Source organism: Arthrobacter ginkgonis (assembly GCF_039540195.1).
GTDB classification, from domain to species: Bacteria; Actinomycetota; Actinomycetes; order Actinomycetales; family Micrococcaceae; genus Zafaria; species Zafaria ginkgonis.
The window spans coordinates 139,338-196,332 of sequence record NZ_BAABEO010000011.1; the positions used below are offsets into that span (position 1 = coordinate 139,338).

Sequence of the window (56,995 nt, forward strand, 5' to 3'; positions counted from 1 at the left end):
GCGCGCCGGCGTCGTGCATTTTGTTCGCCGTTGTTTAGGCGGCCTCGGTGACCCGTCCCGCGTGGATCCGCAGCCGGCGCTCGGCGCGGCGGGCCACGGCCGAGTCGTGCGTGACCAGGATGATGGTCAGCCCGGCCTTCCACAGGCCCTCAAGCAGGCCAATGATGTCGTCGCGGGTGGCCTCGTCCAGGTTGCCGGTGGGTTCGTCGGCGAGCAGCACCTTGGGTCGCTTGGCCAGGGCCCGGGCGATCGCCACGCGCTGCTGCTGTCCGCCGGAGAGCTCCCCCGGCAGGTGGGAGGCCCGGTCCGCCAGTCCCACGGAGGCCAGCGCGGCCGCCGCGCGGGAGACCCGCTCCTCGGCCGGGACGTCCAGCGGCGCCAGGCCCATCTCCACGTTCTCCTGGGCGGTGAGCGTGGGGATCAGGTTGTAGTGCTGGAACACGAACCCGATGTCCCTGGCCCGGATCCGGGCCAGGTCGCGGTCCCCGAGCGTGGAGATCTCCTGGCCCGCCAGCGTCACGGTGCCGGTGGTGGGCCGGTCCAACGCGCCGAGCATCTGCAGCAGCGTGGACTTGCCGCCGCCGGTGGAGCCCTGGATGGCGACCAGCTGCCCGGCCGGGATGGTCAGGTCCACCTTCTGCAGCGCATGCACGGTGCGGCTCTTCTGCGTGTAGACCTTGTCCACGCCGGCCAGCCGGAACATCGGCGCCGGCTCGGCCGCGGGGGTCCCCGGCGCGGTGCCAGTGGCCGGGGTGGCCTCGGTGGCGAGCGCCGTGGTCGCCTCGGTGGTTGCCTGTTCTGCCATCTCGATCGTCTCCTTATTCATGTTTATGGACCCGCTCATTGCCACGCTTCATCCATTGCTACGCCACGCTCCGCAGCGCTTCCGCCGGGCGCAGGCGCGCCGCGCGCCAGCCGCCCAGGACGCCCGCCAGCAAGCCGCCGACGATGGCGATACCCACCGCGATCAGCATGATCGCCGGGGTCAGCGGGGCATTCAGCACGACGTCGGCCGCTGCGCTCGCCTGCTGGGCCAGCCCGCCGGGGCCACCTGCGCCCGGCCCGCCCGCTTGGCCACCGGGGCCCGCGCCCTGGACGCTGGCGGAGGCGGTCAGCGTCGGGGAGAACACGTTGATCAGCAGGATGCCCACCAGGCCCACCAGCAGGCCGGCGGCTCCGCCGATCAGCGACTGCACCAGGGACTCCCCGGCCACCTGCTTGACGATGCTGCCGTTGCGCCAGCCGATCGCCTTCAGGGTGCCGAACTCGCGGGTGCGGCGGGAGACGCCGGAGATGGTCAGCAGGATGGCCAGCAGGAACGCGACGGCCAGCACGGCCACCGACAGCCAGGTGCCGAGGCTGGAGACCAGGCCGGACGCGGTGGAGAGGGAGCCGGAGACGGAGGACGCGAGGTCTTCCTGGGTGTTGACGGTGTTGTCCGGCAGCGCGCCTTCAAGGACGGTCTTCAGCGTGGAGATCCGGTCGGAGGAGGCGGCCTGCACGTACACGGTGCTGACCAGGTCCGCGGAGTCGGAGAGCTCCTGGGCCACGTCCAGCGGGATGTAGACGTTGGAGGCGGTTTCGGCGTCGGAACCGGAACCGGCGACGATGCCCACGACCTCGAACTTCTGGTCCGCGACGGTGATCGTGTCCCCGACGGCCAGTTCCTCGGTGGTGGCGTAGGCCGAGTCGAGGACGGCGGTGTAGGTGCCGGCGTCGGACGCCGCCAGCGTGCGGCCGGTCTGGAGCGTCGCGGAGGCCAGCGGTCCTACGCTGGCGGCGTTGCCGTCCACGCCCATGACGGTGAACGAGTTGACGTCGAAGGACCCGCCGCCGCCCTGCGGAGGACCTGCCTGGCCCTGCGTCGAGTCGGTTCCGGTGCCCGTGGCGCCGCCCGCCTGGGGCAGTTCGCCGTCGAAGGTCATGTTGGTCAGCGACAAGACTCCGGAGGCGGCTTGGACGCCGTCCTGCGCGGTGACGGTGTCCACTGCGGCCGCGTCGAAGGTGGCCGATCCCCGGCCGGTGGTCAGGCGGGACTGGGAAACGGCGGTGGTGCCCTCCCCGGTGTCGCTGCCGTCCTCGGAGTCGAACTCGAAGCGCGGGCCGCGTTCGCCCTCGGCCGGCGGGGTCGGGGTGGCGGTGACGGTGACGTCGGTCCCCACGCCGTAGACGGATTCGAGCGCGCTGGCCTGGGCGTTTTTGACGCCTGCGGAGAGCGAGTTGACGATGATGACCAGGCCGATGGCCAGTGCCATGGCGATGGCAATGATGGCGGTTTGTTTCCGCCGGCCTGACAGCTCGCGCCGCAGGTATCGAGCAAACATGGTGGGTCCCTTCACGCCCCGGTCCCTCGCCGCGGCCTGCACCCCAACCTATGGAGGGGCTCTATGGCCGGGCTTGGCCGAGACTGTGGCTGACCTGTGGGATGGCGGCCCGGAGACGGCCAGCACGGAGGCAACGGCCGTCCAAGGCGTCCCTAGCCCGCCACGATCCATGGCACTAGCGTGGCCCGTAACACCCTGGGGACAAGCCTCGGGACCGGCATTGAAGGAGAAACCATGGCCGACCACGTCTACAAGATCACGGAAATCGTCGGATCCTCACCCGACGGGATCGAAGCAGCAGTCAACAACGCCATCGCGGAAGCATCCAAAACCCTCCGAAACCTGGACTGGTTCGAAGTCACCTCGGTCCGCGGGCACCTCAATGACGACCACGTGGCCGACTGGCAAGTCACCATCAAACTGGGCTTCCGCCACGAAAGCTAAACAAAAGAACCCGCCGGGCCCGGTAGCCGACCAAGTCAGACGCTTCGAAGCATCCGGCACCGTTTCCATCAGTTCCCGCGGAACAGGATCTTCGGCGTCCCACACGACCGTCTGATCCAGCCGTTGAGAGGGCGCCGAACGCGACGCGTTCGGCGCCCTCTTCGTGCCTCAGCGGTGAGCAGGCACCCTGGGAGTCCCGCCGCCAGTGCCGGACGGCCTTGGCGAAAACTCCGGGGGCGCCCAAGGGCGTTCCGACTCGACGCGGTTGTCGGGAGGGGAAACACGCACCTACTAGCTTGTGCGCCAAACTAGATTGTGTGACCATCTAGTCATGGAGAGTTCGAACTGGCCGGTCGATTGGCTCAGAGGGGTGCTGGCCGCCGCGGTACTGTCCATCGTGAGCGAAGGTGAGACCTACGGGTATCTCGTCGCGCAGCGGTTGCTCGATGCGGGGCTGGGCGTCGTCAAAGGAGGAACCCTCTACCCGCTCCTGACCAGGCTGGAACAGGACGGCGACGTCGTCTCGACCTGGCGGGAGGGCCGCGGCGGTCCCGGCCGAAAGTACTACTCGATCACCCCGGCCGGCAGAGAGCGCCTCACGGTCCTGCGGACCGATTGGCGGCTTTTCACGGACCGGGCGACGGCCGTTATTACGGGAGGGAAGGCAGACTCATGACCCATACACCTGACGAAGAGTACGCGGCGGATCTGAGGGAGATTCTCGAATTTCGGGGTGTTCCCACGGAGGCTGCCACCCAGATCGTGCGCGAAGTCCAAAGCCACGTTGCCGAATCCGGCGAGGACCCCGTTGCCGCCTTCGGAACCCCGGGCGAGTATGCGGACAGCTTCGCGCCGAAATCCCGGATGGCCCGGTTCTGGATGCTGATCCTCTCCTCGGTGATCCTGGCGTTTGGAGGAACGTATGTCCTGATCACTGGAGTCTTTGCGCTCCAGGCGCCCGGCCACGACCTGTGGGGCCTGCCGCCCTGGATCCGCATTGCCGTTGGCGCGGCGGGGATAGCCTCGTTCATCGCCCTGGTCCTCCTCGCGGGCGCGCGCTCGAAACGCCGTTCTCTCACCTGGCACATCTGAGCTCCCGACAGGCGCCGGACGGCTTACGGTGCCGGGACTGCATTTCGAGTCGATCGAACGCCGGGACGCGGAAGCAGGGATAGTCCTCACGGACGGGCGCCGTCGTGCCGCTACTTGGCCTGGAAGGCTCCAATGGTCAGTAGCTTGATGTCTGCGTTGCTGCACGCGTCCCAGGGACCGGCGACGAACAGCGAAGCGGTGTCCTGGGGCGGGTAGATCCTGAAGCCGGCCGCCTCGGTAAGGGAGCAGTCCGGATAGTTGCCGGCCTGGGTGTAGCGCAGCGTTGCGGTGCCTGCCTGGCCCGGCGCGAGCACGACGTCGGTGACGGGGCTGGACGCATCGCGGACCGCTGGCGCACCGATTGGCTCACCGTTGGCATCCGCCGTGAGCGAGACTCCTGGAAACCCCCTCAGCAGGCAGGGCTCGGTGCCGGAGTTGGTCAGGATCAGCTCCATGTAGACGCTGCCGGCCGCGCCGCCGCCTGTGGCGTCGGTGCTGGCGGTCAGGCCTGCGGCCTTGCAGAGCGCGGGGCCGGATCCGGTGGCCGGCTCGATGGGCGCCGGGGATGAGGAAGCCGACGTCGGCTCGGCAGCGCCGGAGGCGCTCGACGACGCCGACGGGCTTGCCGCGGGGGCGACCGGCTGGCCGGTGGCTTCGCCCTGCCCCGCACCACTCCCGCAGCCGCCGAGCAGCAGCGTTGCCGCGGCAGCCGCCGTCGTAAGCACCAGTACGTTTTTGGTTCGCCGAGACCCCATGGCTCCACTTTCATGCCCGCCGTCGACTCAGTCAACGATGCCACGACCGCCCGTCCGGCTTGTTGCCCGCGGCGGCCGCGACGCGGGCATCTTCGACCGGAGGCGAGTCTTGCATCCCGTGGATGTCAAGACACGTTATGTCCAGACAGGCCCCTTTCCGTGGGGTCAATTCGTGATCTGACATGCTCGATTTCGCCCGTTTCCAGGAGGTAGGCCGATCTATATGCTGTGCCAATGACCGGACCACAGATCTATGTCAGCTTCCCCGGCACGGCACGCGAAGCCTTGGGCTTCTACGCGGACGTTTTCGGCGGAGAACTTTCCCTCCACACCAGAGCGGACTTCGGCGCCACCGATGGCGATCCGAACGCCATCGCCCACGGAGTCCTCAGCGGGGTGGTTTCCTTGGCCGGAGCGGATGCGCCGGCCAACGGGGAGACCGTCAGGTTCGAGGGCCTCATGCTCTCGCTGCTCGGCACGGCCGAACCCGAGGTACTCCATGGGTGGTTCGACAAGCTCGCCGCCGGCGGCCGGGTGGTCGACCCGCTGGCGCCGAAGCCCTGGGGCGCCTCCGATGGCCAGGTCATCGACCGCCACGGACTTCACTGGCTCATCGGATACGAACCCGCACCGTGAGCGACGCGCGACCGCTCGGGCAGCTGGCGAACAAGCGCCAGCACGTGCTGAGGGCGGTCAATGGGCTGGCGGAAGAGGCGATGCATCGCGCGGTGGTTCCCTCCGGCCGGACGCGCCGGATCATACTGTCCCCATTGGACATGCCAGCCCCGGGCACAAGGTGCGGAGCGATGCTTCGGGCGCGCCTTGGTTTCAATCCGACAGGCGGTAGCGAAATCACGGGGACCGGCATTCACCACCGGTGCGCGGCGGTAGGACGCCAGGGAAGAGTGATGACCTCCCCGGTGGAGGCACCCTCGATCGCCTTCAGGTACCCGCGCGCCACGTCGGCCAGGCTGACCGGAGCGAATCCGGGGAAGAAGTCCCCGAAGTCCTCTAGGCTTTCGGTGAACACCGAAGGGCTGACCGCGTTGATCCGCCGGGGAGCGATCTCGCGGGCCGCGGCGCGGACGAAGGCCTCGATCGCCCCACCTCCTGCCACATGCGGGCCAGCTGTTCCTCGTCGGAAATGTCGCAACGGACCTCTCCGCTTCTCCTGCCCACGGTCACGACCCCATGGCCGCGCTCCTGCATGAGCAGGCAGATGGCACGCCCAGCCTTTCCCGCTCCCCCGACGACGAGGATTTTCACGCTTCCACCCCCGCCGTCGCAGCGGTTGCCTCCAGATGCCGCCGGCGGTACGTGCGAACCAGGGAATGGAAACCCACGACTGCCCAGGCGAGGTTGGAGACCACGCTCGGCCACGCCCCATAGAGGACGCAGGAGATCCCGCCCACCAGGCCGCCGGCCGCGTTCAGGGCCGCATACACATAGGACTCCGGTGTAAGCCGCCCCCTCCACAGCATGGCATAGGCCATGAAGATCCCGATCGTGCCCAGCCAACCCAGAACCGCAGCCAGCATCCCGTTCCCTTCCTCCGCGAACGTGTGGTATCCCCCACATTCTGAAGGGGCAGGGCATTAAGAACAATTGCAGGCTTCTGCATGGGGGATTTAGCAGGGGTAAATATGCATACCCGCCCGCGCCGGCTGTCCGCGCGTCCGCCTTCTCCGCGCAGGAAGCGCCACGCACCCCGCCCGCACCTCCAACGGCGATTGCTGCACGTCAGGATCGTTTTCCCGACCCCTTGTCGGCAAGTGTGACTCCCGTTACTCTCACAGATATATGAGTTGTATGCTCAGCAACGTGCAACACGGCTCCACTCGCATTCCACACTCCCAGAAGGCGGTCCATGTCCCACCAACAGCCCCTTTCCCCGGCCGCACCCGCTACTGCGGTCGGGACGGTCACCCTCGATGACGCCCCCTTCAAGCCGATCCACGCGCTGGCGACGGCCTGCGTGTTGGGAGGCGCGGCAGTCGACGGCTATGTCCTCGGCATCATCGGCTCCGGCATCTCCCTGGCGGAGAACGAACTTGCCCTCAATGCCCTGAGCCAGGGGCTGATCGCCTCCAGCGCCTTGATCGGCGTCTTCATCGGCGGGCTGATCTTCGGTTCCCTGGCCGACCGGTACGGGCGCCGCCCGGTGTTCACCTGGAACCTGATCGCCTTCGTCGTGCTCTCCCTGCTCCAACTGTTCACGGTCGGCGTCTGGGATCTGGTCGCCCTCCGCCTGGCGCTCGGCCTGGCCATCGGCGTGGAGTATGCCGTCGGCACCGCGGTGCTGGCCGAGTTTTCCCGTAAGAAGGGCCGCGGCGTGCTGCTGGGCAACTTCGCCGTCTGGTGGATGATCGGTTTCGTCGCCGCCTTCATGGTCGGACTACTTTGGTCCGGAGACAACTGGCGCCTGCTGCTGGCAACCAGCGCGGTCCCCGCCTTCATCGTGTTCGTGCTGCGCTCACGCTTGCCCGAGTCCCCGATGTGGCTGAAGGCCCGCGGCCGCGACGACGAGGCGGACGCCATCGTGCTCAAGCACTACGGCGAGGGATACGTCATTCCCCAGGTCAAGCTGGACAAGACGAACGCGAGGCTCTCGGAGCTGTTCACCCGGCAGACCTGGCGTCCCCACCTGTACTCCGGACTGTTCTGGTTTTGCCAGGTGGGTCCGTTCTTCGCGATCTTCACCTTCCTCACCCCGGTGTTCAACGGCCTTGGCATCACCGACGCCGTCACCGTGGAAATCTGGCTCAATGTGGTCCAGCTCGCGGGCGCCGTCTTCGGTTTGTACCTGCTGCACAAGCTCACCCGGCGCGGCTTCGTGAACTGGACCTTCGCCCTAATGTTCCTGACCCTGCTGGCCCTGGGGCTGTTCGGCAACGCCCCAATATGGCTGACCGTCGGCCTCTTCGCCTTCTACCTGTTCATGGCCCCGGGAGCGAACAACATCCAGTACGTCTACCCGAGCGAGATTTTCGACACCCGTGTCCGCGGAACCGGAGTGGGCTTCTCCGCAGCGTTCTCCCGCATCTCCGCCGCGGGGGCAACCTACCTGTTCCCGCTCTTGCTGGCGGAGCTGGGCACCTCGGCCACGCTGCTGCTGGTCTCGGCCTTCCCCCTCCTTGGACTCATCCTCTCCATCCTCTGGGCACCGGAGACCAAGGAAAAGACTCTGCGCTGAGGCGAAGAGCCAGAGGACGCGGAGGAAAAAGCCTCACCGGCGCCAAGCCATAGGTAAATCGGACTCATCTCGGTGGAGTCCAAGCGCCTGATCCAAGGAGGACGCCGCCAACCCGCACGCGACCCAGACTATCCACCGCGAGAACGTCGCTCAACAGGGGCTAGCGGATATCAATCAGGATCACCTGATCGGCATCCGCTCGCCCGGCGGGTGGTTCTGCCGGTACGGCCCGCCAAGTCCCGAAGCAAGTGAACAGGCAGCCCGCCAGCATTCCTAACGGTGATGTCGCTCATCGAAATTCCCCCGTTGCGGGGCGAAACAATGAGGCAAATGCGGGGAGCTCAGGGCAGCCCGCTGTTCCGCGCGGCGGCGGTTGCCACCTTCCCCGCTTGGAGGAGCACGACGGTCTCCAGCAGGAGGGCGGCAATGGCAACCCCGACACCAATATCCCCGCCGAACACCGCTTGGCCGGCGAGGGAAGCCGGGACGGCGGCAAGGGCGACCCACCATGTTCGGCGCACGCTTGGCAACGCGGCGGCGTGGCCGGCGGTCCACGCCTGGCCATAGGCTTGGGTACTGCTGGTACGGATCCCGATGGAACCGTTGCGCGCGATCCTGCCCTCCGCTGCTCCACGGGTCACCGACACCACGAGGGCAGACAGGGCAATCACCATCAGAAGCGGAGCAGCCAAGGCGACATAGGACTCGGTCATGTTGCCTTTCGAAACGGAGCCGGACACGATCAGCCTAATTGCTTGCGCAGCACCCTCTCGGACTTTGTCGTGCAAGCGGTGGGATGCGAGACAGTCCGTCGAGACATAATGTCTGTCCCGGACAGCCTGCGACGGCACCGCCTACATTCGACTTCCCGTAGCGGCGTCGCCAGTGGCGGCCTGACCGCCATCGTCCCGACCGTCCCGGCGTGCGGACCTTGAGGGACGGCCTCCGCAGCCTTGGCGTGGGTCTTGGTCCTCGGAGGCCGAACCAGGATATCGACGAGGAAACTGAATGTTCGTGTGAGGGGCCTGCCGGCTCCCTTGCTGTTTCAGGAGTTCCGTGCAGGCCCTATGTTTGGCCCTGCGTGGCGGCCGGGACGCGCAGGCTGCCGTACCTCTCCATTCGGTGCCACCGCAGGTGAACGCCGGCCAGGGCAGTGACCAGCGACTGGATGACGACGAGATACATGAGCTGCCGATAGACCAACTGCTGAAGCGGAAGCGTCCACAGCGGGCGAAGCGGTTCCTTGTCGAGCCGGAATGCGTAGGCAGCCATGAGGACCTGCACGAGAAGAAAGACGAGCCAGAGTCCCGCGATCCGGACCGGGTCAAGGAAGATCAGGCCGTAGACGGCAAAGACATCGACCACGGGCGCGAAGAGGGGAAGCAGTACCTGGAGAACGAGCAGGTAGCCAAGCCCTCGCCGGCCGAGCTTCCCGGCCGCTCCCCGCTGCACGACCGCGCCACGGTGCTTCCACATGGCCTGCAACGTGCCGTAGCACCAGCGGTAGCGCTGGCGCCACAGGGCGCCGAGGCTCGCGGGCGCCTCGGTCCAGGCCCTTGCGTTGTCCTGGTAGACGACGCGCCAGCCATCCCTGCACAGTGCCATCGTCAGGTCGGTGTCCTCGGCGAGCGTATCGTCACTGACTCCGCCGACCCGGAGGAGGGCATCGCGGCGAAAGGCTCCGATGGCCCCGGGGACGGTCGGCATGCATTCGGCGACGTCGAACAGCCGGCGGTCCAGATTGAAGCCGACGACGTATTCGATGTGCTGCCAGGCACCAAGGATGCCGCCGCGGTTAGCGACCTTGGTGTTCCCGGAGATTGCGCCCACCCTGGGGTCGGCGAACGGCTGGATGAGGGCATGCACCGTTTCCGGTTCGAATACGGTGTCGCCGTCGACCATCACCACGAGGCCGTGGCTGGCAGCATCGAGCCCGGCATTGAGGGCGGAGGGCTTGCCGCCGTTCTCCTTCCGGATCACCGTGACGCCCGGCAGGCCAAGCGCTTCCACGATGTCTGCCGTCCTATCGGTCGATCCGTCGTCGACCACGATGATCTCCACCGGATGGGTCGAGGCGACGATGGACCGGACAGCGGCTTCGATGCCGGCCGCCTCGTTGTAAGCGGGGACAATCACGGTGACCGGCTCCGTGATTTCGGGCCGAACGGGTACATCCACCCGGCGTCGACCGCTGCCGGCCGCCCGGCTGCGGCGCGTGGCGCGGTTGTGGAACGCCGCGACACCGACCACGAGGACAGCCCGGATGAGCGTCACGACGCCAGCCGCAACGAGGATCCACGAGATGGCGGTGACGACGAAGTCGCTGAGCCGGACGCCCCACACGAACGCCGTTCCGCTGATCCGCTCCACGGCGGACGCCTGCCGCGTGCTCTCAATCCCGACGGCGTCGCCGACGGTAGTCACCCGATAGCCCTCGTCAGCGAAGCGCGACAGGGTGGAGTCGAGCGCGGCTACAGTCTGTTCCCTGTCCCCACCGCCGTCGTGCAGCAGAAGGACCTGCCCCTGGGAGCCGATCGGGGTGAGGTTCTGCTCGATCGCCGCAACGCCTGGCCGTCGCCAGTCCTCACTGTCCATGGTGCTGAGCACGGTGAGGTACCCCTCGTCCGCCGACGCGTCCATCGCGGACCAGGTGCCGTCGGTGACGGCACCGTTGTCGAAGCTGTACGGCGGACGCAGCAGGGAGGCGGCGCGACCCGTGATGCCCACGATCGCATCCTGGGCACCTTGAACCTCGAGCTGACGTTGCCATTCCGGGACGGTGCCGAGGTCGGCATGAGTGAGCGTGTGCACCCCGATCTCGTGACCGTCCTCCACGATGCGGCGCACAAGATCGGGGTGCTCGATCGCCGCCGTACCAACAACGTAGAACGTTGCGTGGACGTCATGTTTCCGGAGGACGTCGAGGACTTGAGGTGTCCAGACCGGGTCTGGTCCGTCGTCGAACGTCAAGGCCATCGTGCGATCCGGTGGACGCACAGTTTGGACCGTCCCGCCGCGGGAGTCGATGACGGGGCCGCCCTGAGAGACGGCATTCGGGACAGATCCGGCGGACCCGTCCGCGGGCACGGAGTCATGGCCGACCGTCGAGAGGTGATGCATGTACCCCTGCAGGGTAAGCGCGACACCCAATGCAAAGAGAACAGCCAGAAGGATGAACCAGTGTGCCTTGACGCTGACTGGGGCGGTGCGCTTGCTCAGGCGGCGCGCGCTCACGGGTGCGCGGGCGTGGACGGTCGGCGGGTCTGGCCCGGAGCGTCCCCGCTCTTGCCCGGACTCGACTCCGTGCTCACCGCGGGATCGGCAACAGGCGCCGAGGGTGTCTCGTGCTTGCCGGCGGCCCCCTTAGCCGGTGATGCCGCAGGATTCGAGGGTGCTGCGGACTTGAGTGGTTCCGCGGGCTCCGGTGATGCTGCACGGTTGGATGATGCTGCAGGAACGGCAGAAGATGGAATCACAGGAGCCTCGGAAGCGGCCGGCGCTGCGGGTTCAGCGGAGGGAACCTTGCCCGCGGGGACTCCAGGCGTCCTGGAAGCCGGTGCAGATGCGGATGACGGAAGATCATCAGCCGCCGGTGCGGCCGCGGGGGCCGGAAGAGGCAGAAACGGCGCTGCGATGTTGGACCCGCCACTAAACGCGACCAGCAGGAGAACGACATACCCCGCCACGAGCCCCAGGGCCCCGAGACCAATGAGCTTGACCCGCCGCAGGCGCCGACCTGACGCATCAACAAAGACCGGCCCGCGCGGCGACGCGGACCGCGGCTCATCGGAGGGTTCGAAAAAGGCTTCCATCGGGCCCAAGGTTAGAGGATTCGCAATCCGCATAACAAATAGATAACGACCCAAGGGCCATTCGGGCTCAATGGACCGCCTGCCTTCAACTCTCGGCGGAGGCTGGAACTCCACGGCGCGAGCCAGGTGCGCCCCGCCCTTACGTCCTGCTGTCACCACGTGTGCATCGTGATGCGGATCCCGGCCCTTGGACCGGATTAACCAGGCACCACTCCGTCCCCGACAGCCGAGCGGTGCCACCATCACCGCATGACCACCCACTTCCTTAGGGCATCGATTCTTTTGGAGACCTCGACTCCCGGTTGGAGGGGCCAACCGGCTCGCCCAACGTGATGTCTTGGTGCCGTGAGATGTTTTGCTGAGGGACTTCCCGCATTTGCACACAACGGCTTCTTCCGAACGTCGCCCCGAAAGACATCCGAGGGCAGTGTTGATCTGCTTTCGGGGGCATCATTTAACGGCTCATCGGACATCCGGTGGGGATCAAGGCGTGAGTCTGCCGGCGGCGAGGAGCACCCGCAGCATGCGGGGCTCCGTGGAGTGCGGGGCCGGGGTGCGCCGTGCGCGCAGTCCCATCAACGATTCGTTGCGCGCTCAGTACCTGCCGCCAGTTGTCTGTTCCCTGAAACCGGCGCGATGTATTGTGCTGGCATTGACCTCACCGGCCGGCGACTTCCGAACATGGATTGGCCGCCCGCTGCCGGATCATCACAGAGCGGCATGCGCAGGAAGGCCCCCAGGATTCTGTCCTCGCCGTCTGGCCATTCCCGGCACCGGTGCTTACGCACCGCCACTCGCGACTTAGGAAACAGGCCGTGACCACATCAGACCAGCTCGCTAGCGTCCGCTACCTCGTCGACGACGTCCAGGCGGCCGTCGACTTCTACACCGCGCATTTCGGCTTTGTCGTCAACGTGCAGTCGCCCGCGTTCGCTGACGTGACGCGGGGCCCGTTGCGGCTGCTGCTGTCCGGGCCTCCAAGCTCAGGCGCGATCGCCACCCCCGCGGAATTCATTGCCGCGGGACGAAACCGCATCCATCTGGTCGTCGAGGATCTTGATGCCGAGATCGACCGGCTGCGTACGGCGGGACTGTCGTTTCGCAGCGACGTGGTTGCCGGACCTGGTGGACGTCAAATCCTTCTCACCGACCCCGCCGGCAATCTCATCGAGCTTTTCCAACCAGCCCAGCGATGAAGCAACGTCGCCCGACATGACCTGAGCGGGCATCCCGGTCCTTCTTGGGAAATCCAGCGTTGGCGCCTGGCGGGCCATCGCGACTGCAAGGGCAATCCCCTCTACGACATCCAGACGATCCTGCGCGCCGCCTACCACACCAAGAGCATGTACATGCCGGCGCCGGTCGTTGGCTTGCTCGCACTCCCCATAACCCTCGCCATCATTGACGCGGAACAAGGATGCCCTTCCGAGTGATCGCAGGCTTTCGAGGACTGCACCGACTAGGGGCAGTCCGGTGATAATCGCGAGCACGCAGGACGCGTCGCGACTGGGCTACTCTCTTCGCCGGCCGGAGACCCGTTCAGTGAGTTGGGTGGAGGATTTTCACGGACACGTATAGCGACCCGCCCGTCTTGCAACCGGAGGTATGCAAGACGGCTTGTCGAGACAGTGGGACCGACCCCTGGATTGGTGGCGCCAGGTGGCGACGTTCTGGCGGAAGTAGAACCGTCTGGCGGCACGGTTCGCCGGCCCGGTAGCCCGCGCTGTGGGTATTCATGGAGGGGTAGAGCGCTGTAGCCGTGTGCAGATGGGCTCCGCGGGACATCGACTGGTTCGATCCGTGGACCACCGCCACCCCGGAACTCGGCATCGGTGAAGTCCAGGTGGGGTACGACGGTTCCATTGCCCAGACCACCCTCAAGGTCCGCCACGGCTCCCTGGAAGCGGAGGGCAACCTGCTGCGCGAAACGGGGGCGTTCTTCACCTACCGACTGGTCATTGCCGGCCCCGCCCCTCCGGGGCAGGTCGAGGACAGACTTCGGGCGGCAATCCGCAAGGCGCCCTGCGATGGCCTATGGACCGACCACGACCTGCTGGTCCTGAGCCGGTTTGGCTGGATCGATGACGAGCTCAGGAACCCGGAGTACCAACCGGACCTCGGTTTCTGGGAAAACACGCCTCCGCCCTTCGACCTGGCTGACTCCTCCTTGGAGGTCCGGCACATCGACCGTGCCGACGCGAACGGCGGGGACCTTCCCGCCGCCGTGCTGCGGGTCGGGGTCAGCGGAGAAGCCCCTGCGGTGCCCCTGGCCGTCCCCGTGATGAACTACTCGGCCCTGGCCCACACCCTGGAGCAGGGCCTCGTCCATAGCGGCGGGGGTGAACTGGTCGTTCCGGATAATGCCTCTTGGGAAGCGGTGCGTGCATCGATCGCCGGTCACGTCTCCTCGCTGACCGTGGAGAGGGATTGGGTGGAGACCATGGCCGAGCTTTCCCGGATCGGTTGAGCCAGCAGTGAAGACCTCCAGCGGACCTGGTGGCGTGCACCCGCCCGATAGTTTTCGCCCGGATCAGCGGGGGTTGAACCAGCGGAAGCGCCATTCGTCCCCGTCAGCCAGTGGCATGGACAGGTAGCGTCTGCGCAGGATCCGGCTCGTCCCCTCGGTGAGGATCCTGTCGCTGAGGAGGAAGTCCACGATCTCGTCCAGAGTGTCCTGCGTGTGTTCGAGCTGATCCTCCATGCCTTCGCCGATCAGGTGGTGGTGAATGTATTGCCCGTCGTATACGGTTTCCGGCGCCTCGCTCCCCTGCACCAGGGTGAACGTTCCCCACCGGGGTCCACGCACCTCCGTGTAGACGGCGCCATGGCGGATGCCGACGGTCGCATGCACCGTTGCCGGCAGCTTCGAGGTGATGCCCTCCACGTTCCGGGCCAAGGCGACGAGATAGTCGTGGACTTCCGCAGACTCACTCACCGTCCGCCATCCGCGCCAGGACATTGAGGGTTTCCATGACCGGAGACTACCTTCCCGTGCTTGGGGGGACTGCCGTGGTGCAGCTTTTCTCTCTGGAAGTCACTCCGGGTTGAAAGAGGACAACCTGCCTATTGGGGTGTCGATCTCGCCGGAACGCCGGATCCCCTCCCCTGTCTTGCGGGCTACGGAGTCCGCGATGGCCCTCATGGTCGCCAGAACCAGCAGGGCGTTGAGCGCGGAGCGGGACTCCACGTCCGGTCCCGCCAAACGCCGTTGGATCGTGGCTGAAGGTAAGGCCGCCGGCAAAGCACCCGAGGTCGGAGAAAAGGGTACGCCACTGCTCAGCCGCCTGAAGGGTGGCGCTAAGGAGGGCAGGGTGCAGGAATTCCGTCACAAGCCGATTCTGCCCGCCGTACCCCTTGAGAGGGATTGAGAAAAGACTCTGGCCAAGCTCGATCGGCGCGTCCGAGGCAGCAACAAAAGACCTCCAGCGCGCTCAGGGGCGGTGCTCTTCGATCGCTCAGCATCGCGAGCCACCGCTGTCGGGATGCCGGCCCGGCTTCTGCGACGCACTCGCAACAGAGAGTGAGTCTGGCAACCGATGGGACGCAAGACGGGACGGGAGACACTCACGCTTTCGCGAGGGTGAGGTGCGGAAATGAATCAACGGGGGACGCTGGTGCTGTTCGGTGCGGCTCGATAGCGTGAAGCGCATGGCCATCAAACTTGAGAACGTCGGCATTGCGGTTCGCGATCTGGAAGCGACGATCGCCTTTTTCACCGACCTCGGCCTCACGCTCATCGGCCGTGACACGGTCAGTGGCGAGTGGACCGACACCGCCGTCGGACTTGACGGCAACCATGCCAACATTGCGATGCTCCAAACACCGGACGGCCACGGTCGCCTGGAACTGTTCGAGTACATCCACCCCGAAGCGATCGAGACAGAGCCCACTCGTCCGAACGAGATAGGGATGCACCGCGTCGCCTTCTCGGTCGATGACATCGACACAGCCCTTGAGATAGCCGCGAGGCACGGCTGCCGACCGCTACGCGGTGTGGCAACGTACAAGGACGTCTACAAGCTCACCTACGTCCGCGGTCCCAGCGGCATCATCGTGATGCTCGCCGAGGAACTGAAGAAGAACTGACGGCCGGATCGCCCCTCGCCCTCGCCGCACCAACAATCGGCAGCAGATCGGGAACGATCGCCGCGACCCGCTTCGTTGCCGCAAACAAATCAGCCATCGCTCCGAGCACCCGCAAGCCGGGCCATCAGCGCGCAGGCAAACCTCACACGTTCACCATGTCAGTGCCGAGATCCGGATCCCCGTAAAGCCCGCTCGACTAAATGCCCGGTGAAGGTGCCACGACTGCAACGCTCCTGGCGTGTTGCAACCGGTGGGAATCGAGACTGACAAGTTGCGAGACATCCTCGCCGTCACTTTTGCGGCCCAGCCCGCATTCCGCGCGTAAGTGATTTGCTGCGGCGGGGGCCCGCGTGTGTGGGTAGGGTGTTGCCGCGACAGCTACCGACTACGGATGCTCCTCGCAGCAGGCGGCCTCACGCCATGTCCCCGCCGAATGTCCGAAGAGCCAATAAAGCACCTCAGGTCAGGAGCTGAAATCCCTGACCTGACCTGACCATCTGCCATAGGATGGGTCACGCTTGGGGCATTGGGCCAGCATTCGCCGCCAGCCGAACTTTCGCGCTCCCTCCCTGTACGGGAGAGCAGCTTCAATTCCCCGCGCACCGTTGTTAGCCCGTCTCCATCCCTACCGCTTCCGCGGTGTCCCGCAACCAGAGCACCACCAAGACCCAGGAGGCCCCGTGCCTGAGCCCCGTCAGCCCGCAACCGCCCGAAGGTTTCGTCGCGCTCGCACGACGACGGCACTGCTGCTCACCGCTGGCCTGATGCTGGGCACCGCCCCGCTGGCCGCCACCGCGGCGCCGGCACACGCCGCAGTGTCCGTGGGCGCCGCCACGAAGGTCGTGAAGCCCTCGGTGTCGATCGGAGTCATCCCAACCAAGACAGTGAGCACCGGCAAGAAAACCGCCATCAAGCCAGTCCTGGTCAAAAAGGGCACCACCCAGGTGAAGTCCGCGCGCGTGACGGTCACGGCCGGCAAGAAGATCATCGCGAAGAACAAGACGTCCGCCACCCTGGGTGCCGGTTCGTACAAGATCCAAACCAAGGTCACCTACCGGGTGAAGTCCGGCAAGACATGGTCCGGGACGAAGTCTGTGTCCCGGACACAAACTCTGCAGATCAAGTCGGTGAAGCCCTCCGCCAAGGTGAACACCACGGCCGGGAAAAAAGAATGGCTCGCCCTGATCAACGCCAAACGCAAGACCAACAAGCTCAAGGCGCTGACGCTGGTCAGTGCCGGTGTTCCCTCTTCAGCGGAGCGCATGTACGGCGTCGGGACCACGTTCTCCGGCTTCTACTACTTCGAGAAGACACAGTGGCCCACGGCAAAAGACTGGGTGGGAACCTGGTTCGACGATGACCCCACCGTGAAGCGACTCATCAAGGACAAGAGCGCCACGCGGGTCACGATCACCAACTCGTTCGTCGTCAGCCCTTCCACCAAGAAGAAGCTCAATGCGATCGACATCGAGGTGTACAAGGGCACCAAGAATGCGGGAACCCCGCAGGCGGCCCCTCAGCCCACGTCCGATGTGGGTACCCCAGACGCCCGCACCCGGATCATCACCGGCATCCAGCAGGTGCGAGCCGGCGCGAAGCTTCCCCCACTTATCGTCTCGACAGGGGCGCCCAGCCTGAAAAGCGATGAGTACATCCCACACTCCTCGGGAACCGGAAACCCGTACGGAACAACCGTGAAGGCTTTCCTGGCCGAGCCGTCCCTAGTGATGCTGGCCAAGAGTCGGGAGTTCACCCATGTGAGTGTGGGCATCGTCAAGAGGGGCTCCGACTACGAGGTCTCTGCGGACTTCTATCAGGTCGCCAACTACTAGAAGCGCCGGTCAAAAAGGGAACGTACGAACACATCGAGGATTGTGCACATACATTCAGTTTCGCTTTCCATGCCAACACTGTCTTGCAACCGGTGGGATGCAAGACGCTGTTGTCGAGACACCGATGACGAGACTTCTGTCGCGGCGCGCCGAACCGCTGATCGCGTGGTTCGTTGGTCCAGGATCCGCCGCCCAACAAGGTGCAGTACCACCCCGCGGGAAAGCAACCTCAGTTATCTATCCGCCCTGCGTTCGCCGCAAGGTGGCCCTGGCCCGATCCCCCAGGTCTTGACCGTCGACGTGTGGGTCCCGGCCCTGGCGGCGCCGGGGACACGCAGGCAGGCTTTCGCGTCGCGTTTGGAAATGTCCAAACCGGCCACCCGTTCGTGCACGATGCCCATGACGGCTCCTCCCGGCACCTTGAACCGATTGGCCCCGAGGCGTCATAAAACATCCCCTCTTTTCTCCTCCACGGAATCCTAGGTAAGTTTAGGCTCACCTAACCTTGGAAGGATTCATTCCCCATGACTGTTGTTGAGACCCGCCCCGGTCTGCGCGCCGCCGCCGCGCCGGCTCCGGAACCCCTGGCCGCCTCGGCCCGCAGAGCGCTGGCCGTCCTACGGATTCTGCTCGGATCGGTGTTCCTGTGGGCGTTTGTGGACAAGGCCTTCGGATTCGGCTTTGCCACCCCGCCCGAGCGGGCCTGGATTGCCGGCGGTTCACCGACCACCGGATACCTGGGCAATCTGGAAGGCACGCTGGCGCCGGTCTTCGGCGCCCTGGCCGGGCAGGCCTGGGTCGATGTGTCCTTCATGCTGGGCATGCTGGCCGTCGGGGCCGCCCTCGTGCTGGGCATTGCCCTTCGCGCGGCCGCGGTCGGCGGAACGCTGATCATGGGCCTGATGTGGCTGTCGGCCCTGCCCCTGGCCAACAACCCCCTCGTCGACGAACACCTCATCTACGCGGCAGCCCTGTGGGTCCTGGCCGCCGCCCGTGCAGGCCGCACTTGGGGGCTGGCCCGGACCTGGGAATCCCTGGCACACCGCCGGCTGCGCCTCCTGGGCTAACCACAGCGCTGCCATCAGCCCGACCAGGGCGCCCCGCGGCTCCGGAAAGGCCGGAACCGCGGGGCGTCCGCAGCTTCCTGCGCCGGTACGTCCACCGGTCACCGGTCCGCCGCGGCGGTCGCGCTCTGCCGCCGTGCTCCAGCGACCGGTGCAAAGTCGGAAAAAGAGGGAAGTTCCCTTACTCCGAGGTGTGGTGCCCGAGGAGCACTACGAGCCTGGCCCAGGCATCGGGACGAAAATCGTCCCTCTCCAGCAGAGTCCAGGACTGCGCATAGTTGATCGGTCATTGGTGAATCAGCGAGTCGGTCAGCAGCTGTCCGAGATCCGTGGACTCGAAGACCTCCCGCACGCCCGGGTCCGCCGCGTCCTGGCGGTCAAGGATGAGCTGGGTGCGGCCAAGGTCGAACGTATTGCTCCTCCAATCGACCCCATCGTGGAAGCCCACCCCACGGAGCCGGCTGAAATCGCTGCCCACGAAACGGATCCGGGAGCGGGCTCCCACACGCTCTCCCCGCCACGAGGAGCCCCGGAACGCGAGCAAGCGGCAGGAAAGGCCACTGAGCTCCTGACCTCGGATTTCTCCCCGGCCCTCAACGTATACGTCCATGCCACCCAGACCGTGACGGTGCTCGCCAAGTTCCCCGGACTCAAGGTGACATCACGCGAGCCGTTGTTTCTCGTCAATCTGTAACCGCCTTCCGGGAACCGATCCGTGGAGCCAACCCACGTCGATGACGGCACGGTCCCCGCAGGTCACAGCCTCAAGAGATGCCGGTGCGTCATCAAGCATCCTAGGGGCAGAGCGCCTCGGGAAAGCCGCCTATTTCCGGCTGTGCGGTTCCACGCCGTGCTCCAGTCGGGCCCAGAGGCGGTCCCGCTCGGCTCCGGCAACGAGGATCGCGTCGAAGCTGGTCTCGAGATCGGTTCGGGGATCGAAGGCGACGAAGCGCCCTCCCCGCAGGTCCTCCGCGGCGTACCATTCGGGACCGTAGTCCTCTTCCGTGTATTCGTGCCCGCCGCCGAGCCAGTGCACCTGCGTCCACATCTGCTCCTGCTTGACCCAGAGGAGGGGAAACGACCGCATGGGCGTCACCGAGGAAGTCACCCACCCCTTGGCCTCGCCGTTGAGCGACAGCTCCCACACCCCATCCCGGAACGGATCCAAGCGCGGGTCCTTCGGCCAGTCCGTTTCGTCTAACCACCCGTCCAGCCACCGGCCCAGCCATCCCATGGATCAGTTGTAGCAGCCCCGAACGAATCCGAAGCGACAACGCCCGGGCGCTCCCCCGCCGTCGGCCAGCACAGGATCTTGCCTCACGGTCCAGACTCCTCCCTCCTAATGACCGTCATGCCGAGACGCACGCAGATGTCTTGCAACCGAATGGATCCGAAACGGTCCGGCGAGACGGGAAACCCGCCCCGCAAGTCCGCGAGGCGGACTGTCTTGCCACCATGTATTGCAACCCCATTCTGGAATTGGTGTCATGAACATCCGTCGCAAGACAGTGTCGGAGTCCCTGCGGAAAACTGCTCGGCTGCCTGCCCGTCTCGACCAAAGCGCGGGACACCGACCACGAGGTCAGCGGCGCCCGGGCCTCGAGGTCGGCCTTCGGTAGGGCACCGGACGCGCTGCACGATGGCGACACCCTGCTGATCGCCACGCATCAAGCGCGAACGCCTCACCGGCTCCGTTGTCTAGGGCTGGCCCCCGATGCCCAGGTCGCCCGGGACCTGGGCATGTCCCCTGCCACCCTGTTTCAGAGGATGCCTGAGCTCGACTCCCGCCAATGGGTCAGCACCCAAGGCTGATGCTCCAGCCACCACCGCAACGGGCCGGTCGCCGCAACTAACCCGGAAGGCGGCGCCCCGCGCTATGTCGCGGAGGGCTTCAGGACCCACTCGCACAAAGGCGCGTCGGCGGGGATCTCGAACATCCCGAGGACCTCGCCGGTCGCGGTGTCGATCGCCACTGCATGGTTCTTCGGCCAGGACGGATCGACCTTGACCTGGTAGTCGATGTCGTCGAGCTCATCGAACGGAACGGCTTGGGCCGTCCCGTCGGGGTCCCGGCGCATGGCATCGAAGATCTGGCCCGTCTCCGAAACGACCGTGACGGTTTCCTGGGGCAGCCCCGCCACGTCACCGTCGACCGGGGTTGAGTTCCACGGGCCCTCAAACCCGCCGGTGCAGTTCCCGACCGGCTGCGAGGCCGTGGGCTCCACGGACTCCCCCACCGCTTCGGCTTGGGCCGCGCAGCCCGCAAGCGCCACCGTGCCCGCCATTGCGGCCGCCGCCAGAACCTTCTTGAACCTCATGCCCCACCCTTTCCTCCAGCGTGTTGATGAATTGAAGGTACCAGTGAAGCCCGCTTTTCCCGCGAAGCCCGGCACGGGCCCATCGTCCCGCCAATGGGCACCCGAAGCCACCCTCCCAACAGCGGGGAGTATCCGGCCAGCATCCCCGCACCAGTCAGGGCCGCGGGGGCCCTGGGGGGGTTGGCCCGGCCTGCCGGACGGGCTAGGCTCGGCGGCGGGCGGCTCGCCGCCCGTGCCGGAACACCACCGACCCACTTGGAGGGACTGCATGGAACAGGGATTCGACCCAAAGCAGGAATTCAACACGGGGCAGGAATTCAACGCGGGGCAGGAGTTCGACTCGACACGGGACGCCGACCCCACCGCGGCCACCCCCGCCGAGTACGGGATCCACGACCTGCAGGACGCGACCGTGTGGGATGCGGCGGACATGAAGCTCGGCACGGTGAGCCAGGTGGCGGTGGACGCCTTCGGCAGGCCCGTATGGGTTTCGGTGCCGCTGGGGCTGATGGAGACCCGCGAGAAGTTCATACCGCTGGCCGGGGCCCGGCTGGTGCAGGGCGCGCAGGTGCCCGACCTGCACGTGGCCTACGGCTCGGACACGATCAAGGACGCCCCCGACGCCGAGCGCGGCGAGACACTCAGCCCGGCCGAGGAAGAGCTCCTGCGCCGGCACTACGGCCTCTAGCCGCCGGGCCGCACAGGTCGCGGGGCGCGGGAGCCGGAACAAAGCAGGGGCCATCGGGCCCGGGATGGCTACGATTGCACCGTGACTGCCGAGCCCGCCGAAACCAAGCCCGCCTCCCGCACCGCCGGTTCCCAGACCCTGGCCCGGGGCCTGGAGGTGCTGCGGGCCGTGACCGCGGCCCGCGACGGGCTCACCGTGGCCGAGGCCGCCGAACGGATCGGCATCCACCGCACCATCGCCTACCGCACCCTGAACACGCTCGCCGACGCGCACATGGTCCACCGCGGCGAGGACGGACGCTACCGCGGCTCCACGGGGCTGCTGTCCCTCGCCTCGGCGGCGCACCAGTCCCTGCGCGCGGCCGCGCTGCCGGTGCTCACGGACACCGCCGACCGCCTCGGCGCCACGGTGGCGCTGATCGTGCGGGAAGGCAACGACGCCGTCGCGCTCGCCGTGGTCTCGCCGACCAGCGGCACCTACCACGTCGGGTTCTCCGAGGGCAGCCGGCACCCGCTGGGCCGCGGCGCAGCCGGGCACGCGATCATGGCCTCCTCCCCCGCGCTTCCCGGCGAACCGGAGAGCGTCTCCAAGGCCCGCCGGGACGGGTACGCGGAGACCTTCGGCGAGGTGGAGCCGAACATGTACGGGCTCGCGGTGCCGGTCCCCGAAAAGGTCGCCGGGGTACCGGCCTGCCTGAACATCATCACGGTGCGCCAGGACCTGGCCACCACCGCCGTCGAACCGCTGCTGGAAGCCGCCGCCCGCATCACGGCACGGCTGGCCTAGGGCTGTACCCCTAGCCGGGCTGCTCCTTCGACGCAGCCTGTGGCGAGTCCGCATGCCCGCGCGTCGGGCGCAGGGTGACGCGTCGCCATGCATCCGACGCACGGGCCTGCACAGGCCGCTGACCTGCCTCGGAAGTGCCGGCACCCCCGACCGATCGGTCGGAAAATTTCGCCCTCCACTCCCTCCGCATTGACATGGGTCACATGCGGGTGCTCGAATATATCCCAAGCGTTGCAAATATCGACACTCTAGTGCGATATATACACAACCAATAAATGGATGCTGTTGCGAGGAGACCCATGGACACCCCCCAGGACACCGAAGTCCTCATTGTCGGCGCCGGCCCGGCCGGGCTCATGCTGGCGAACCTGCTGGGCATGTACGGCCGCAAGGTCACCGTGCTCGAGGCGCGCGACGAGCTGATCGACTACCCCCGCGGCGTGGGCCTGGACGACGAGTCCTTCCGCACCATCCAGACCGTGGGCCTGGTGGAGGCCGTTTCCCCGCACACCACCCCGCAGCACATCATGCGGCTGGTCAACGGCGCCGGAAAGACGATCCTGATCAACAACCCGAAGACCGACGAGTTCGGCTGGGACCGCAAGCACGGCTTCATCCAGCCCGAGGTGGATAAGGCCCTCCACGCCGGCCTGGCCCGCTTCGAGAACGTCCGGGTGCTCTTCGGCCACGAGGTCGTGGACGTCGAGGAGACCGCCGACGCGGTCACCGCGATCGCCCGCGTCGCCGGGCCGGACGGCACCTCCGAGGAGCTCCGCTTCACCGGCCGCTACCTGGTGGGGTGCGAGGGCGGCAAGTCCCCCACGCGCAAGCGCCTGGGCGTGTCCTTCGAGGGCGAATCCCCCTCCACCCGCTGGCTGGTGGTGGACGTGAACAACGACCCGCTGGGCACCCCGAACGTCTTCCTGGGCGCTGATCCGAAGCGCCCCTACGTCTCGATCGGCCTGCCCCACGCGGTGCGCCGCTGGGAGTTCATGCTCCGCGACGACGAGTCCGACGAGCTGGCCACCGATCCGGCCTGGGTCAACGCGATGCTCAAGGAGCACGTGCCAAACCCGGAGAACCTGGACTTCATCCGCCGCCGCGTCTTCACCCACCACGCCCGCGTCGCCGGGTCCTTCCGCAAGGGCCGCCAGCTGATCGCCGGCGACGCCGCCCACCTGATGCCCGTGTGGATGGGCCAGGGCTGGAACTCCGGCATGCGCGACGCCACCAACCTGGCGTGGAAGCTGGCCTCGGTGCTCTCCGGGCAGGCCGGCGACGCCCTGCTGGACACCTTCACGGACGAGCGCACCGAGCACGCCCGGTCGATGGTGGATCTGTCCCTGACCCTGGGCAAGGTCATCAAGATCACCAACCCGGTGCTGGCCGCCGGCCGCGACACCGCCGCTTCCGTGCTGAACCTCTTCCCCTCGGTGAAGAGCTACTTCGCGGACATGAAGTTCAAGCCCATGCCCCGCTACACCAAGGGCGTGCTCGCGGACCCGAACACCCAGGCCTCCGGCACCGCGCTCGGCAAGCTCACCAGCAAGCTCATCCCGGTCGCGACCGCGAACACCAAGGTCTCCCCGGTGGGCGTCCAGTTCCCCCAGCCGCGGGTGAACAGCAAGGACGCGAAGAACGAACGCCTCGACGACGTCATCGGCAACTGGTGGACCGTGCTGGTCTGGGGCAACAACCCCAAGGACGTGCTCCCGCAGGCGTCCCTGGACAGGCTCGCGGCCCTCGGCGCCCGCCTGGTCGCCGTCGTGCCGGAGACCCAGCGCGCCTGGGCCGAGCAGTACATGGGCCCGAACGTGCTGGTCCTGGGCGACCACACCGGCCGCCTGAAGAAGTGGTTCGACGACCGCCCGACGCCGATGGTCTTCCTGCGCCCGGACCGCTTCGTCGCCGGCGCCTGCCTGAACCAGCACGGCCCGGCCACCCTGGACGCGATCCTGGCCGCCATGTCCTTCACCGGCAAGCCCGGCGACCGCGCCCGCAGCATCGTCCCCGACGACGCCAGTTCCCTGCTGGGCTAGCAACAGACCGCTCCCTCATGGATCCTGCGCTTTCCTAGCGCGGGGCAGGCCCTTTCGTGTCGACTTCGTCGCCACGCAGGACCCGGCTGCCCCACGCTTGGCGCGGCTCCGGTAGTGGTTTCCGGAGAACGCGTGGCCCCCGATACGTCGGAGGCCACGCGTTCATCCACCATCAGGCGGCTAGGTCATCAGACGCGCACCGTGCCCGGGTCCGCGGATGCGGCGGGCGTGCGGGTGTCGAAGATGGTGGCCCCGACCTCCTGCTCGGCCTGGTTGGCCACGGAGAGGTCGATGCCGGCGCGGTCGCGCAGTGCCAGCACCGCGAGCAGGGACACGATGCCCATTCCGGCAAGGTAGATGGACACGGCGGCGGTTCCCCCGGTGGCCTGGACCAGGGCAGTGGCGATGGTCGGGGCGAAGGCGCCGCCGAGGATCGCGCCCAGGGCGTAGGAGATGGAGACCCCGGAGAAGCGGACGGAGGCGGGGAAGATCTCCGAGTACCAGGCGGCCTGCGGACCGTAGCTCAGGCCCAGGCCGATGGTGAACATCGCCAGCGCCAGGTAGAGCATGCCCAGTTCGCCGGTGTTGATCAGCCAGAACAGCGGGAACGCGGTGGCGATCTGGGCGGAGAAGCCGATGATGTAGGTCCGCTTGCGGCCGATCCTGTCCGCCAGCACTCCCCCGGTGAAGGTGGTGGCGAACCAGACGGCGGCGGCGAAGGTGACGGCCAGCAGCACGTCGGTGCGTTCCAGTCCCACGGCCGGGCTGGTGGCGTAGGCGGGAAGGAACCCTCCGGTGGCCATGTATCCGGCGGCGTTGTTTCCGGCGAAGACCAGCGCGGCCAGCACCACCAGCAGCCAGTGCTTGCGGAACAGCTCCGCGATCGGCACCTTCGTCTGCTGCTTGGCGGCGGCGATCTCCTGGAACACCGGGGACTCGTCCACGGCGCGGCGGACCAGGTAGCCCACGGCGATCAGCACGATGCTCAGCAGGAACGGCACCCGCCATCCCCATTCCAGGAACGCCTGGCCCGGGGAGATCCATCCGGTCATCAGCGCGGTGATGCCGGCGGCCAGCAACATGCCCAGCGGGACGCCCAGCTGGGGGAACGCGCCGGCCCTGCCACGCCGGTTGGCGGGGGCGTGCTCGACGGCCATCAGCACCGCGCCGCCCCATTCGCCGCCTGCGGAGATGCCCTGCAGGATACGCAGCAGCAGGAGCATGATCGGCGCGGCGACCCCGGCGGTCTCATAGGTGGGCAGCACGCCGATTAGCGTGGTGGCCGCGCCCATCATGACCAGGGTGGTCACCAGGATCGCGCGGCGGCCGATCCGGTCCCCGAAGTGCCCGGCCAGGAAGGCGCCCAGCGGCCGGAAGAGGAAGCTGATGCCCACCGAGGCGAAAGCCAGCAGCAGCCCGATCGATTCCCCGGCCGGCTGGAAGAACAGCTGCGCGAAGACCAGGCCCGCGGCCGTGGCGTAGATGAAGAAGTCGTACCACTCGACCGTGGTCCCGATGATGGTGGCCATGGCGACGCGACGCTGGTTCGCCCTGGCCGAACGGACGGAAGTGCTCATGAGGCGGTTCCTTGCTGTTGGATGGCGCTGCTGTGGGAATGGAACTGGATGGATCGGTACGACGGCGGCGCTGGACGCTTGGGCGCCTAGCGTCCGGCGAGCGCCGGGGCCTGGCGGGCGAAGGCCTTGAGGCTGAATCCCTCCGCCGCCGCCTCGGCCGCGTCGGGCCCCTGCCCTGCGGCGAGCAGCTTGCGCGCGGCGATGTGTTCGCCGGGCTGGTCCACGGATTCGACGGCGGCCAGCCGGCCGTCGCGGTAGCAGAGCACGGAGAACTTCCCGGCCTCCGGGTCGCCGGCCACGACGGTCAGGTCGTCCGGGGCGGAGAGTCCGGCGATCTGCAGCCGCAGCGCCCCCTGGGTGGACCAGAACCAGGGCAGGTCCCGGTACGGCTCAGTGCCGTTGATGATGGTGCTGCCCATGATGGTGCGGGCGGCGTGCCGGCCCTGGTCGGTGGCATTCTGCACGGATTCCAGCCGGGTGCGGGTGCCGGTGTGTACGTTCGGGAAGCTGGCGCAGTCGCCGATGGCGAGCACGGCCGGGTCGGAGGTGCGCAGCGTTTCGTCGACCACGATCCCGTTCGCGGTCTCCAGTCCGGCCGCGGCGGCCAACTGGTCGTTGGGCACGACGCCGATCCCGACCACCACCAGGTCCGCCGCGTAGCGTTCCCCGGCCGTGGACACGGCCGCGGCGACCCGCCCGTCGGGCCCGGCCTCGAAGCGTTCGATCCCCTCGTTCAGCCGCAGCCGCACCCCCATCCGGGCGTGGGCGGCGGCGAACCATTCGGCCGTGACGGCGGTTAGGGCCCGGCCCATCGGGCGCGGGGCGAACTCCAGCACGGTCACCTCGGCCCCGTGGGCGCGGGCCGCGGCGGCGAATTCGAGCCCGATGAACCCGGCCCCGATAACGACGACGGAGCGGGCCCCGCCGGTCGGTGGGGCGGACAGGGCGGCGTGCAGCGCCTCGGCGTCGGGCAGGGTCTTGAGCCCGTGGATGCCGGGCAGGTCCGCGCCCTCGCACGCCAGGCGGCGGTTGGCCGCCCCGGTGGCCAGGACCAGGTGGTCGTAGCCGAGCGTCCGTCCGCCGGAGAGCACCACCTGCCTGCCGCGGCGTTCGATCGCGACGGCGGCGACGCCGTCGTGCAGGACGATGCCCTTCCCCTCAAGGAAGCCGGGCCCGCGCAGCGGCAGGGGCGCGGCGTCCTTGCCGGGCACCAGGTAGTCCTTGGACAGCGGCGGGCGCTGGTAGGGGGTGCCGGGCTCGTCCGCGACGATGTCGATGGAACCCGCGTAGCCCTCGGCGCGCAGCGAGTCCGCGGCCTGCAGCCCGGCCTGGCCCCCGCCGACGATCACGACGCCCACGGCTACACCTGGTCCGCGGGGACGTCGACGACGATGCCGTCGAGGCCGGCGTCGACGCTGATCTGGCAGCCCAGGCGGGAGTTTTCGGTGCGTTCGGCGGTGGTGCACTCGAGCATCTCCTCCTCCTCGTCGCCGATCTCCGGGAGCCGGGCGGCGAATTCGGGGCGGACGTAGACGTGGCAGGTGGCGCACATGGCCTGGCCTCCGCATTCGCCGACGATCCCGTCGACGCCGTTGGTGACGGCCGCGCGCATCAGGGTGGTGCCGTCCTCGGCGGTGACGGCGTCGGCGGCGCCGCCGGGCTGGACGTAGGTGATGGTGGGCATCGGGTTCTCCTGGATCGGGGGTCTGTGTGGATTGGGGAAGGGCTTCGGGAGAGTTAGTCCCAGGCGACGGGCATGCTGGTCATGCCGCGGAAGACCCATCCGGCGTCGACGGCGGCGCCGGCCGGCTCCAGGCGCAGGTTCTGCAGTTCCGCGAAGGCCCCGGGCAGCGCGACCTGGGCCACCGAGGCGCGGCCCACCCAGGCGCCGGCGCAGAAGTGCTGTCCGCCGCCGAAGGCCAGATGCGGCTTCTTGGCGCGCAGCAGGTTGAAGGACTCGGGGTCCTCCCACACCCGCGGGTCGCGGTTGGCGGAGCCGAGCACGACGCCGAGCTTCGCCCCGGCCGGCAGGCGGATGCCGCCGAGGACGGTCTCGCGGGTGGTCTGGCGCGGGTACATGCCGATCGGTGCGACCCAGCGCACCGACTCCTCGAAGGCCGCGGCCCAGAGCTTGGGCTCGGCGCGGACGGCGTCCAGCTGCTCGGGGTGGGCCAGCAGCGCCCAGGCGGTGGTGGCCAGGACGTCGCGCGGCTCGTTCAGCCCGCCGCCAATGGTCATCTTCAGGTTGGCGCGGATCGCCTCCAGCGGGATCGGCATGGAGGCCAGCCCGGAGAGCAGCGACGGGTCCGGCCGGCCCTTGAGGTAGACCAGCATCTCGTCGATCGCGGCGTCCACCTCGGCGGAGGAGGCCGCGGCCCTGGCCCAGACCTCGGGGTCGTCGGCGTAGTTGCCGGTGCCGTCGATCATGGTTTGGCTCCAGCGCTGCAGGTCCTCCTGCGTGGCGTTGTGCAGGCCGCAGATCAGGCGGAGGTTCTCCGCCGCATACGGGGCGGCGTAGTCCCACACGAAGTCGGCGCCCGGGCCCTTGGCTTTGAGCTCGTCCAGGTAGCGGCGGTGGTTGCGCTCGAAGATTTCCATCCAGTGGTTCTTGATGGTGCCCGGGCGCAGGGTGCTGCCGTAGGAGTCGCGGTCCGCGCGGTGCTCCGGATCGTCCTTGCGCAGCATCGAGTGCCCCATGGCCCGCTTCATGAGCGAGCCTTCCTCGTTGGCGGAGAAGGTCTCGGCGTCCTGTTCGACCGTGTGGCAGGCGTCGTAGCTGAAGACCATGTAGCGGTTCACGGCCGGGACCCAGTGCACCGGGGCTTCCGCGCGCAGCCGGCGGTAGATGGGGAACGGGTTGTCGTTGAGGTCCGGGATCGTGACCCAGTCGGCGACCGGGGCCTCGCGGACTGCGTCCGCGCTTTCCGTGGTGGAGTCCTGCGGGACGGAAGCCGGGGCCGGGCAAGGGAGAGTTGCGGGAACTCGGGCGTCGGCGGCAAGGGCGGGAATGCCGCTGGTGGGCAGGGCCGTCATCTGATCCTCCTCGATCTGCGGTGCTGCCGGCGTGGCCGGCGGGGGCGTCGCTATGAGTGTGGTCCACGCCATAAACTCGGGTAAAGCGGGACTTTTTGAGCAATATCCACGGTTTTTCCGTGAAAGGGGTAGGGGATGTCCGGATACACGCTGCGCCAGCTGGAATGCTTCGTCGCCGTGGCGGAGCAGGGCAGCATCGCCTCGGCGGCCAAGGGGCTGCTGCTGAGCCAGTCGGCGGTCTCCGGCGCGGTCGATGCGCTGGAGAAGGCCTTCGCCACGCAACTGACCATCCGGCGGAAGGCGCACGGGGTGGCGCTGACGCCGTCGGGCCGGTACGTGCTGGAGCAGGCGCGCTCGCTGCTCAGCCAGGCCGAGGACTTGCGGCTGCACGCCTCCGACGCCGGAGGGCAGCTGCGCGGCTCGCTCGCCGTGGGCTGCTACAGCTCGCTGGCGCCCACGGTGCTGGCCCGGCTGATCGACCACTACACCACGCGGCACCCGCTGGTGGAGCTCGACTTCTTCGCCGGTTCGCAGCTCGAGGTCCGCCAGCGGCTGAACGGCGGAAGCCTGGACGCGGCCATCGCCTACGACATGTCGCTGCCGCCGGAGCTGGCGCGGCGCCGGCTCTACGACGCCGTCCCCTCGATCGTGCTGGCAGCGGACCATCCGCTGGCCGGGCTGCCGGGACTGACGCTCGGGCAGGTCGCGGAGGAACCGATGATCCTGCTGGACGTGGATCCGAGCCGCGAAAACACCATGATGATGTTCGCCGCGGCGGGCCTGCAGCCACGGATCCGCTTCCGCACCACCGACTTCGAGGTCACCCGGTCCCTGGTGGCGCGCGGCATGGGCTATTCGATCCTGGTCCAGCAGCCGGCCGGGGCGGTCAGCTACGAGGGCAAGCCGGTGGTGGTGCTGCCGATCCTGCCCGCGGTGCGCAAGGTGCCGGTTTCGGTGGTCTGGCCCCAGGCGGCACAGCCGTCCCGTGCGGCCGCCGCCCTGATCGAACTCGCCGGCGAGCTCTTCGCCGATCAGCCCAGCGGAACGTCACACGTGCGGGTGACCGCGCGCACATGATGGGATGGCACCATGAAACTTGCCACCCTTCGCCGCCCGGGCGCCCCTGAGCAGACCTTCGCCGCCGTCGTCCACGGGGACGCCGCCATCGAACTCGCCGGGTTCGCCGACGTGGGAGCGTTCCTCGCCGCCACTGCCGAGGCCCGCGAGGCCGCGCTCAAGGACGCGCGGGACGAGTCCTTCGACTCCGCGGTCCCGCTGGCCGAGGCCACCTTCGCGACCCTGGTCCCCGCGCCCTCCAAGGTGTTCTGCATCGGCCTGAACTACCGCAACCACATCGAGGAAACCGGCAACGAGATCCCGCGCTACCCCACCGTCTTCACCAAGTTCGCCGATTCGCTCACCGGCCCCAACGACGCCATCGAGGTCCCGGGCGAGGACCACCGCATCGACTGGGAGGGTGAACTCGCGATCGTCATCGGCGAACCCGGCCGCCGCATCGCCGAGGCGGACGCGCACCGGCACATCGCCGGTTTCGCGGTCTCCAACGACGTCTCCATGCGCGGCTGGCAGGGCCGCACCACGGAATGGACGCAGGGCAAGGCCTGGGAGGCCGCGACCCCGGTGGGCCCGTACCTGGTCACCCCTGACGAGTTCGCCGAGGGCGCGCGCATCACCACCCGCGTGAACGGCGAGGTGGTGCAGGAGGATTCCACCAATGACCTGGTCTTCCCGCCGGCCGCGCTGGTTTCCTACCTGTCCACCATGGTGACGCTGCGCCCGGGCGACCTGATCCTCACCGGCACCCCGGCCGGGGTGGCACTGGGCCGCAAGGACGCCGACGGCAAGTACCCGTGGCTGAAGCCCGGCGACGTGCTGGAGACGGAGATCGAGGGCCTGGGAACCCAGCGCAACGTCTTCATCTGAGATCCGGTTCGGGCCGGCGCCGGATCGGGTTCCCGCGCCGGCCCGCCGTTCCAGAGACAATGGCGGCCTGCGGCCCCCGAAATTTGTGGAGCCGCGGCCCTCCCCCAAGGGCCGCGGCTCTCCTCCCCCAATTTGCTTCCCGGCCGGACACGCAGCCTTCCCCGGCTGCCCGCTTCCCCGAAAACCGGACCGGGTCGCTGGAACCAATCTTCCCAACCGGACGCTCCATGTCAACACCTTGTCAAATTCTTGTCCCGGGTTCCCGCCCCAACGCCCGCGGCCCGGCCTTTCCCGAACCGCGCAATCGCCGGTCATTTGGGGATGCACCACTTGCGTCTCCCGTTGGACCGGCCCGACGATTGGTGCCATGGACTTCACCACGTGTGACCTCTTCGACGCAGACGAGACGCTGCAGTCCGTCTCGCTGCAGCTGCTCAACCTCGGCGGGCGGGCGCGGTTCAGCGGCCCGGTGCGCACCATCCGCTGCCACCGCGACAACGGGCTGGTCAAGTCGGTGCTCAACTCCCCCGGCGCCGGCGCGGTGCTGGTGGTCGACGGCGGCGGATCGCTGGAGTCGGCGCTGATGGGCGACATGATCGCGGAGGCCGCCGTGGCCAACGGCTGGGGCGGCGTCGTCATCAACGGGGCCATCCGGGACCGGGTGGCGATCGCGGCCCTGGATCTGGGCGTGAAGGCGCTCGGCTCCAACCCGCGCAAGTCGGCCAAGGAGGGAACCGGCGAGCTGGACGTCCCGGTGGCGTTCGGCGGGGTGATCTTCCACCCCGGGGCGATGCTCTGGAGCGACGAGGACGGGATCCTCGTCGCCCAATAGACCAGTGGCCCAATAGACCGTCACGCCGGACGCACCAGGTACGACGACGGCGGCGCGGCACCTGCGAAAGGTGCCGCGCCGCCGTCGTCGCGCTGTTCCGGGTGCTGTGCTAGCGCGGGGCAGCCGGGTCCCTACGTGGCGACGAAGTCGACACGAAAGGGCCTGCCCCGCGCGCTAGGCGTTCCAGAGCCCGTAGGAGTCCGCGAGGTCCGCGATCTTCTGGGCGCGGGCCAGGCGCGGGAGGTAGGACCCGTCGCCGACGGACGCCCCGGCGGCGTGCGCATCCAGGAGTTCGTGGGCCCAGCGCAGTTCGTCGTCGCTCGGGGACAGGCCGTGGTTGACGGCCTCCACCTGGGATACGGACAGGCAGAGCTTGCCGGTCATGCCCATCGAGGCGGTGACGCGGCAGTCCTCCAGCACCTCGTCCTCGCCGGCGCCGGCGCCGGCCGGACCGTCGATCGCGCCCGGGAGCTGGCCGACGCGGGAGGCGACCACCAGCTTGCCGCGGGCGTAGGCCAGCGCCATCGGGTCCTCGGAGACGCCGGTGTCCTTGCGGAAGTCGTTGGTGCCGAAGGCCAGCCGGAAGGTGCCAGGCGCGGAGGCGATCGCGGTGGCGTTCTCGATGCCGATGGCGGACTCGATGAGCGCGAGCACCGGCGTGCCGGCCTGCAGGCGCATGGCGGTGTAGGTGACCTGCTCCGGCTTCTCGGTCATGGCGAGCATGACCCCGCGCAGGCCCGGCGCCTTGGAGAGGGCGGAAAGGTCCTCGCTCCAGAAATCGGTTTCGATGCCGTTCACGCGCACCCAGGCGGTCATGCCGCAGGACAGCGCTTCCACGACGGCCTCGCGGGCCTCGGCCTTCTGCGCGTCGGGAACTGCCGCTTCCATGTCGAAGATGACCGAATCGGCCTCGGAAGCCAACGCCGGAGCGTAGTCGTCGGGCTTGGCGGCGTTCACGAGGAGCCAGGAACGGGAGAGCTTCGCCGGGAGGGATGCGGCGCGTCGATTGCGAAAAGCCATGAAGTCCAGCCTACCCATTATTTTGGAGCCACGTTCCGCGGGGCGGTACGCGCGAACCGGCCCACGGGGGTGTCCTTGGTATGCGACGGGGCCATCATGGGTGCATGTGGATTGGATGGATCGAGTTCGACCTGCTGCTTGGCGACGTGCATTCGCTGAAGGAGAAGCGTGCCGTGGTTCGCCCCCTGGTGGCCGAGCTGCGCCGGCGCTTCGACGTCTCCGCGGCGGAGACCGGCCAGCAGGACCTCCACCGCCGCGCCCACGTGGGGGTGGGCCTGGTGGCCGCGGACCGGGCCCACGCGGTGGAGGTGCTCGACGCCGCCGAACGCTTCGTCGCGGCGCGTCCGGAGCTGGAACTGCTCTCCGCCCAGCGCCGCCTCTACTCCTCCGAGGACGAATAGGGGCGGCGGAAACCGGTCCGCCGGCTGCCGGCCGGTCAGCTGGTCAGTTGGCCGGTTCGGCGGCCAGCAGGGCCAGGAAGGACGCGGCCGGCGGGACGCCGTTGGCCAGGTGATTGCCCACGGCCTGCTGGCGGTAGATGGCCGGGTTGTGCGAGGAGATGGTGCGCGCGTTGCGCCAGTGGCGGTCCAGCGCACGGGATCCGGAGGTTGCCGACGCGCCGCCGACCTCGAAGATCCGTCCGGTGGCGCGCAGCACCAGGTCGATGACGGTGGACTGGATGCCGAAGACGTGGGCGTCGGCGGCGGCCAGCAGCGCCGTGGTCTCCGCCTCCTCCGCCCCCGACCGTTGGGCGGCGCTGGCCGCCTCGACGGAGGCCGCCGCGGCGAGCACGGAGGCCCGCACGGTCTTCACGGCGCCAAAGGACTCGCCGAGGACCTGCAGGGAGACGGGGTCCTCGGTGGGCGCGATGGCCGGGTTGAACAGGTTGCGGGGGCGGGTGCGGACGAATTCGGTGATGTCCCGCAGGGCGGCCTCGGCGATCCCGGCCAGGGCGGACAGGTGCACCAGCTGGTAGGTCGCGTGCAGCACGGATCCGGGGGCCGACTCGGCCGAACGCGCGGTGACGAACCGGGGGTCCACCGGCACCCCGGTGAACACGGTGGTGCCCGAACCGGTCAGCCGCTGGCCGAAGCCGTCCCAGTCGTCCTCGATCCGCACCCCGGGCGCGTCCGCCCGGACCACCACGGTGGCCAGTCCCGCTTCCCCGCTGACGCCTTCCTCCGCCCGCGCGCTGACCAGGATCCAGTCGGCGAAGATGGAGCCGGTGGTGTAGTACTTGGTCCCGTCGAGGACCAGTTCCCCGTCCTCTTGGTGCACCCGCGTGGCCTGCCGGGCGAACGGGCCGGTGCGCTCGCTCTCGGCGTTGCCGACCAGGGCGCCGGCGGCCAGTTCGGCGAACCAGAAGTCGCGGAACTCCTCCCGCGGGTGGGCCAGCACGAACTCGACGAAGCCGATGTGTCCGCGCAGCGCCTGGACGATGTTGGAGTCGGCCGCCCCCAGTCCGATGAGCAGGGCCGCCTGCTGGTCCGCGGTGGCCCCGAAGCCGCCGGCCGCGCGGGGCAGCCGCAGCCGGCCGAAGCCGGCCTCGCGGAGCCACCCGATCTGCTCGTGGGGCAGCCGGCGGTCGCGTTCGCGGGATACGGCCCCCTCGGCAATGCGCGCGAAGATCGGATCGAAGATTGCGGACAGGTCCTCGTCCGTGGCCGCCGATGCGGCAAGTGCGGTGTCGGTGGTGGCGGTGGCGGTCATGGCAAGAGCCCTTCTGCGATAGGCGGCGGCGGATCTGTGGTGCCTGTCTCCACTTAACGGACCAACCGGCCCTGCCGCCAAGGGCCCGGTCACCCACCTTCACCCCGTGTCACCGCACGTCACACCGAGGGTCCGGACGGCTCCGCGGGGTCCGTTTGTTACGTGGGGTTGACCATCCCCGAAACATCCGGAAAACCTAGCCGGACTAACGTTTTTTGGACTGCCCGCCGCACCGGGCATAACCTCTATGAGGTTTTGTTACACGGGTCACATCCCGGCCCGCCATCGAGGAAGAATGCATGTCACAGAAGACGCCGGCGAACCCCGCCGTTGAAAACGGGACGGGCGAGGCACACCTCGAACGCGCCCTTTCCAATCGCCACATCCAGCTGATCGCCATCGGCGGTGCCATCGGCACCGGCCTGTTCATGGGGTCCGGACGCACCATTTCGGTCGCCGGCCCGTCCATCATCCTCGTCTACGCGCTGATCGGCTTCATGCTGTTCTTCGTTATGCGCGCCATGGGCGAACTGCTGCTGAGCAACCTGAACTACAAGTCCTTCGCCGACTTCGCCGCGGACCTGCTGGGCCCGTGGGGCGGGTTCTTCACCGGGTGGACCTATTGGTTCTGCTGGGTGGTCACCGGCGTGGCCGACGTCATCGCGATCGCCGGGTACTCCCAGGAGCTCATCCCGACGCTGAACACCAAACTGCTGTGGATCCCGGCCCTGCTGTGCATCGTGATCCTGCTGGCGCTGAACCTGCCCACCGTCAAGGCGTTCGGCGAGCTGGAGTTCTGGTTCGCGCTGATCAAGATCGTCGCCATCGTTGGCCTGATCGTCACCGGCCTGTTCATGATCCTGACCCACTTCCAGACCCCGGCCGGCGAGGCGTCCTTCAGCAACCTCTGGAGCCACGGCGGCATGTTCCCGCAGGGCTTCATGGGCTTCGTCGCCGGCTTCCAGATCGCCGTCTTCGCGTTCGTCGGCATCGAGCTGGTCGGCACCGCCGCGGCCGAGACCAAGAACCCGGAGCGCAACCTGCCCAAGGCCATCAACGCCATCCCGTTGCGCGTTGGCCTGTTCTACGTGGGCTCGCTGATCGTGCTGATGTCCGTCACCCCGTGGAACCAGTTCGCCGCCGGCAAGTCGCCGTTCATCGACACCTTTGCCCTGGCCGGCCTGAGCGCCGCCGCCCTGGTGGTCAACCTGGTGGTCCTGACGTCCGCGCTGTCCTCCGCGAACTCCGGCATCTACTCGACGTCCCGCATGGTCTTCGGCCTGGCCCTGGAGGGCGACGCCCCCAAGCCGTTCGCCCGCCTGTCCAAGCGCAAGGTCCCGCAGAACGCCCTGTTCCTCTCCTGCGTCCTGCTGCTCTCCGGCGTCGGCCTGCTCTACGCGGGCAACGACATCGCCACCGCCTTCGACATGGTCACCACCATCTCCGCGGTCTGCTTCATGTTCGTGTGGTCGATCATCCTCGCCTGCTACCTGGTGTACCGCAAGCGCCGCCCGCAGCAGCACGCCGCCTCCGCCTACAAGATGCCCGGAGGCGTCCGCGCCGTGTGGATGGTGTTCGCGTTCTTCGCCTTCATCCTGTGGGCGCTGACCACGCAGGAAAGCACCCTGACCGCGCTGCTGTGGACGCCGGCATGGTTCGTCCTGCTCGGCGCCGCCTACGCCATCATGCGCCGCAGCCCGCGGCACCGGCAGCTGCGTGCCGCCCACGAGGCGAAGGTCGCCGCGGAGCTGCGCGAGCTTGAGGGCATCAAGGTGAACGCCTAAAAGGGCACGGCCCGGGCGGGCCGCGCACGCCGCGGCCCGCCCGTCAAGGGGTGTGGACATGTCCGGACCGGATCTCCGGCCCGACATGTCCACACCCTTCTGACATGGTGGGAAACATTCGCAAGGTTAGGTTAGCCTAGCTTTAATAACCTCCTTGGAAGGATTCCCCATGTCCGCTCACGTCGCCGCCCTGCACCCCGCCCTTGAAGCCAGCCCCACGCTTGCCTTCGGGCTGGCGGTCTTGGCCATCAGGGACCTCGGCCCGTCGCTCCGGCGGATCACGCTCACCGGGGCCGACCTGGAGCACTTCGGAGTCAACGGCGACCTGCTCGATGTGCGCATCAAGGTGGTCATTCCGGGCGAGTCCGCCACCGGCGGGGCCGTGGACCACCTGGCGCACCTGCGTCCCGGCGCCCTGCTGGAAGCCGACGAGGTCGCCGGCTGGTACCGCCGCTGGCTGCTGGCTGACGCCGGCGAGCGCGGGGTGCTGCGCACCTACACCGCCCGCGGCTTCCGCCCGGCCGGGGATCCGGCCAACGCCGGGGAGCACGCCGAACTCGACGTCGACTTCGTGCTGCACGTTCACGAGGAGGAGGGCCGACTGGTCGGCGGGCCCGCCTCGGTGTGGGCCGCAACGGCCGCCCCGGGCGACGTCGTCACGGTCCTGGGCCCGAACCTGCGTCTCTGCGGGCCGGACTACGCCGGGATCGAGTTCCGGCCAGGCACCGCGGAGCGGATCCTGCTGGCCGGGGACGAGACCGCGGTCCCGGCCATCTGCTCGATCCTCGAATCCCTCCCGGCCGGCATCGCCGGGCTGGCCTGCCTTGAGGTCCCCGACGCGGCGGACGTCCAGGAGGTGCGCACCGCCTCGGACCTGGAGGTGCGCTGGCTGCCGCGCGGGTCCCGGCCGCACGGCGAACTGCTGCTGGAGGCGGTCCGGGCCGCCGTCGCACCAACCCCCGCGGTGCAGTCCCCAGTGGCGGAGGAGCCGGAGGAGATCAACGTCGACGAGGCGATCCTCTGGGAAACCACCGCGGATGCCCGCGCCCCGTTCTACGCGTGGATCGCCGGGGAGGCCGGGGTGGTCAAGGAACTGCGGCGCCACCTGGTCCGCGACGCCGGCATCGACCGGCGCCAGGTCGCATTCATGGGCTACTGGCGCCAGGGCAAGGCCGAAGGCTAGCGGCCGGAGGGCAATAGCCGGGCGCCGCAGCGGCCGCCGCCCCAGCACGGGCGGGGCGCTCGTGGCGTGCCTCGGCGCCTGGGCCCCGCGGATGATGACGGCGATGGGACAGTCCCCCCAGATGTCCCACCGCCGCCGGGCCTATTGTGCGGCAGGATGGCCCGCAAGTTCCAGTGTTGGCAGCGAAGCGAGCAGCTGCCGCCTGAAGGGATGCTGGAGTTCCCGAAGATTTCGTCGGCATCCCCTATTCCGCCGCCCTGCCGTCCTTCATCACCAGGACGCACCCGCTCGTGTGGTGGATGACTCCGGACTGGCGCGGCGCGCATCGCCGCCGTCGAGGCCATCGCCGACGCGGTGAACAAGAAGCCGGACCTCCTTTCAGCAAAGGGCAAGGGACCCACCGAGCTTGAGCACAACGACATTGCCATCGCCGTCGCTGTACACCTGATAGCGCGCAACGGACCCGCAGGCCGTGCCGGCCAACCATGCCCGGCACGGCCTGCGGCGTTTCCGGCTGAACCGCCGGCCGGGTTGGAGGGCGCACCCGCCGGTCCTGCGTCCCCGCCGGGACGGAAGCCCCTGCACCGCCGCACGCTCCGGCCCTGACAAGGCGCGTAGGCGGCACCGTCGCATTTCTCCTTACGGGCGAATCCCGTCATACAAGGCGCAACAATCGCCGCTTTCGGCGCTCGCATAAAACACCGTGTAACCCCCGGTGACGATATTTGGCCCCCTTTTGCGGGGGCCGACATGCTTCGAGGCCTTTGATGCAAAGCCTCCATACGCTTCTGACAAGCCCTCTTACGAGGCAGGTCCGCCATCCACGTGTAAAGGAAGTCCAGGATGCCGCATGAGATTGACTCCGTTGTGTTGGAGTCCGACGTCGTCGATGGGCCCAACTCCGGCCAGGTGTGGAAACCCAACTACGACTGGGACGGCTACGGCTTTGACACGCGCCAGATCCACGCCGGCGAGTTCGAGGAGGAGACATTCGGGGCACGGGTCACCCCGCTGTACCTGAGCAACGGCTTCCGCTTCGATTCGTTCGACCAGTCCCACGCGCGTTTTGCCGGGACCGAACCGGGGCAGCTCTACTCGCGCCACCTGAATCCGACCAACGCCGTGGCGGAACGGCGGATCGCCTCCTTGGAGGGAGGAGCCGGAGCCGTCGTGGTCGGCTCGGGCCAGGCCGCCATCAGCTCCGCGCTCCTGGCCCTGCTGGAGTCGGGCGACCGGTTCGTCTCCACGGCAAGCATCTACAGCGGAACACGCATCCTGTTCAACCGGGCCCTCAAGCGCCTCGAGGTCGGCGTCGACTACGTCTGGGACTACCGGGACGAAGCGGAATGGGAAGCGAACATCCATCCGAACACCAAGGCCATCTTCACCGAGAGCATCCCCAACCCCAAGAACGACGTCGTCGACGTCGAGCTGGTGTCCCGGGTCGCACGCCGCCACGGCATCCCCCTGGTCATCGACAACACGGTGGCCACCCCGTACCTCACCCGGCCCCTCGAGCAGGGTGCGGACATCGTGGTCCACTCCTCGACGAAGTTCCTCAGCGGCCACGGCTCAGTCATCTCCGGCGCCATCGTCGACGGCGGCACGTTCGACTGGGCGAACTCGCCGCGGCGCTATCCGCTGCTGACGGACCGCCAGGCTCCGGGCGTCCCCTCCTTCCTGGAACGGCACGGGAACGACCACGCGTTCGAGCACTACCTGCGGCTGACAGCGGTCAACGACTTCGGCCCGGCGCTGTCCCCCTTCAACGGGTTCCTGCTGCAGCAGGGCCTGGAAACGCTGTCGCTTCGCATGGACCGCCACCTTTCCAGCTCCCACGCCATCGCGCACTGGCTGGCCGGGCAGCCCCAGGTCGCCAGCGTCGACTACGCGGGCCTGGAGGACAGCCCCTACCACGACGTCGCGCAGCGGCACTACGGCGGCCGGCCGGGTTCCGTTTTCGCCTTCACGGTCAAGGGCGGACAGGCCGGGGCGAAGACGTTCATCGACCGGCTCCAGGTCTTCTCGCGAATGACCAACATCGGTGACGTCCGCTCCCTCGTCCTGAACCCGGCCACCACCACGCACCTGTCCTTCTCCCCGGAGGACAAGGCCCGGCTGGGGATCCACGACGGGCTCATCCGCCTGTCCGTGGGGCTCGAATCCCTTGAGGACCTGCTCCGGGACCTCGAAAACGGCTTGGCCGCGGTGTCCGCTGCGGGCCACCACTGACCAGGGCTTTTTTGACCACGGTTTTCTTGCACCACGCTTTTGCAGCCCCTGAACCTCCCCGGAAAGGACCGGACATGAACGCACCCATTTCCCGGAAACCGCTCCTGGCCCTTGGCCTGGACGGCAGCCACCTCGTCGAGCTGACGGGAGCGCCGCACGCCGCGGCCGAACTCGACGGCCTGGGCCTGGCCTTCGCCGTCGCCGGATTCGAGCGGATCGCCGGCCGCGACGGACAGGACGCGCAAACGCTGGATCCCAGCGTCGCCGCAACGGTGCTGGCCCAACGCGCCGATACCCCGCTGCTCATCGCCGCGGCCCCGCACCGGGACCACCCCTACAACCTGGCCCGCCGCCTGGCATCGGCGGCCCACCTGTCCGCCGGCCGCACCGGCCTCCTGCTGGGTGCCAGGGACGCGTACGCGCCGTCCGGCGAGGAAGCCTGGGGCGGGGCCGGCCTGACCCCGGGAGTCCCGCTGGGGCCGGGCACCACGAGGGACGCGGCGCTCGCCATCCGCAAGCTCTGGCACAGCTGGCCGTACGACTCGATCGTCGCCGACCGGGACACCGGGATCTTCGCCCACGCGGACCGGGCCGTCCACATCGACCACCATGGTGTGTTCGACGTCGCCGGTCCCCTCAACGTGCCCTCGACGCCCCACGGCTCGCCGGTGCTTGCCTGGTTCGCGGAAGGCGCCGGGCAGGTGGCTCCCGCCCGCGGCGCGGCCGACGTCGTCGTGCTGGGGACCGCCGAACGGGAGGCGGTCGAATCCGCGGTGGCGGCGCTGGCAGCGTCCCTCTCCCCGGACGACGACGGCGGGGTCGCCACCACCCTGCTCTTCGTGGAGATCGTGGTGGGCCCCGGGGACGACGGCGCGACCACGCGGCGCCGCATCGAGGCGGTGGCCGGCACGGCGGGCGTCGCCGGCGTCCTGCTGCGCGTCGGCGGGGCCGCCGGTGAACTGCGGCGGGTCCTGACGGAGGTCCTCCCCCACCTGGCCGACGTCGGAACCGTGGAACCGTCCGGGGCCGGCGGGCCGCTGCGCCGGCGGCTGGGGCTGCCGGAACCGGCGGACCTGCTGGCCGGGGCCCGCTCCGCGTTCCCCGCCCCCGTGCCGCAAGCGGCCCTCTAGCCACCCACCGAACTTGCCGTGAAAACCCGCACCACGAAGCAGAAGGGAAACCCCACTGTGGCCAGCCACTCCCCCGCTACGGTTCCGTCCGTCTATGTCATCCATGAGAATCCCGAGTGGTTCCCGCCCCTGGCGGCCGCCTTTGCGGCCGAAGGGGTCCCGGCGGTCGAGTGGCTGCTCACCACCGGCTCCATCAACCTCACCGATGCGCCCCCTCCAGGGGTCTTCTGGTCCCGCATGAGCGCCTCCGCGCACACCAGGGGCCACGGCGCGTCGAAGGAATACACCCGCGCCGTCCTGGCGTGGCTGCAGGCCCACGGCCGCCGCGTGGTCAACGGGTCCTCCGTCCTGGAACTGGAGGTCAGCAAGGTGGCCCAGCAGACGGCCCTCGCCGCCGCCGGCTTCGACGTGCCCCGCACCGTTGCGGTGTTCGGCAAGGACACGCTGGCCGAGGAGGCCCGCACCTTCGCGCTGCCCTTCATCACCAAGCACAACCAGGGCGGCAAGGGGCTGGGCGTGCGCAGGTTCGACTCCTACGCGGAGTTCGACGCGTACGTCGCCTCCGACGGCTTCGAGGAGCCCGCGGACGGCATCACGCTGCTGCAGGAGTTCCTCCAGGCCGCGGAGCCGTTCATCACCCGCGCCGAGTTCGTGGGCGGCCGGTTCGTCTACGCCGTGAAGGTGGACACCTCCTCCGGCAGCTTCGAGCTCTGCCCGGCCGATGCCTGCGTGGTGCCCGAGGCCGCCGGGCCGAAATTCTCGCTGCGCCAGGACGCCGACCGGCTTCCCGTGATTCGACAGTACGAGGAATTCCTGGCCGCGCACGGCATCGAGGTCGCCGGCGTGGAATTCATCGAAACCAGCGACGGCCGCCTGGTCACCTACGACATCAACACGAACACCAACTACAACCCCGACGTCGAGGCGGTGGCCCCGCGCTCCGGTCCCGCGGAAATCGCCCGCTTCCTCGGGGCGCAGCTGGCCGAGGCCGCGCGCCCCAGCCTGGTGGCGGTCCAGGGCGGCGCCCGGTGAGCCTGCGGATCGGTTTCTGGACACCGACCAGCGGCGGCTGGCTCCGGAACGTGGACATGGAAACGGAGCGGACCCCCGCCACGTTCAGCCACGTCAAGGAGATCGTGCAGGCCGCCGAGGAGCTGGGCTTCGACCTGACGCTGGTTCCCGAGGTCAACCTGAACGACGTGCGGGGGTTCCGCGGCCCCGTACTGGACGCCTGGGAGCTGTCCGCGGCGATCGCCGCCGTCACGTCCCGGCTGGAGATCATGGCGGCGGTCCGCCCCGGGTTCCACCATCCGGCCCAGGCGGCCAAGGCCGCGGCCACCATCGACGACATCAGCGGCGGCAGGTTCAGCCTGAACGTCGTGTCCGCGTGGTGGGAGGCCGAGGCGCGGCAGTATGGCGGCATCTTCTCGGCCCACGACGAACGCTACGACCGGACCGAGGAGTGGGTGGAGGTGGTGGACGGCCTGTGGCGCCAGACCCCCTTCAGCTACTCCGGCCGGTTCTACCAGCTGGAGGGCACGTACCTGGAGCCCAAGCCGCAGGTGCTGCCGCGCTTCTACGCGGGCGGCGAAAGCGAGGCCGGCCGGGCCGCCATCAGCCGCTTCGCCGACGCGTACCTGATGCACGGCGGAACCCCAGAGGAACTCTCCGCCAAGATCGCGGACATGCGCGAACGCCGGCTCGCCGCGGACCGGCCGCCCCTTGAATCGTTCGGCATGGCGGCCTACGTGATCGTCCGCGACACGGAGGAGGAGGCGCTGGCCGAGCTGGACCGCATCACCGATGTGCGCAGCGGCCCGGCCTACGACTCCTACCTGGAGTTCGTGGGCAAATCGGAGCTGGATACGCGGGTCGGCCTGCGGGACTACTCCGTCACCAACCGGGGGCTGCGCCCCAACCTGGTCGGAACGCCGGACCAGGTCGCCCAGCGGATCCTGGAGTTCGAGCGGATCGGCGTCGACGTCCTCCTCCTGCAGTTCTCTCCCCAACTGGAGGAGATGAAGCGCTTCGCCCGCGACGTCTTCCCCCTGCTGGAGCACCTGCGGCCCGCACAGGACGCCACCCCCGCACACGCCACCACGCAGCACGCCACCACCTCCGGAAGGAAACCCTCCCATGTCTGAAACCGCGCTGTCTGAAACCACGCTCCAGGACTCCCGCGCGGCGTCCCGGCCCGGCTACCTGGACCCCAGCGACGCACGCTACGGGAAGTCGTACGCGACGGCGACGCCGGACGTCCTCAAGGCGTTCCAGGACTTCAACCAGGCGGTCTTCGCCGAGGAGGGCCTGGCCCTGGACCTGAAGACCCGTGAGCTGATCGCCCTCGCCGTCGGCGCCTTCAGCAAGTGCGTCTACTGCATCGACGGCCACAGCAAGAAGGCCGTCGCCGCCGGGGCCACCGAACAGGAACTGGCGGAAGCCGCCTGGGTGGCCACGGCCATCGCCGCCGGCGGCACCTTCGCCCACGGCCGCCTGGCGTTCAAGTTCGCCGGCGACGGCCACCAGCACTAACCCGCCGTGTCCGCCGGACCCGGCTTGGCTCCCAGACTACGCAAAGGACCAGAGAGCATGACTGAGACACTGACGAACCCGACGGCCGACGGGGCCGTGGACTATGAGACGCTGGCCGCCCGCTTCCGCCCGGTGTTCGACCGCATCGCCGAGGGCGCCCTCGAGCGCGAACGCCACCGCGAACTGCCCTACGAACCGGTGAGGTGGCTCGTCGAGGCCGGCTTCACCGCGCTGCGCGTGCCGCGTGAATTCGGCGGTTCCGGAGCCAGCCTGGCCCAGGTGTGGAAGCTGTTGGTTGAACTGGGCGAAGCGGATTCCAACGTCCCGCAGGTCCTGCGCAACCACCTGGCCTTCGTGGAAGACCAGCTCAACGTGCCCGCCGGCGACCACCGCGACGCCTGGCTGCGCCGCTTCGTGGACGGGGCCTTCATCGGCGGCGGATGGACCGAGGCCAACAACGGTTCGTTCGCGAACATCCAGACGAAGATCACCCCCGACGGCGACGGGTGGCGGCTCAACGGCGCCAAGTTCTACGCCACCGGGTCCCTGTTCTCCGACTGGCTCGACGTGCTGGCGCAGGACCCCGACGGAACCGCCGTCGTCGTCCTGGTGCGCCGCGACGCGGAAGGGGTCACGCTGACCGACGACTGGGACGGCTTCGGCCAGCGCGGAACCAGCAGCGGCAGCGCCGACTACGCCAACGTGTTCATCCCCGCCGAGTTCGTCTACCGGTACGAGGACCGCTTCGGCTACCAGAACCTCTTCTACCAGCAGGCCCTGCTCACCGCGCTGGCCGGGATCGGCCGCGCGATCAAGCGCGACGTCGCACGGCTGATCACCGAACGGAAGCGCACCTACGCCCACGGCAACGCCGAGGAGGCCCGCCACGACATCCAGTTGCTGCAGGTGGTCGGCCGGATCTCGGCGCTGGCCTACGGCGCGGAGACGGTGGTCGTGAAGGCCGGCGAGGCCTTCGACGCCATCCACGAGGCGCACCTGCTCGGGGACGGCGAGGCCGAAAAGGCCCTGACCATCGCGGCCGACATCGAGGTCACCCAGGCGCAGATCGTCGCGATCGACCTGGTGCTCGAGGCCGCCACCCGGCTCTTCGACGCGCTCGGCTCCTCCGGCGTCAGCGGACGCACGCTGCTGGACCGGCACTGGCGCAACGCGCGCACCCTGGCCTCCCACAACCCCCGCGTCTACCGCGAACGGGTCGTCGGCGACTACCTGGTCAACGGCACCAGTCCGCTGCGGGATTTCGCCGCCCGCAACCAGAACGCACCTTCCGCCCCGGGCCAAGGTCTTTAGCCCCAAGGTTCAACCCACCCCGTCACCTCAGGAGAAGCAAGAGAATGTCCACCACGAAACGCCCCACGGGGAAGCTGGCACTGGCCGCCGTCCTGGCCGTCGCCGGACTCCTCGTCACCGGCTGCGGCGCCGGCAACACCACTGCGGCCGCCGGCACCAGCGCCGTGAACCTGGCCGACCCCGCCAACGCCGTAGCGGGAGGAACGCTGAAGATCGCCAAGGTCGGCGACTTCTCCGCGCTGGATCCGCTGATCGCCTATGCAGTGGACGACTGGGGCGTCATGCGCGCCACCCAGCGCCAGCTCGTCACCTACGCGGGGAGCCCCACGGACATCAAGTCCGATACCCAACTCGTCGGGGACCTGGCGGAGAAGTGGACCGTCAGCGACGACGGGCTGGTCTACACGTTCACGCTGAAGGACGACATACACTTCACCGGCGCCGCGGACCGCGAAATCACCGCCGAGGACTTCGTCTACCAGATCAAGCGGTTCCCGGACCCCAACAAGCAGGTCGCCGCGATCAACTACTTCAATAGCGCGATCAAGGGCTTCGAGGAGTTCTCCGAGAAGTTCCGCAAGGAGGTCAAGCCCGGCGATCCGGCCGCCTCCTACAAGTTCCAGCAGGAGAACGAGATCGAAGGGGTCAAGGCCCTGGACAGCAAGACCCTGCAGTTCACGCTGACCGGCAAGGCCTACGACTTCCTGGGCATCCTCTCCATGGGCTTCGTCTCGCCCCAGCCGGCCGAGGTCGTCTCCCAATACACCGGAGACTCCTTGGACTACCGGCAACACTACGTCTCCAGCGGCGCCTACGCCGTCACGGAGTACACCCCCGACCAGAAGCTGGTCCTGACCAAGGACGCCGACTACAACCAGGCCAGCGACCCCCGCAAGAACTACGCGGACGAAATCGTGATCGACACGACCTCCGACTCCGCGGCCACCGCGGTGCAGAAGGTCCAGACCGGGGACGCGCACTTCTCGCTCCAGGAAGGCGTTCCCCCGATCACGGCCATCCAGCAGTACGTCACCAAGAACAGCCCGTACATCGTCTCCGCCGCGTCGGGGTCGGAGAGCGCGATCGGCTTCAACCTGCAGCCCAACGCCACCACGGAGGGCCAGAAGGCCATCCGCGAGCTCAAGGTGCGCCAGGCCATCGCCTACGCGGCCAACAAGGCGAACCTGGTGCAGAACCGCGGCGGCGAAATCGCCGGTTCCCCGACCGGGCAGATCATCACCAGCACCATCCTCGGCTACGAGAAGTTCGATCCCTACGCGACCGAGGGCAGCAAGGGCGACCCGGAGAAGGCCAAGCAGCTGCTGGCCGAGGCCGGCTACCCGGACGGCATCACCCTCAACACGGCCTACCGCAGCAACGAGGCGTCCACCAAGGAGGCGACCTCGCTCCAGGAGGACCTGGCCAAGGCCAACATCACCCTGAACCTGGTCCCGGTCAACGAATCCGAGTTCCACGGCCTGCTGCAGAACGAGCCGGAAAAGTACGACATCATCGCGAACCTCGTCTACGCCCCCGACTGGCAGGGCGACAGCACTCGCATGATCCTCGGCGGATGGCTGAATTCCGACGTCTCGCCCTGCGGCCCCGGCAACGTCTACGGCATCTGCTACGACAACCCGGAACTGAACAAGCTGGCCTCGGAAGCCTTCGCCTCCGACACCCCGGGACCGATCTGGACCCAGGCCGACCAGGTCGCCTCCACCGATCTGGCCTGGGTGCCCGTGTACGAACGCAACGCCATCTTCATCCTCAGCGAGGACGTGACCTACTACCAGTGGTCCAACCTCGCCACCGGACCGGATCCGACCGGCATCGCCGTCAAGCACTAGGGAAACGGGGGTGCGGGGCCGCTCGGCGGCCCCGCACCCCCTCCCCACGGACAAGAGGACACCCCATGAACGTATTTGAGGTCGAGGACCTGAGCGTCTCCTTCGCGACCGAGAAGGCCCGGAAGCAGGTCACCTCGGGCATCTCGTTCGCCGTCCGGCCCGGCCGGACCCTGGCCATCGTGGGCGAATCGGGGTCGGGGAAAAGCGTCTCCCTGCTGGCGGCGACCGGCCTGCTCGGCCACAACGCCGGCATCACCGGAAAGGCCCTGTTCCAGGGGCGCGACCTGGTGGGGCTGGGCCGCCAGGAACTGCGGAAGATCCGCGGCCGGGACATCGGCTTCGTCTTCCAGGAACCGCTGACCAGCCTCCACCCCCTCAAGCGGGTGGGCGAACAGGTCGGCGAGGCGATCCGTTCCCACCGGCGCCTGCCCCGCAAGCAACTGCGGGAACGGGTCGTCGAACTGCTGACCGAAGTAGGCATCAAGGACGCCGAACAGCGCGTGGACGACTACCCCAGCCAGTTCTCCGGCGGAATGCGCCAGCGGGTGATGATCGCCTCGGCCATCGCCCTGAACCCGGCGGTGCTCATCGCCGACGAGCCGACGACGGCGCTGGACGCCACGGTCCAGGCATCCATCCTGGACCTGCTCAAGAAGTTGCAGGAGAACCACAACACGGCGATCATCCTCGTCAGCCACGACCTGGGCGTCGTGGCGGACATCGCGGACGACGTCGTCGTGATGAAGTCCGGACGCGTCGTCGAGTCCGGCACGGCGGACCAGATCTACGGCAACCCGCAGCATCCCTACACGGTGGAACTGCTGGGCGCCGCCAGCCACCGCGTCAGCAAGGATGCGGCCCCCGTTGCCGCCGGCTCCCCCGAACTGCTGCGCGTCCGTGGCGTCCACAAGGGATTCGCCACGCGACGGGCCGGCAGGAAGTCCACCCGAAAGGTCCTGGACGACGTCACCCTCAGCATCCGGCGCGGCGAGATCGTGGGACTGGTCGGCGAATCCGGGTCCGGAAAATCGACCTTGGGCCGCCTGGTGGCCGGTCTGCTGCGGGTGGATGAAGGCTCGGTGGCGATCGGCGGGGAGGAGTACAACGCCCCCGGCAAGGGCGGGCTGCACCTGCCTCCGGCGCTGCGGCGCCAGGTGCAGGTCGTCTTCCAGGATCCGTTCGGCAGCCTGAACCCGCGCCGGCGGATCGGTGCGGTGCTCGCCGAGCCGCTGGTCCTGCACCGCCGGGGCACCGAAGGCGAAATCCACCTCCGGGTCGCCGACCTGCTGGACAAGGTGGGCCTGGATGAAAGCTTCGCCTCACGGTTCCCCGCGGAGCTCTCCGGGGGCCAGCGGCAGCGCGTGGCCATCGCCCGGGCCATCGCGCTTGACCCTGCCCTGGTGGTGGCCGACGAGCCCGTCTCCGCCCTCGACATCACCACCCAGGTCCAGATCGTTGACCTGATCCGCGACCTGCGGCGCGAGTCCGGCATCTCGTTCCTCTTCATTTCCCATGACCTGGGCGTTGTCGCCGACCTCTGCGACCGCGTCGAGGTCATCAGCGACGGCCGGCTCGTCGAAGGCGGGATCACCTCGGAGGTCTTCACCAACCCGCAGCATCCGTACACCCAGGAACTCCTGGCATCGGTTCCGGGACGACGCCGGTCCCTGGTCCGGTTCGAGCCGGCGGCCGGCGTGCCGGAGGCCGCGCAGGAAGTGGTGTCCGCATGAGCGCGGCAACCGTTGACGCAACGATTCCCGCGGACCCGGCGAAGGCGGCCGGCAGCGGGGAGGACCCGCTCCGCCGCAGGCCGCGGCGCACCGGCTCCGGCTCCGCACAACGGCTGTTCCGGGCCATCGTCCGGGACAGGCTCACGCTCGCCGGCCTGGCGATCGTTGCCGCCGTGGTGGTTGCGGGACTCCTGGCGCCGGTGTTCGCGGCGTGGACCGGCCACGGGCCCACGGACCAGTACCGGGAAGCCGGCCTGAACGCAGTGGGCGTTCCGGTCGGACCGGGTTCCGGGTTCCTCCTCGGCGCCGACGGCAGCGGGCGGGACGTGTTCATCAGGACGCTCTACGGCACCCAGGTCTCCCTTTTGGTGGGCGTGCCCGCAACCACCCTGGCCCTGCTGGCCGGCACCACGCTGGGGCTCATCGCCGGATTCTTCGGAGGCAGGACCGATGCGGTGGTCTCGCAGATCATCGACATCACCCTGTCCTTCCCGTTCCTGGTGACCGCGCTCTGCCTGGTGGCGCTCAACCGCGGGGACGACGGGCAGAACATCGTCAATCCGATCCTGGTGGTCATCCTGGTCATCACCCTCTTCTCCTGGACGTTTTTCGCCCGGATCGTCCGCGGGCAGGTCATCGCCTTGAGAAACCGGCCCTTCGTCGAGGCCGCGGTCTCCATCGGCGCCTCGCGGACCCGGATCATCGTGCGGGACATCCTGCCCAACGTCATCCCGGTCGCCCTGGTCTACTGGGGCGTCCAACTGCCGCTGAACATCGTGGGGGAAGCGACCCTGTCCTTCCTGGGCGTCGGGGTGGTTCCCCCGACCCCGAGCTGGGGCAACATGATCTCCGACGCCCAGGCCTCGGCCCTGTACCAGTCCCAGCCCTGGATGCTGCTGGGCCCCGGAATCGCCCTGGTTCTGACGGTGCTGGGGTTCAACCTGCTCAGTTCGGGGCTGCAGAACATCCTCGATCCCAACCGGAAGAGATAGGTCCATTGCGGTGAAATCATCAATTGCCTCCCGGGCCGGGCGCTCCCTCCTGACCCTGTTTTCGGTCTTCGTCATCGCCTTTCTCCTGACCCAGGTCGCCTACCGGAATCCCGCGGCGACCCTGGCCCCGCGCAACGCGACCCAGGAAGCGCTGGATGCCGTCGCCCGGCAATACAACCTGGACCAGCCGTGGTACGTCCAGCTCTGGTACTACCTGGTCCAGGGCCCGCCCATCCAAGGCACCCCAACCGGCCTCCTGAACTGGCCTCCCTCGCTCGGATACTCGTTCAAGGAATCCCGCCCGGTGACGGAGCTGATCCTCGAGAAGTTCCCCGTCACCATCTCCCTGGCGGTCGGTGCCCTGGTGCTGTGGCTGCTGTTCTCCATCGTGGCCGGTGTCCTGGCGGCCTGGAAGCCGGGCAAGGCGTTCGACGTCCTCAGCTCCACGGCGTCGTTCATCGGCCTGTCCATCCCCACGTTCCTGGGCGGCATCCTGCTGCTCTATTTCCTCTACTACACCCTGTCGATGAACGGGTTCGATTTCTTCCCCGGAGGCGGCTACGTTTCGCTGCGCGAGGACCCGGCCGAATGGGCGCGGCACCTGTTGCTGCCGTGGGCGACCCTCCTGATCGTCCAGGTCGCAGCGTTCCAGCGCATTGTCCGCTCCAGCATGCTGGAGGTCCTGGGCGCCGACTACATCCGCACGGCCCGGGCCAAGGGCGTGCCGGAGCGGCGGGTCCTGTTCAGCCACTCACTCTCCGCGGCGCTGAATCCGATCATCACCCTCGGCGGGCTGGAGTTCGCGTCCATCCTGGGCGGGGCGATCGTGACCGAGCAGATCTTCGGGCTCGACGGCGTCGGCCGGCTGGCCCTCAGCGCCGCCACCGGCGGGGACTTCCCGGTGGTCCTGGGCGTGGCGCTGCTCTCCGCCGCGGTGTTCGTCGCCGTCAACTTCGTCGTCGACATCATCACCCACTGGCGGGATCCGTTCGGGGCCACCGGCTGAGCGCGGGGAGCACCAGGCCCGACGGGCACTCCGGCCGAACCGGCCGGGGTGCCCGTCGGCGTCTGTCCGCGCGACGCCCCGTGACTTCCGATGAACGCGGGCGGCTTCCGCCGGGTCGAAAAACCCGTCGGCGGCCTTCACATAAGTCGAAGTTGTCTCCGCGTTTCCGCAGGTGAAGCCGCCAATTGGCCGCCCTTCACGGGCTGGCTAGTGTCAGCGGTCGAGGCATCCCGATCGACACTCGTTCCTTTGAAAGGGCAGTTCATGCGTGTGAAAAACAGATGGCTGAAGATAGGCACGGTCCTGGTCGCGGCGGCGCTGGCGCTGTCCGGCTGCGCCGCGCAGGGCAGCCAGACTTCCGCGACGGCCGGCGGCGGCGAGCCGGTCGCCGGCGGCGACCTCGTCGTCGGCCTCTACCTGGAACCGCTGGCCCTGGATCCGCACCGGCAGGGCTACTGGGAGACGTACCGGGTCTCCTCCAACATCCTCGAGCCGCTGGTGAAGGAGGACCTCTCCGACCCGAAGGGGCCGACCAAGCTCCTGCCCGCCCTGGCCACCGAATGGAGCCCGTCCAACGACGCCAAGACGTGGACGTTCAAGCTCCGCGACGACGCGACCTTCCACGACGGATCGCCGTTCAACGCCGAGGCCGTCGACAAGAACCTCCGCCGGGTCTCGGACAAGGACTACGAGTTCTACGACGAGCAGAGCGCGGCGAAGCTCGCCAACTGGTTCGGGACGCTGGAGGAGGGACGGGTGGTCGACGAGTTCACCTACGAGTTCACCTTCAAGAAGCCCTTCCTGGGCTTCCCGCGCATCCTGGCGCAGTCCATGGCCACGCTGGCCATCGGCAACCCGGCCGTCTGGGAGAAGTACGGCAACGACGCCTTCGCCGACCGTCCCGAGGGCACCGGACCGTACAAGTTCGTCTCCCGCACCATCGGCGACCGGATCGTGCTCGAGCGCAACGAGGACTACTACGGCGAGAAGCCGTACCTGGACACCCTCACGTTCCGCATCATCCCCAACAACCAGACCCGCGTCGCCGCGCTGCTGAGCAACGAGGTGGACCTGATCAGCTACGTCCAACCCCAGGACGTGGAGACCCTGGAAGGGCAGGGCTTCCAGGTCCCCGAGGGCACGGCGGCGTCGCTGCTGTACCTGTCCTACAACTTCACCAACCCGGCCTTCGCCGACGAGCGCGTCCGACAGGCGGTCATCCACGGCCTGGATCGCCAGAAGCTGGCCGATGAGCTCTACAACGGCTACGCCAAGCCCCTCTTCTCCTTCGAGCCCCCGGGCAACGAGGCGTACGATCCGGACGTCCGCGACTTCGAGTACGACCCGGAGAAGGCCAAGGCCCTGCTCAAGGAGGCCGGCTACGACGAGGGCGAACTGGCCTTCACCATCGTCGTCGACGTCGCCAACGAGAACACCGCGGAATGGCTGCAGAGCGAGTTCAAGGACGTCGGCATCACGGTGGACATCGTGAGCCTGGACCGGACCAGCTACATCGCGCGCGCCTACAGCCCCGAGCCCACCGACGGCCTGACGCTGGACGAGTACGGCGGAAGCTACGCCGAATGGCTCTCCCAGGGCTTCAACGGCCTCACGGGCAAGGGCCTGGACAAGGCGGACTTCCCGGAGATCGTCTCCGGGATCGATGCTGCCCTGTACAACTCCGACGAATCCACCCGCATCGAGAAGTGGCAGGCGGCCGAGGAAACGCTGCGCAAGTCCGCCGTCGTCGTTCCCGCCGTCAACCTGACCCGCTACTACGCGGCCGGGCCGAACGTGCGCGGCTTCACCTTCGCCGCCACCAACTGGTACGACCTCACCAAGGTCTGGCTGGAGGACTAGTCCGCATGGGCACTCTCAAACACGTCCTGTGGCGGCTCCTGAACGTCGTTCCCGTCCTGTTCGTCGTCTCGGTCCTGACCTTCGCGATCGGGGTGCTGACCCCGGGGGACCCGATCCAGGCGCAGTTTGCGAGGACCCACACCCCGGAACAGGTTGAGGCCATCAGGGAGTCCTATGGCCTCAACCTGCCCCTCTGGCAGCAGTACTTCCAATGGCTGGCCAGCCTGGTGACCGCCGGCGGCGGGAACTCGATCGTGCACAACGCGCCCGTCTTCGACGTCCTGCTGCCCAACTTCCGCAACACCCTGATCCTGACGGCGGCCGGCGTGGCCATCTGCGCCGTGTTCGGAATCCTGATCGGGCTCGTCGCCGGGACCAGCCACGGCCGGTTCCTGGACCGTTTCGCCATGTTCTTCGTGCAGGTCGGCAGCAACCTCTCGGTCTACTGGTTCGGCCTGGTCCTGATCCTGGCATTCGCCCTCCAACTGAAGTGGCTTCCGGTCAGCGGCATGGAGTCCCGCAACGGGGGCGGCTTCGGGGACCTGGTGGAACACCTGGTGCTTCCGGGCATTTCCGCGGCCCTGATCTCCATGCTGGTCCTGGCCCGCTTCACGCGGCTGGGCGTCATCCAGGAATCCAATTCGGACTACATCCGCACGTTCCGTTCCCAGGGCGTCCCGCAGTGGAAGCTGTTGGGAAAGCACGTGGGCCGGAATATCCTGCCCCCGGTCGTGAACATCATCGGCCTGGAGATCGGCACGCTGATCACCGGCGTGATCTTCGTGGAAAGCGTCTTCAACTGGCCGGGCATCGGCACCCAGCTGGTCAACGCGGTCAACGGCAAGGACTTCCCCCTGATCCAGGGCGGCGTCGTGCTGGTGGCCCTGTGCTACCTGCTGGTGAACCTGCTGACCGACGTTGCCGTCGATGCCCTCAACCCGCGGATCAGGAGATAGTCCCATGGTTTCCCTGCGAACCCCGCAGTCCGACGCGGTGAAGGTGCTGCGCGGGCCGGCCCGGCGCCGGAAGTCGCGCGGCAGGACGAACGCCCAGGTGGCGGTCGCGCTGGCCGTCATCGTGTTCTTCGTCCTGCTCTCCGTGCTGGCTCCCCTCGTGGCCCCCTACGACCCCAACGCGGCCGACGGCAGCCTCAAGTACCTGCCGCCCGGCTCCCCCGGACACCTGCTGGGCACGGACGAACAAGGCCGGGACATCCTCAGCCGGCTGGTCTGGGGCGGACGGACGTCCCTGGTCATCGCGTTCATCTCCGTCACACTTTCCACGCTCCTGGGCAGCGCGCTGGCCCTGCTGGCGGGTTTCTCCGGCGACCGCGTCAGCGGCGCCATCATGCGGACCATCGACGTCATGTTCGCCTTCCCGGTCATCGTCGTCGCCGTCGCCCTGGCCGTCATCCTGGGCCCGGGCACCCCGGTGGTCATTGCCGCCATCGTCTTCGCCTCCGTCCCCTACGTGGCGCGCGTGATCTTCGCCGAGGTGAAGCAGCAGCGCGGCCGCGAATACGTGGAAGCCTCGATCTCGCTGGGGGCGGGATTCTCCTCCGTCCTGTTCCGGGAGGTGCTGCCCAACGTGATCGGCCAGATCGTCGTGTACGGAACGGGCCTGGTGGGCGGCATGATCGTCTTCTCCTCCAGCCTGAGCGCCCTCGGGATCGGCGTTCAGCCGCCGACGGCGGACTGGGGACGGATGATCTCCGAGGGCGCCAAGGTGATCATCTCCGGGAACATCTTCGTGGCGCTTTTCCCCGGCCTGGTGGTGTTGGTGGTGGCCCTGGCCTTCAACTGGCTCGGCGACGGCCTGCGTGACGTCTTCGATCCCAACAAGAGAAGGATCCGCGCATGACCGACCTCGCAGCGGCCGCCCCCGGCCAAACCGCCACCCACGAACCGGCAGCGCCGCTGCTGTCCGTCAAGGACCTGAGCGTCCGTTTCGGCAGCGGCGGCCAGGCCACCACCGTCGTAGACCACGTGGACTTCTCCATCGCGCCGGGCGAAACGTTCGCCCTGGTGGGCGGGTCCGGCTCCGGCAAGAGCATCACCGCCTCCGCCATCCTGGGCCTCCTGCCCAACGGCGCGGAAATCGCCTCCGGTTCCATCCTGCTGGGCGGGAGCGAACTGGTGGGAGTCAACCAGCGCACCTTCAACCGGTTCAGGGGCTCGCGGATCGGGATGGTCTTCCAGAACCCGTTGTCCTCGCTGGACCCCTCCTTCAAGGTCCGCAGCCAGTTCCGCGAAATCATCGGCCTGCACAAGCCGGCCACCCGGGCCAGGGACCAGGACGCGATCGCCAGGACGTGGCTGGAGCAGGTCGGCATCCGCGACGCCGACCGGGTGCTCGCCGCCTACCCCCACGAGCTCAGCGGCGGCATGCGCCAGCGGGTCATGATCGCCCTAGCGAGCCTGTCCCAGCCGGCGCTGCTGATCGCGGACGAGCCGACCACCGCCCTCGACGCCGTCATCCAGAAACAGATCCTGGACCTGCTCCAAGGCATCATCGGCCAGACCGGAAGCTCCCTGTTCATCATCACGCACGACTTCGGCGTCGTCTCCTACGTGGCCGACCGGATTGCCGTCATGCAGGACGGACGGATCGTTGAACAGGGCAGCCGCGCCCAGGTGCTGGGGGCCCCGGAGCACGACTACTCCCACGCGCTGATCAACGCAGTGCCGGAGATCGGGGCACGGTTCGAGCTGGAGCGGCTCCAACTGCCCCGCCGGCTGGGAACCCCGCTTCCCGCGCCGGTCGACGGCGGCAGGGCGGACCGCTGGACGGAGCCGGCGGATGCGGCCCCCGCGTCCGTCGGCGCGCCCGGCTCCGTGCTGCTCTCCCTGGACGGCGTCACCAAGGACTTCACGGTGGGCGGGTTCGGCACCGGCCAGCCCAAACAAAGGTTCCGGGCCGTGGACGACGTCTCGCTCGAGATCCGGCGCGGGGAGATTTTCGGGCTGATCGGCGAGTCCGGCTCCGGCAAGTCGACGCTCTCCCGGCTGGCCGGCGGGCTGGTTTCGGCCACCTCCGGCCGGATCGATTTCGACGGCCGGCGCATCTCCGGGCTGCCCCAGCGCGAACTTCGTACCCTCCGGCCGCGGTTCCAGTACATCTTCCAGGACGCCACGAGTTCCCTGAACCCGCGGATCCCGGTGGGGGAACAGATCGTGCGGCCCCTGCTGCGGTTCGGCAAGGCCACGGACCGCGCCAGCGGAACCCGGCGGGCCGCCGAGGTGCTGGGGCTGGTCCACTTGCCGGAAGCGTACCTGGACCGCTATCCCCACGAGCTCTCCGGAGGGCAGCGCCAGCGCATCGGCATCGCCCGGGCGCTGGCCCTGGAGCCGGAACTGCTGATCCTCGACGAGCCGACCTCCGCGTTGGACGTCTCGACGCAGGCGCACACGCTCAACCTGCTGCTGGACCTGCGGGAGGAGCTTGACCTGACGTACCTGTTCATCGGGCACAACCTGGCCATCATCGAGTTCCTCTGCGACCGGATCGGCGTGCTGGACCGGGGGAAACTGATCGACACGTTCGCCGCCGCCGACTTGTTCTCCGGCGACCGGCATCCGGTCACCCAGTCCCTGCTGGACGCCATCCTGCCCGTGGGCGTTTAGCGTGGCCGGGTTCTCCGCGGGATGAGGAACCTCCGTTCCATCCTCCGCCACCCCGGCAGCCTCGCCTTCGTCGTCACCGGCGCCTTCGGACGCAGCATGCTCGCCATGGGTTCCCTCGGCATCGCCCTGCTGGTCACCGGAAGCGGCGCGGGCTTCGCGGACGCCACCGCCGTAACGGCGTCGTTCACCGTGGCCGGCGCCGTCGCCGGACCGGGGATGGCACGGCTGGTGGACGGCCGCGGCCAGCGCAGGGTCGTTCCGCTGCAGCTGCTGTGCTTCGTCCCCGCGACGGCGGTCCTGGTCGCGGCCGTTGAGCGGGGATGGCCCGTAGCGGTGTCCCTGGCCGCCGCCGCGTTGGCGGGCGCGTCCCTGGTGCCCGTCGGATCGCTGGTGCGGGCCCGGTGGGCGGCGATCCTCCGCGGGTCGCCGCAGTTGCGCACTGCGTACGCCCTGGAATCCGCCCTCGATGCGGCCGGGATCGCCGTCGGAGCCCCGCTGGCCTCCCTGCTTGCGGCGCAGGTCCACCCTGCCGCGGCGCTGGTTCTGGGAGCGGGCACGCTGGCGGTCTCGGCCGCGGTCCTGGTGCTGCAGCGTGCCACCGAGCCGGCCCCCGTTCCGGGGCGGCCGGACGCTTCGCGGGCCTCCCGGATGCTCCCGCCGCTGCGGCCCCTGCTGGTCGGTGCCGTCTTCGTTTGCGTGGGCACGGCAACCGGCTCCTTCGACATGTCCACCCTGGCGTTCGGCCAGGCGCACGGCCCAGCCGGGACTGCGGGGGTTTTCCTGGGCCTCTACGCGGTGGGCTCCCTGCTGGGAGGGGTGCTGATCGGGGGGCGCTGTTTCGGCGGGACCACCCCACGGCACCTGCTGGCCGTTCTCGGCATCCTGCTGCTGGCGGCAGGGCCGCGAGCGGGCCCGTCATCGACCTGGCGGGTCCCGGGGCGGCCTATTGGATCACCGTCTGCGGTAGCGCCCTGGCCCTGCTGGTCGCCTCCGCGGGATCGGGCAGGACCCGCCGGACGGTTCCCGCGGCCGCAACAGGGAAGACCGAACCGGTGCGGTGACAGGCAGGAGCCGGCGGGCCTGAAGGGCCCCGGCGCGCAGGGCGTCCGCGGGCCCCGGGGCCTCGCGCGGACGCCCCCTTTCACGGACGGCTGCGGCTCCAGCCGATGGCCGGGCCGACCCTGGTGGCCAGGAGCTCCAGCTGGCGGCGGGC

52 protein-coding genes and 1 pseudogene (1 of these 53 running past the window's edge) are annotated in these 56,995 nt (G+C 68.4%); 35 read left to right on the plus strand and 18 right to left on the minus strand.

Translation table 11 applies throughout. The features are described 5' to 3' along the window. Positions 1-34: 34 nt before the first annotated feature. Positions 35-703 (minus strand): ABC transporter ATP-binding protein, encoded by a 669-nt coding sequence (locus ABD912_RS09175; RefSeq protein WP_345150371.1) that lies wholly within the window; start codon positions 701-703, stop codon positions 35-37. 160 nt (positions 704-863) lie between these two features. Continuing rightward, a complete protein-coding gene (locus ABD912_RS09180) occupies positions 864-2,324 on the minus strand; it encodes an ABC transporter permease (protein WP_345150219.1) in 1,461 nt (486 codons plus the stop codon). Positions 2,325-2,558: 234 nt separating this feature from the next. Between ABD912_RS09180 and ABD912_RS09185 the strand changes: the two genes are divergently transcribed. From ABD912_RS09185 to ABD912_RS09195, 3 genes are all read left to right on the plus strand, one after another. Continuing rightward, positions 2,559-2,768, plus strand: coding sequence for a dodecin (locus ABD912_RS09185; protein ID WP_345150220.1), 210 nt, complete (start codon positions 2,559-2,561; stop codon positions 2,766-2,768). Positions 2,769-3,099: 331 nt separating this feature from the next. Then, the gene (locus ABD912_RS09190; RefSeq protein ID WP_345150222.1) at positions 3,100-3,444 is read left to right on the plus strand and encodes a PadR family transcriptional regulator; all 345 of its coding nucleotides are present in this window, start codon (positions 3,100-3,102) and stop codon (positions 3,442-3,444) included. Continuing rightward, on the plus strand, positions 3,441-3,860 hold the full coding sequence (locus ABD912_RS09195) for a DUF1129 domain-containing protein (protein WP_345150223.1): 420 nt from the start codon (positions 3,441-3,443) through the stop codon (positions 3,858-3,860). Before ABD912_RS09190 ends, ABD912_RS09195 begins: the two co-directional genes overlap by 4 nt. A 110-nt stretch (positions 3,861-3,970) precedes the next feature. On the opposite strand, the gene ABD912_RS09200 is transcribed toward ABD912_RS09195, so the two are convergent. After that, entirely contained in the window at positions 3,971-4,615 is a 645-nt protein-coding gene (locus ABD912_RS09200; RefSeq protein WP_425548040.1) for a DUF4232 domain-containing protein, read from the minus strand. A 234-nt stretch (positions 4,616-4,849) separates the two neighbouring features. Here ABD912_RS09200 and ABD912_RS09205 point away from each other — a divergent pair, with 234 nt between their 5' ends. Beyond that, positions 4,850-5,251 carry a VOC family protein gene (locus ABD912_RS09205; RefSeq protein ID WP_345150225.1) on the plus strand — a complete coding sequence of 134 codons (402 nt, stop codon included), beginning with the start codon at positions 4,850-4,852 and terminating at the stop codon, positions 5,249-5,251. Between the two features lie 232 nt (positions 5,252-5,483). Here ABD912_RS09205 and ABD912_RS09210 read toward each other — a convergent pair whose 3' ends face one another. The 3 genes from ABD912_RS09210 to ABD912_RS09215 are packed head-to-tail and all read right to left on the minus strand — an operon-like array spanning position 5,484 to position 6,153. Beyond that, positions 5,484-5,732 (minus strand): Rossmann-fold NAD(P)-binding domain-containing protein, encoded by a 249-nt coding sequence (locus tag ABD912_RS09210; protein WP_345150227.1) that lies wholly within the window; start codon positions 5,730-5,732, stop codon positions 5,484-5,486. Beyond that, positions 5,627-5,995, minus strand: coding sequence for an NAD-dependent epimerase/dehydratase family protein (locus ABD912_RS23570; protein ID WP_425548041.1), 369 nt, complete (start codon positions 5,993-5,995; stop codon positions 5,627-5,629). The genes ABD912_RS09210 and ABD912_RS23570 overlap by 106 nt, the downstream gene beginning before the upstream one ends. Next, positions 5,878-6,153: a CBU_0592 family membrane protein gene (locus ABD912_RS09215; protein ID WP_345150229.1), complete on the minus strand. Its 276-nt coding sequence runs from the start codon at positions 6,151-6,153 to the stop codon at positions 5,878-5,880. Before ABD912_RS09215 ends, ABD912_RS23570 begins: the two co-directional genes overlap by 118 nt. A 329-nt stretch (positions 6,154-6,482) precedes the next feature. On the opposite strand from ABD912_RS09215, the gene ABD912_RS09220 reads away from it, so the two are divergent. Beyond that, the gene (locus ABD912_RS09220; RefSeq protein WP_345150231.1) at positions 6,483-7,808 is read left to right on the plus strand and encodes an MFS transporter; all 1,326 of its coding nucleotides are present in this window, start codon (positions 6,483-6,485) and stop codon (positions 7,806-7,808) included. A 341-nt stretch (positions 7,809-8,149) separates the two neighbouring features. Here the strand turns inward: ABD912_RS09220 and ABD912_RS09225 are convergent, their stop codons facing one another. Both ABD912_RS09225 and ABD912_RS09230 read right to left on the minus strand, forming a co-directional pair. Continuing rightward, positions 8,150-8,521: a hypothetical protein gene (locus ABD912_RS09225; protein ID WP_345150233.1), complete on the minus strand. Its 372-nt coding sequence runs from the start codon at positions 8,519-8,521 to the stop codon at positions 8,150-8,152. Positions 8,522-8,873: 352 nt separating this feature from the next. Beyond that, positions 8,874-11,042, minus strand: coding sequence for a bifunctional polysaccharide deacetylase/glycosyltransferase family 2 protein (locus ABD912_RS09230; RefSeq protein ID WP_345150235.1), 2,169 nt, complete (start codon positions 11,040-11,042; stop codon positions 8,874-8,876). A gap of 1,393 nt (positions 11,043-12,435) precedes the next feature. Between ABD912_RS09230 and ABD912_RS09235 the strand changes: the two genes are divergently transcribed. Both ABD912_RS09235 and ABD912_RS09240 read left to right on the plus strand, forming a co-directional pair. Then, positions 12,436-12,816: a VOC family protein gene (locus ABD912_RS09235; RefSeq protein ID WP_345150236.1), complete on the plus strand. Its 381-nt coding sequence runs from the start codon at positions 12,436-12,438 to the stop codon at positions 12,814-12,816. 563 nt (positions 12,817-13,379) lie between these two features. After that, positions 13,380-14,087 carry a hypothetical protein gene (locus tag ABD912_RS09240; protein WP_345150238.1) on the plus strand — a complete coding sequence of 236 codons (708 nt, stop codon included), beginning with the start codon at positions 13,380-13,382 and terminating at the stop codon, positions 14,085-14,087. 63 nt (positions 14,088-14,150) lie between these two features. Here the strand turns inward: ABD912_RS09240 and ABD912_RS09245 are convergent, their stop codons facing one another. Continuing rightward, positions 14,151-14,555, minus strand: a complete 405-nt coding sequence (locus ABD912_RS09245; RefSeq protein WP_345150240.1) for a hypothetical protein — start codon at positions 14,553-14,555, stop codon at positions 14,151-14,153. Positions 14,556-15,268: 713 nt separating this feature from the next. Here ABD912_RS09245 and ABD912_RS09250 point away from each other — a divergent pair. From ABD912_RS09250 to ABD912_RS09265, 4 genes are all read left to right on the plus strand, one after another. Continuing rightward, entirely contained in the window at positions 15,269-15,706 is a 438-nt protein-coding gene (locus ABD912_RS09250) for a VOC family protein (RefSeq protein ID WP_345150242.1), read from the plus strand. 680 nt (positions 15,707-16,386) lie between these two features. Next, entirely contained in the window at positions 16,387-17,538 is a 1,152-nt protein-coding gene (locus tag ABD912_RS09255; protein ID WP_345150244.1) for a hypothetical protein, read from the plus strand. Positions 17,539-18,062: 524 nt separating this feature from the next. Next, positions 18,063-18,605 carry a hypothetical protein gene (locus ABD912_RS09260; RefSeq protein WP_345150245.1) on the plus strand — a complete coding sequence of 181 codons (543 nt, stop codon included), beginning with the start codon at positions 18,063-18,065 and terminating at the stop codon, positions 18,603-18,605. A 289-nt stretch (positions 18,606-18,894) separates the two neighbouring features. After that, on the plus strand, positions 18,895-19,296 hold the full coding sequence (locus ABD912_RS09265) for a hypothetical protein (protein ID WP_345150246.1): 402 nt from the start codon (positions 18,895-18,897) through the stop codon (positions 19,294-19,296). 129 nt (positions 19,297-19,425) lie between these two features. Here ABD912_RS09265 and ABD912_RS09270 read toward each other — a convergent pair whose 3' ends face one another. Together ABD912_RS09270 and ABD912_RS09275 are read right to left on the minus strand one after the other, a co-directional pair. After that, positions 19,426-19,770, minus strand: a complete 345-nt coding sequence (locus ABD912_RS09270; protein ID WP_345150247.1) for a hypothetical protein — start codon at positions 19,768-19,770, stop codon at positions 19,426-19,428. A 706-nt stretch (positions 19,771-20,476) separates the two neighbouring features. Beyond that, positions 20,477-20,920, minus strand: coding sequence for a hypothetical protein (locus ABD912_RS09275; RefSeq protein ID WP_345150249.1), 444 nt, complete (start codon positions 20,918-20,920; stop codon positions 20,477-20,479). A gap of 268 nt (positions 20,921-21,188) precedes the next feature. Between ABD912_RS09275 and ABD912_RS09280 the strand changes: the two genes are divergently transcribed. The 3 genes from ABD912_RS09280 to mhpA all read left to right on the plus strand — a co-directional run bounded on the left by ABD912_RS09280 (position 21,189) and on the right by mhpA (position 24,433). Then, positions 21,189-21,608, plus strand: a complete 420-nt coding sequence (locus ABD912_RS09280) for a PRC-barrel domain-containing protein (protein WP_345150251.1) — start codon at positions 21,189-21,191, stop codon at positions 21,606-21,608. Positions 21,609-21,689: 81 nt separating this feature from the next. Continuing rightward, positions 21,690-22,394, plus strand: coding sequence for an IclR family transcriptional regulator (locus tag ABD912_RS09285; protein WP_345150252.1), 705 nt, complete (start codon positions 21,690-21,692; stop codon positions 22,392-22,394). Between the two features lie 299 nt (positions 22,395-22,693). Further along, entirely contained in the window at positions 22,694-24,433 is a 1,740-nt protein-coding gene (mhpA, locus tag ABD912_RS09290; protein WP_345150253.1) for a bifunctional 3-(3-hydroxy-phenyl)propionate/3-hydroxycinnamic acid hydroxylase MhpA, read from the plus strand. Between the two features lie 188 nt (positions 24,434-24,621). Here mhpA and ABD912_RS09295 read toward each other — a convergent pair whose 3' ends face one another. From ABD912_RS09295 to ABD912_RS09310, 4 genes are all read right to left on the minus strand, one after another. Further along, on the minus strand, positions 24,622-26,010 hold the full coding sequence (locus ABD912_RS09295; RefSeq protein ID WP_345150255.1) for an MFS transporter: 1,389 nt from the start codon (positions 26,008-26,010) through the stop codon (positions 24,622-24,624). A gap of 86 nt (positions 26,011-26,096) precedes the next feature. After that, the gene (locus ABD912_RS09300; protein ID WP_345150256.1) at positions 26,097-27,368 is read right to left on the minus strand and encodes an NAD(P)/FAD-dependent oxidoreductase; all 1,272 of its coding nucleotides are present in this window, start codon (positions 27,366-27,368) and stop codon (positions 26,097-26,099) included. Positions 27,369-27,370: 2 nt separating this feature from the next. Continuing rightward, the gene (locus ABD912_RS09305; protein WP_345150257.1) at positions 27,371-27,694 is read right to left on the minus strand and encodes a 2Fe-2S iron-sulfur cluster-binding protein; all 324 of its coding nucleotides are present in this window, start codon (positions 27,692-27,694) and stop codon (positions 27,371-27,373) included. Positions 27,695-27,747: 53 nt separating this feature from the next. Further along, positions 27,748-29,043: a cytochrome P450 gene (locus ABD912_RS09310; RefSeq protein ID WP_345150258.1), complete on the minus strand. Its 1,296-nt coding sequence runs from the start codon at positions 29,041-29,043 to the stop codon at positions 27,748-27,750. A 135-nt stretch (positions 29,044-29,178) separates the two neighbouring features. Between ABD912_RS09310 and ABD912_RS09315 the strand changes: the two genes are divergently transcribed. The 3 genes from ABD912_RS09315 to rraA all read left to right on the plus strand — a co-directional run bounded on the left by ABD912_RS09315 (position 29,179) and on the right by rraA (position 31,819). After that, positions 29,179-30,120, plus strand: coding sequence for a LysR family transcriptional regulator (locus tag ABD912_RS09315; RefSeq protein WP_345150259.1), 942 nt, complete (start codon positions 29,179-29,181; stop codon positions 30,118-30,120). Between the two features lie 12 nt (positions 30,121-30,132). Next, on the plus strand, positions 30,133-30,987 hold the full coding sequence (locus ABD912_RS09320) for a fumarylacetoacetate hydrolase family protein (protein ID WP_345150261.1): 855 nt from the start codon (positions 30,133-30,135) through the stop codon (positions 30,985-30,987). Between the two features lie 367 nt (positions 30,988-31,354). Continuing rightward, positions 31,355-31,819: a ribonuclease E activity regulator RraA gene (gene rraA, locus ABD912_RS09325; RefSeq protein WP_345150263.1), complete on the plus strand. Its 465-nt coding sequence runs from the start codon at positions 31,355-31,357 to the stop codon at positions 31,817-31,819. A gap of 174 nt (positions 31,820-31,993) precedes the next feature. Here the strand turns inward: rraA and ABD912_RS09330 are convergent, their stop codons facing one another. Further along, a complete protein-coding gene (locus ABD912_RS09330) occupies positions 31,994-32,839 on the minus strand; it encodes an HpcH/HpaI aldolase/citrate lyase family protein (RefSeq protein ID WP_345150264.1) in 846 nt (281 codons plus the stop codon). A 104-nt stretch (positions 32,840-32,943) separates the two neighbouring features. Between ABD912_RS09330 and ABD912_RS09335 the strand changes: the two genes are divergently transcribed. After that, on the plus strand, positions 32,944-33,240 hold the full coding sequence (locus ABD912_RS09335; protein WP_345150265.1) for a DUF503 domain-containing protein: 297 nt from the start codon (positions 32,944-32,946) through the stop codon (positions 33,238-33,240). A gap of 43 nt (positions 33,241-33,283) precedes the next feature. Here the strand turns inward: ABD912_RS09335 and ABD912_RS09340 are convergent, their stop codons facing one another. Next, on the minus strand, positions 33,284-34,549 hold the full coding sequence (locus ABD912_RS09340; RefSeq protein ID WP_345150267.1) for an acyl-CoA dehydrogenase family protein: 1,266 nt from the start codon (positions 34,547-34,549) through the stop codon (positions 33,284-33,286). A 299-nt stretch (positions 34,550-34,848) separates the two neighbouring features. Here ABD912_RS09340 and cycA point away from each other — a divergent pair, with 299 nt between their 5' ends. The 17 genes and pseudogenes from cycA to ABD912_RS23575 form a co-directional block, all read left to right on the plus strand. Then, complete coding sequence (cycA, locus tag ABD912_RS09345) at positions 34,849-36,333, plus strand: D-serine/D-alanine/glycine transporter (protein WP_345150269.1); 1,485 nt, start codon at positions 34,849-34,851, stop codon at positions 36,331-36,333. Between the two features lie 169 nt (positions 36,334-36,502). Continuing rightward, positions 36,503-37,516, plus strand: coding sequence for a siderophore-interacting protein (locus ABD912_RS09350; RefSeq protein ID WP_345150271.1), 1,014 nt, complete (start codon positions 36,503-36,505; stop codon positions 37,514-37,516). 843 nt (positions 37,517-38,359) lie between these two features. Next, a complete protein-coding gene (locus ABD912_RS09355) occupies positions 38,360-39,748 on the plus strand; it encodes an O-acetylhomoserine aminocarboxypropyltransferase/cysteine synthase family protein (protein ID WP_345150273.1) in 1,389 nt (462 codons plus the stop codon). A gap of 74 nt (positions 39,749-39,822) precedes the next feature. Further along, a complete protein-coding gene (locus ABD912_RS09360; RefSeq protein WP_345150274.1) occupies positions 39,823-40,878 on the plus strand; it encodes an LLM class oxidoreductase in 1,056 nt (351 codons plus the stop codon). A gap of 18 nt (positions 40,879-40,896) precedes the next feature. Next, complete coding sequence (locus tag ABD912_RS09365) at positions 40,897-41,910, plus strand: ATP-grasp domain-containing protein (RefSeq protein ID WP_345150276.1); 1,014 nt, start codon at positions 40,897-40,899, stop codon at positions 41,908-41,910. Then, a complete protein-coding gene (locus tag ABD912_RS09370; protein WP_345150277.1) occupies positions 41,907-43,022 on the plus strand; it encodes an LLM class flavin-dependent oxidoreductase in 1,116 nt (371 codons plus the stop codon). The genes ABD912_RS09365 and ABD912_RS09370 overlap by 4 nt, the downstream gene beginning before the upstream one ends. After that, positions 43,015-43,410: a carboxymuconolactone decarboxylase family protein gene (locus ABD912_RS09375; RefSeq protein WP_345150278.1), complete on the plus strand. Its 396-nt coding sequence runs from the start codon at positions 43,015-43,017 to the stop codon at positions 43,408-43,410. The genes ABD912_RS09370 and ABD912_RS09375 overlap by 8 nt, the downstream gene beginning before the upstream one ends. Before the next feature lie 57 nt (positions 43,411-43,467). Next, positions 43,468-44,721 carry an acyl-CoA dehydrogenase family protein gene (locus ABD912_RS09380; RefSeq protein WP_345150279.1) on the plus strand — a complete coding sequence of 418 codons (1,254 nt, stop codon included), beginning with the start codon at positions 43,468-43,470 and terminating at the stop codon, positions 44,719-44,721. 44 nt (positions 44,722-44,765) lie between these two features. Further along, positions 44,766-46,571: an ABC transporter substrate-binding protein gene (locus tag ABD912_RS09385; RefSeq protein ID WP_345150280.1), complete on the plus strand. Its 1,806-nt coding sequence runs from the start codon at positions 44,766-44,768 to the stop codon at positions 46,569-46,571. A 65-nt stretch (positions 46,572-46,636) separates the two neighbouring features. After that, positions 46,637-48,301 (plus strand): ABC transporter ATP-binding protein, encoded by a 1,665-nt coding sequence (locus ABD912_RS09390; RefSeq protein ID WP_345150281.1) that lies wholly within the window; start codon positions 46,637-46,639, stop codon positions 48,299-48,301. Continuing rightward, positions 48,298-49,293 (plus strand): ABC transporter permease, encoded by a 996-nt coding sequence (locus ABD912_RS09395; RefSeq protein ID WP_345150282.1) that lies wholly within the window; start codon positions 48,298-48,300, stop codon positions 49,291-49,293. The genes ABD912_RS09390 and ABD912_RS09395 overlap by 4 nt, the downstream gene beginning before the upstream one ends. A gap of 10 nt (positions 49,294-49,303) precedes the next feature. Beyond that, positions 49,304-50,299 (plus strand): ABC transporter permease, encoded by a 996-nt coding sequence (locus ABD912_RS09400; protein ID WP_345150283.1) that lies wholly within the window; start codon positions 49,304-49,306, stop codon positions 50,297-50,299. Positions 50,300-50,563: 264 nt separating this feature from the next. Continuing rightward, positions 50,564-52,159 carry an ABC transporter substrate-binding protein gene (locus tag ABD912_RS09405; protein ID WP_345150284.1) on the plus strand — a complete coding sequence of 532 codons (1,596 nt, stop codon included), beginning with the start codon at positions 50,564-50,566 and terminating at the stop codon, positions 52,157-52,159. A gap of 5 nt (positions 52,160-52,164) precedes the next feature. After that, positions 52,165-53,115: an ABC transporter permease gene (locus tag ABD912_RS09410; protein ID WP_345150285.1), complete on the plus strand. Its 951-nt coding sequence runs from the start codon at positions 52,165-52,167 to the stop codon at positions 53,113-53,115. Between the two features lie 4 nt (positions 53,116-53,119). Further along, entirely contained in the window at positions 53,120-54,019 is a 900-nt protein-coding gene (locus ABD912_RS09415) for an ABC transporter permease (protein WP_345150287.1), read from the plus strand. Further along, the gene (nikE, locus tag ABD912_RS09420) at positions 54,016-55,782 is read left to right on the plus strand and encodes an ABC transporter ATP-binding protein (protein WP_345150289.1); all 1,767 of its coding nucleotides are present in this window, start codon (positions 54,016-54,018) and stop codon (positions 55,780-55,782) included. The genes ABD912_RS09415 and nikE overlap by 4 nt, the downstream gene beginning before the upstream one ends. A 96-nt stretch (positions 55,783-55,878) precedes the next feature. Next, positions 55,879-56,664 (plus strand): annotated as a pseudogene (locus ABD912_RS23575) (MFS transporter); the annotation flags it as partial. A 259-nt stretch (positions 56,665-56,923) separates the two neighbouring features. Here ABD912_RS23575 and ABD912_RS09425 read toward each other — a convergent pair. Beyond that, a protein-coding gene (locus ABD912_RS09425; RefSeq protein ID WP_345150291.1) for an LLM class flavin-dependent oxidoreductase crosses the window boundary here: on the minus strand, positions 56,924-56,995 show its end. 972 nt of this gene lie beyond the right edge of the window; the window shows 72 of its 1,044 coding nt (coding positions 973-1,044); the start codon falls outside the window, past its right edge — the gene reads right to left on this strand; the stop codon is at positions 56,924-56,926.

Bases quoted from the DNA above. Each gene is read 5' to 3' on its own strand.
- mhpA (WP_345150253.1), top strand. From the start codon at position 22,694: ATGGACACCCCCCAGGACACCGAAGTCCTCATTGTCGGCGCCGGCCCG.
- ABD912_RS09305 (WP_345150257.1), bottom strand. From the start codon at position 27,694: ATGCCCACCATCACCTACGTCCAGCCCGGCGGCGCCGCCGACGCCGTC.
- ABD912_RS09360 (WP_345150274.1), top strand. From the start codon at position 39,823: ATGAACGCACCCATTTCCCGGAAACCGCTCCTGGCCCTTGGCCTGGAC.
- ABD912_RS09385 (WP_345150280.1), top strand. From the start codon at position 44,766: ATGTCCACCACGAAACGCCCCACGGGGAAGCTGGCACTGGCCGCCGTC.
- ABD912_RS09250 (WP_345150242.1), top strand. From the start codon at position 15,269: ATGGCCATCAAACTTGAGAACGTCGGCATTGCGGTTCGCGATCTGGAA.
- ABD912_RS09315 (WP_345150259.1), top strand. From the start codon at position 29,179: ATGTCCGGATACACGCTGCGCCAGCTGGAATGCTTCGTCGCCGTGGCG.
- ABD912_RS09280 (WP_345150251.1), top strand. From the start codon at position 21,189: ATGGAACAGGGATTCGACCCAAAGCAGGAATTCAACACGGGGCAGGAA.
- ABD912_RS09175 (WP_345150371.1), bottom strand. From the start codon at position 703: ATGTTCCGGCTGGCCGGCGTGGACAAGGTCTACACGCAGAAGAGCCGC.
- rraA (WP_345150263.1), top strand. From the start codon at position 31,355: ATGGACTTCACCACGTGTGACCTCTTCGACGCAGACGAGACGCTGCAG.
- ABD912_RS09200 (WP_425548040.1), bottom strand. From the start codon at position 4,615: ATGGGGTCTCGGCGAACCAAAAACGTACTGGTGCTTACGACGGCGGCT.
- ABD912_RS09185 (WP_345150220.1), top strand. From the start codon at position 2,559: ATGGCCGACCACGTCTACAAGATCACGGAAATCGTCGGATCCTCACCC.
- ABD912_RS09260 (WP_345150245.1), top strand. From the start codon at position 18,063: ATGACTGTTGTTGAGACCCGCCCCGGTCTGCGCGCCGCCGCCGCGCCG.
- ABD912_RS09205 (WP_345150225.1), top strand. From the start codon at position 4,850: ATGACCGGACCACAGATCTATGTCAGCTTCCCCGGCACGGCACGCGAA.
- ABD912_RS09410 (WP_345150285.1), top strand. From the start codon at position 52,165: ATGGGCACTCTCAAACACGTCCTGTGGCGGCTCCTGAACGTCGTTCCC.
- ABD912_RS09335 (WP_345150265.1), top strand. From the start codon at position 32,944: ATGTGGATTGGATGGATCGAGTTCGACCTGCTGCTTGGCGACGTGCAT.
- ABD912_RS09350 (WP_345150271.1), top strand. From the start codon at position 36,503: ATGTCCGCTCACGTCGCCGCCCTGCACCCCGCCCTTGAAGCCAGCCCC.
- ABD912_RS09215 (WP_345150229.1), bottom strand. From the start codon at position 6,153: ATGCTGGCTGCGGTTCTGGGTTGGCTGGGCACGATCGGGATCTTCATG.
- ABD912_RS09190 (WP_345150222.1), top strand. From the start codon at position 3,100: ATGGAGAGTTCGAACTGGCCGGTCGATTGGCTCAGAGGGGTGCTGGCC.
- ABD912_RS09225 (WP_345150233.1), bottom strand. From the start codon at position 8,521: ATGACCGAGTCCTATGTCGCCTTGGCTGCTCCGCTTCTGATGGTGATT.
- ABD912_RS09380 (WP_345150279.1), top strand. From the start codon at position 43,468: ATGACTGAGACACTGACGAACCCGACGGCCGACGGGGCCGTGGACTAT.
- ABD912_RS09395 (WP_345150282.1), top strand. From the start codon at position 48,298: ATGAGCGCGGCAACCGTTGACGCAACGATTCCCGCGGACCCGGCGAAG.
- ABD912_RS09390 (WP_345150281.1), top strand. From the start codon at position 46,637: ATGAACGTATTTGAGGTCGAGGACCTGAGCGTCTCCTTCGCGACCGAG.
- ABD912_RS09195 (WP_345150223.1), top strand. From the start codon at position 3,441: ATGACCCATACACCTGACGAAGAGTACGCGGCGGATCTGAGGGAGATT.
- ABD912_RS09320 (WP_345150261.1), top strand. From the start codon at position 30,133: ATGAAACTTGCCACCCTTCGCCGCCCGGGCGCCCCTGAGCAGACCTTC.
- ABD912_RS09275 (WP_345150249.1), bottom strand. From the start codon at position 20,920: ATGAGGTTCAAGAAGGTTCTGGCGGCGGCCGCAATGGCGGGCACGGTG.
- cycA (WP_345150269.1), top strand. From the start codon at position 34,849: ATGTCACAGAAGACGCCGGCGAACCCCGCCGTTGAAAACGGGACGGGC.
- ABD912_RS09220 (WP_345150231.1), top strand. From the start codon at position 6,483: ATGTCCCACCAACAGCCCCTTTCCCCGGCCGCACCCGCTACTGCGGTC.
- nikE (WP_345150289.1), top strand. From the start codon at position 54,016: ATGACCGACCTCGCAGCGGCCGCCCCCGGCCAAACCGCCACCCACGAA.
- ABD912_RS09415 (WP_345150287.1), top strand. From the start codon at position 53,120: ATGGTTTCCCTGCGAACCCCGCAGTCCGACGCGGTGAAGGTGCTGCGC.
- ABD912_RS09355 (WP_345150273.1), top strand. From the start codon at position 38,360: ATGCCGCATGAGATTGACTCCGTTGTGTTGGAGTCCGACGTCGTCGAT.
- ABD912_RS09375 (WP_345150278.1), top strand. From the start codon at position 43,015: ATGTCTGAAACCGCGCTGTCTGAAACCACGCTCCAGGACTCCCGCGCG.
- ABD912_RS09405 (WP_345150284.1), top strand. From the start codon at position 50,564: ATGCGTGTGAAAAACAGATGGCTGAAGATAGGCACGGTCCTGGTCGCG.
- ABD912_RS09295 (WP_345150255.1), bottom strand. From the start codon at position 26,010: ATGAGCACTTCCGTCCGTTCGGCCAGGGCGAACCAGCGTCGCGTCGCC.
- ABD912_RS09310 (WP_345150258.1), bottom strand. From the start codon at position 29,043: ATGACGGCCCTGCCCACCAGCGGCATTCCCGCCCTTGCCGCCGACGCC.
- ABD912_RS09180 (WP_345150219.1), bottom strand. From the start codon at position 2,324: ATGTTTGCTCGATACCTGCGGCGCGAGCTGTCAGGCCGGCGGAAACAA.
- ABD912_RS09330 (WP_345150264.1), bottom strand. From the start codon at position 32,839: ATGGCTTTTCGCAATCGACGCGCCGCATCCCTCCCGGCGAAGCTCTCC.
- ABD912_RS09340 (WP_345150267.1), bottom strand. From the start codon at position 34,549: ATGACCGCCACCGCCACCACCGACACCGCACTTGCCGCATCGGCGGCC.